Origin of the sequence: Mesorhizobium sp. B2-4-12, from assembly GCF_006441575.1 — a bacterium.
In the GTDB taxonomy this organism is placed as follows: domain Bacteria; phylum Pseudomonadota; class Alphaproteobacteria; order Rhizobiales; family Rhizobiaceae; genus Mesorhizobium.
The window spans coordinates 1-55443 of sequence record NZ_VFVC01000025.1; the positions used below are offsets into that span (position 1 = coordinate 1).

The following is a 55443-nucleotide window of genomic DNA, read 5'->3' on the forward strand; positions in this document are numbered from 1 at the left end:
CTTGCGCCGGATTGTCGAAATCAGGGCGGCCCCTCATCCGCCTGCCGGCATCCTCTCCCCGTATAGGGACGGGGAGAGGGGCGCTGTCGTCACCGATTTCGCCAATCGGCAGGGTTACAGGAGGGGCGCCGGCGTTGCGGCCAGCCCCCTTCTCCCCGTCCCTATACGAGGAGAAGGTGCCGGCAGGCAGGTGAGGGGCGGCGCGGACCCGCGAGGAAGGCATGTTCACTCCCCTGCCGCCGGCTGCGACAGCGGCGCGTTGAGAACACCCGGCAGCGCCGAGGTGTCGCCATCCTTGGCCGCCTTCAGCGCCAGATGCACCAGCACGCCGAGATAGGCGATCAGCAACAGCACGTAGAGAATGAGATAGATGGCGAGCGTCAGCGCGACATGGCTGCCCGCCACCGGGCCGACGGCGTCGGCGGTCTTCAGCACACCCGTCACCAGCCAGGGCTGGCGGCCGATCTCGGTCGTGTACCAGCCGGCCAGCGTCGCCAGCCAGCCCGACAGCGCCATCGGCACCATCAGCAGGGCGAGCGGCTTCGGCAAGCGGTGCCGGCGCTTGAGGAAGAAGGCCGCCGACCAGGAAACGGCAAGCATCAGAAGACCGGTTCCGACCATGATGCGGAAACTCCAGAAGATGGGGAAGACCGGCGGATGGTTGCCCGGAAAATCGTTCAGCCCCGGCACGACGCCACTGGCGCTGTGCCGCAGGATCAAGCTTGCCCCGTCGGGAATGGTCACCTCGAACCTGTTCTCCTTCGCCGCCTCGTCGGGCAAGGCGAAGAGCACCAGCGGCACGTTGGGGCCGGTGGCCCAGTTGGCCTCCATCGCGGCGATCTTCTGCGGCTGGTGCTCCAACGTGTTCAGCCCGTGCTGGTCGCCGGCCAAGATCTGGATCGGGATCAGGATCGCGGCGGTGAAGACGCCGGTGCGCAGCGCCTTCCACATCGATTCCGAGCGATCGCCATTGAGATAGCGCAGCGCCGACAGCCCCGCGATCAGGAACGAAACCGTCAGGCCTGAGGCGAGCAGCATGTGGACCAGGCGATAGGGCATCGAGGGGTTGAAGACGACAGCCCACCAGTCGACCGCATGCGCCTTGCCGTCGACCATCACGAAGCCGGCCGGCGTCTGCATCCAGGAATTCAGCGCGATGATCCAGAAGGCCGAGACCGTGGTGCCGCCGGCCACCAGCACGGTGGCCAGAGTGTGGATGCGGTTCGACACGCGGCGGAAGCCGAACAGCATGATGCCGAGGAAGGCCGCCTCGAGGAAGAAGGCGGTCAGGATCTCGTAGGCGAGCAGCGGCCCGGCGATGTTGCCGACGTGCTCCATGTAGCCCGGCCAGTTGGTGCCGAACTGGAAGCTCATGGTGACACCCGAGACCACGCCCATGGCGAAGGACAGAGCGAACACCTTCACCCAGGTGAAATAGGCACGCATCCAGGCGGAATCGTTGGTCGCGTTGTAGCGCAGCTTGAAGAACAGCAGCACCCAGCCCAGCGCAATGGTGATCGTCGGAAACAATATATGGAACGAAATATTCGCGCCGAACTGCATGCGCGAAAGTATGAGCGGGTCCATGACGGGCTCCGGCTGCTGTAATACTCGCGAAGGATAGGCCCGAAGCGGCTTCAGGTCAAAGCGGCGTCCTGCCGCGAGGCCGAACGCCACAGGACAATTTTGCCGGTTGCAAGCGACGCACTTTCGGCCGGTCCCCAAGCCTCGATGTCGAGAACTGTCAGCAGCGCCATTGACTTCCGGTTGCATGAAACGACAACAGGCCTATATCAGGGGACCTCTTTCAGGCAGCCGTTTCAGACATGCCCTCCATCCTGTCCATTTCTGGGGTCTCCAAGACCTACGCCACTGGCTTTACGGCGCTCAAGGAAGTCAATCTCGACATCCGGCGCGGCGAGATCTTCGCGCTGCTCGGTCCCAACGGCGCCGGCAAGACGACGCTGATCTCGATCGTCTGCGGCATCGTCAACCGCTCCTCGGGCACCGTCACCGTCGACGGCCATGACATCGGCCGCGATTACCGCGCCGCGCGCAGCCTGATCGGGCTGGTGCCGCAGGAACTGACCATCGACGCCTTCGAGACGGTCTGGGCAACGGTCAACTACAGCCGCGGCCTGTTCGGCAAGCCGGCCAACCCGGCCTTTGTCGAGAAGGTGCTGCGCGACCTGTCGCTGTGGGACAAGAAGGACGCCAAGGCGATCACCCTGTCGGGCGGCATGAAGCGGCGGCTGATGATCGCCAAGGCGCTGTCGCACGAGCCGCGCATCCTGTTCCTCGACGAGCCGACGGCAGGCGTCGACGTCGAGCTGCGCCAGGACATGTGGGCGATGGTGCGGCGGCTGCGCGAGGACGGCGTCACCATCATCCTCACCACCCACTATATCGAGGAAGCCGAGGCGATGGCCGACCGCGTCGGCGTCATCAACAAGGGCGAGATCATCCTGGTCGAGGGCAAGGCCGAGCTGATGCGCAAGCTCGGCCGCAAGCAGATGACGCTGGAGCTGCGCGCGCCGCTGGACAGTGTGCCCGACGGGCTCTCGCACTACGCGCTGGAGCTGGCTCCGGACGGCAGCCAGCTCACCTATACCTATGACAACCAGAGCGACCGGCCGGGCGTCGCCTCGCTGATCCGCGATCTCGAAGCGGCCGGGGTCCAGTTCCGCGATCTGGACACCAAGAACAGCTCGCTGGAAGAGATCTTCGTCAATCTTCTGAGGCAAGAGCCATGAACCTGCGCGCTGCCATGAACCTTCGTGCGGCCCCCAATCTTCGTGCTGTATGGGCGATCTACCGGGTGGAGATGGCGCGTGCCTTCCGCACCGTGCTGCAGAGCATCATCTCGCCGGTCATTTCGACATCGCTCTATTTCGTCGTCTTCGGCTCGGCCATCGGCTCGCGCATCACCGAAATCGACGGCATCAGCTACGGCGCCTTCATCGTGCCGGGCCTGATGATGCTGTCGCTCCTGACGCAATCGATCTCGAATGCGTCGTTTGCCATCTACTTCCCGAAATTCGTCGGCTCGATCTATGAATTGCTGTCGGCGCCGGTCTCCTATCTGGAAATCATCATCGCCTATGTCGGGGGTGCTGCGACCAAGTCGATCCTGCTCGGCCTGATCATCCTGGCGACCGCGGCGCTGTTCGTGCCGCTCAGGATCGAGCATCCGTTCTGGATGGTCGCTTTCCTGGTGCTGACCGCGGTGACCTTCAGCCTGTTCGGCTTCATCATCGGCATCTGGGCCAAGACCTTCGAACAGCTGCAGCTGGTGCCGCTTCTGATCGTCACGCCGCTGACCTTCCTGGGCGGCAGCTTCTATTCGATCCACATGCTGCCCGGCATCTGGAAGACGATCACGCTGTTCAACCCGGTGGTCTACCTGATCAGCGGCTTCCGCTGGAGTTTCTACGGCAAGGCCGACGTCTCCGTCGGCGTCAGCCTCGGCATGACGCTGGTCTTCCTGGCCGGCTGCATCGCGATCGTCGCCTGGATCTTCCGGACCGGTTACCGGCTAAGGAACTGACGCTGCTTCGCAGAAGCCGGTTCCCGCAGACGTCAAATAGCCTTGACCAGCCGCAGCAAGCCCAGCATCTCGATATAGGCGCCCTCGCGGAAGGCGATGTAGACCGGCTCTTCCACGCCATGGAAGCGTCGCTTGAACGCCGCCTGGCCCTGCAGGTTGAATCTGCGGCGGTTGACCCAGGGCGAGTCGTAGGCGCGCTGGAAGGTGTTGCGCCAGAACGCGCTTTCGGCAAATCCGCTTGGTCCTATATCGACCAGCGGCGACAGGCCAAGCGTGACCACCGAATGGCCTTCCTCGCGAAACCGGTCGACGGCGAATTTGGTCAGGCCGATCTCGGCATGCGGCGAGGCATCGATATGCTTGCGCTTGAACGCGGTGGTGTAGCCGATCAACTTGCCGTCGGCGAACAGCGGGTCGAAGTCGAGCAGCGCGATCAGTTCGCCATCGGGACCGTGCAGCACGAACCGGCGCATGTCGGTGCCGAGCTGATCGTAAAACGGTCGGTTGAGAAAACCCATCTCCCAGCGCTTGACGATGCGGTCGCCGCGCCAATTTTGGGAGAGCCGGGCGATCTCGTCGAGAAAGATGGTGCGTCTGTCCTCGTCGAAGGAAAACCCCTTCTTCAACAGCCAACGCTCGGAATAGCGCACCGTTTCGTTGCGCTTGCCGGAAAAGTCGTGCCCGGGTAGCGGCAGGCGGGTGTCGATGCCCAGCCGATTGATCTTGTAGCCGAGCCCGGCCAGCACGCGTGCGGTCTCCTCGCCGATCTGCACGAACCACGGGTCGCCGGCGGTCTCGACAAAGCGCCTGATGTAGTCGGGCCGCCGCGCCGGCGCCGCCACGGGGTCGCCGAGCGCGAAATGATGCCTCATCTTGGTGCCGAAGGCGATGTAGCCATCGGCGTCGCCAAAGTAGGAAAGCTTGCCCTGCACGGCAGTGGAATAGGCGAGCGAGAAGTCGCCATGGCGACGGACCATCGCCAGCCGTTCGACATGCGTCAGCGTCTGGCGCTCGACCTTCGGCGAGGCACCCTCGAGGATATTGTCGAAATAGATACGCAAGGAGGGCATGGTCGATTCCGCGTGCCGTGTGTGGCGCTGCGTGTCCCAAGGACCAGCAAGCCACGCCGTGGCGTCTGATTTTTCGCGGGAAGCCGAAAACGATCGTGGTTTCGAATTCCTGCGTCGGTAACGAGATCCTCCACCTCGAATCAATCACATTGCCGCGACCTGATTATCGCCGATGCCGCCCATATGCCATATAGGACTGTATCTAATCGGACAGAAGCGGGTAATCTGCCCATGTCATTGTTTTGACCGCATTTCCGCGATCCGCTGTTTCCGGCTGGGGCGGAATGCTTCGGCGCAGGGCTTGCGCGACCGGCACCGATCCGCTGTGTGGGTCCGCGCGCGATCAAACGGTTACAGCGTCCTGCCAGTTTGCGGGATGCCGCGGCGGTTGAATGGGTTTTGAGAGTGAATGGCTGATACGGCGACCGGAACAATGGCGGAGCAGTTGGTGGCGGTCGAGCCGGCGATCGTCATTGGCGCCGGCGCCGCCGGATTGGCCGTCGCGCAGGCGTTGATCAAGGCTGGTGTGCCGACGGCGATCCTCGAAAAGGAGAGCCGGCTGGCCGAGCCCTGGCACCGGCGCCACCAGCAACTGCATCTCAACACCCATCGCGATCTGTCGGCGCTGCCCGGCCTTGCCTTTCCCAAGGGTACCCCAGCCTTCCCTCCCAGGAAGGTCGTTATCCGCCATATGAACGATTTCCGTGAGGCGAACAGGCTGCCGGTGGAGTTTGGCGTCGCCGTCGAGACCATCATGTTCATGGGCGACCACTGGGCGGTGCGCACCAGCGCCGGCTCGCGCCTCGCACGTCATATCGTTGTCGCCACCGGCCGCGACAGGGAGCCTTTCACGCCGCATTGGACGGGCATGCAGGCGTTCACGGGCCGGATCATCCATTCGGCGGATTTTGGCGACGCCAACACCTATGCCGGCAAGAAGGTGCTGGTCGTCGGCGCCGGCAATTCGGGCTTCGATGCCCTCAATCATCTGGCGGGCGTCGATACGGCGGCTCTATGGCTGTCGGCCCGCAACGGCCCCGCCCTTCTGCCCAAGCGGATCGGCAAGATCGCCGTGCACCGGCTCTCGCCGCTCATGGCGCGCTTGCCGCTGCGTGTTGCCGATGCGGTGATGGCGGTGACGCAGCGCCTGGTTTTCGGCGACCTCACCAAATTCGGCATGCCGCCCGCGCCGGCAGGCGGCGCCAGCCGCCTGACCTCGGACTACACCGCGATCGCCGCGGACGACGGCGCCGTCAGCGCCATCAAAGCGGGCAAGATCGTCGTGGTCCCGACAATAAGGGAGTTCACCGCGGACGGCGTGATCCTGGCCGATGGCAGACTGATCGATCCCGACATCGTCATTGCCGCGACGGGCTACCGCACCGGGCTGGAGCGCATGGTCGGCAGTCTTGACGTGCTCGACGGCAAGGGCGTTCCGCTTTTCAACGGCGCTGAAAACGATCCGAAACTGCCCGGCCTCTGGTTCACCGGCATGCGGCCGAGCATTCGCGGCTGTTTCGCCAACGCCGCCATACTGGGCAAGGCGATCGCCGGCCGGATCGCCGGCTCCCGCCATACATCCGGCGCGTCGCGCTGATCCCGGCCCGGGGAGCCGGCAATCGGGAGCGCGATCTCGCGCGGCTCGGGGGATTCTGGATGCACGTCGCGCCGGCGGCATTCCTCGTCGAACACGCGTTGCAAGGTGGCCATTTCGGCGGGTTTGAGCAGGCCACGGTCATGGACAGACTTCGGCATGGCGACGGTCTCCCTCGACAGGACCTGGGGCGCCACGTGTAAATTGCCGATCTTTCCCGAGGCTTGAGCAAACTCCATGCGAAAAAGGAGGGGCTTCGGATCCCGAACCCCCTCCTTCAGAGTTCTCACCTGAACTCAGACGGCGATCTTGCCGCCGCCCTGTTTGGTGATGGCGACGACCGCCGGCCGCATCGGCATTTCGGGCTTGAAATCGGGCCAGCGTGTCGACGGATCCTCATAGTAGGAGGGGCGGCCAAAGGCTTCCCAGTCTTCGCCGCCGTCGCCCGGATGCTGGACGGCAACGAAGGCGGTCTGGTCGTCGGGCGCAAACAGCGGGCCGCACATTTCGGCGCCGATCGGCACGCGGAAGAACAGTTTCGAGGTCGCGCGCGCCGCGCCTTCGGTGTCGACCGCCCACAGGCCGTCGGTGCGGCCGGTGGCCTTCGGGCCCTGGCCGTCGGTAGCGACCCACAGGCGTCCGGCCGAATCGACCGCGCAATTGTCGGGCATGCCGAACCAGCCATTGGCCGTCGTCGCGGTCGAGAAGGTGGCGCCGACATCGGCGACGGAATGATCGCCGCATTTCAGTAGCACTTCCCACTTGCCCTTGGTGGCGGCGAAATCGCCGTCGCTCTCTGATATCTCGATAATGTGGCCAAAGGCGTTCGCGGCGCGCGGATTGGCGGCATCGACCTGGTCGGCCTTGCGCTTGGAGTTGTTGGTCAGCATGACGTAGACCTTGCCGTTGACGGCATTGGGCTGGATGTCTTCCGGCCGGTCCATCTTGGTTGCGCCGAGCAGGTCGGCCGCGCGGCGCGTTTCGATCAGCACATCGGCCTGGCCGGCAAAGCCGTTTTCGGCCGTCAGCGGGCCTTGGCCGAAGACGATCGGCAGCCATTCCACCGTGCCGTCCTCGGCGAATTTGGCGACATGCAGCGTGCCGTCGTCAAGCAGGTCCTTGTTGGCCGCGCGGTCGCTGGCGTTGAAGGTACCCTTGGTGACGAATTTGTAGACATAGTCGAAGCGCTCGTCGTCGCCGAGATAAAAGACCACGCGGCCGTCCTTGGCGACGATCGATTCGGCGCCCTCATGCTTGAAGCGGCCCATGGCGGTGCGCTTCTTCGGCGTCGAATTCGGATCGTCGACGTCGACCTCGACGACCCAGCCGAAACGGTTCGGCTCGTTCGGCTCCTTGGCGAGGTTGAAGCGGTCGTAATGCGCGCCCCACTCATAGGCGCCTTCCGGGATGCCGAGACGCTTGTAGTTCGCCGCTTCCTTGTGGCCCTCCGGCAGTTCGCCGGAGAAGTAGCCGTGGATGTTCTCCTCGGCCATGACATAGGTGCCCCAGGGCGTGACGCCGCCGGCGCAGTTGTTGACGGTGCCGAGAACCTTCGTGCCGGATGGATCGGCATTGGTCTTGACGCGGTCATGGCCGGCGACCGGTCCGGACAGCGCCATTTCGGTGTTGGAGGTGATGCGGCGGTTCAGCCTGCCGTCGCGCACCACTTGCCATTTGCCCGACACCTTGCGGATCTCGACGATCGTGCCGCCATGTGCCGCCATCTCGACATCGACCTGCTCTTTGCTCAGCGGTGCGACCTCGGCTGCCTTCTTGCCGTCCTTCTCGACGATCTTGACGATGCCGGGGAACATCAGATGCGGGTTGGTGTATTCATGGTTGACCACCAGCAGACCATGCTCGGCGGAGCCCTCGATCGGGATGTAGCCGACATAGTCGTTGTTGTAGCCGAACTGTTTTGCCTGGGCCTCGGCCGACTGTTTGGTCGGATCGAATTCCGGCGAATCGGCTAACAGCGGGTCGCCCCAGCGCAGCAGCACGTCGGCGTCATAGCCCGGCGCGACATGGTGCTTGTCGTCGATGCCGGCCTCGAGTTCGTCGAATTTGAAGGCGGAGCCTTCGGCGGCGCGGGCGTCGTCCGCTGCGATCATGGCCAGCGGACTGACGGTGGCGGCGATCGCCGAGACCGCGAGCGACCCCTTCAGGAAACCCCGGCGCGAGAACCGCGCGGCAATAATCTCGCCCATGGTGCGGTTGTCGGTGGGGTTGATGGCCGGTCCTTCGTTTTCCTCGAGCAGGCTGGTGCGGAATCGGGCGTCGGAGAAGCGCTGTTCGGTCATGCGGGCTTGCCTCTGGCTGTTGGAGTCGCTGGAGCTTGGGTGTCTGTTCGACGCCTTACAGCCGGCTGATCACATTTTCGTGACATCATGCCTGTTCTGGTGCCTGCCTGGTGCAGGTTGTTCATTCGGAATCCCGGACTTTGGTCCAAGCTTGCGCTTGCAAAGGTCCTGGAGGACAAACGCAACGGTCGGAGGCCGCTTCCGGCTACTACGTCTTTCGGCGATGTTGGCTGCAACGTTGAGGGTGGGCGCGCCGGCTCAATCGACGGAGACCAGGATGCGAAGATCGATCACGACCCGCTGTTTCCGGTTGGCGCTCGGATCGGCATCCGCGCTGGCGCTGACCATCGCTCCCTATCACATTGCCTTTCATGGCTTCGCTCCCGGCCTCTACGCTGCCAGCGCACAGGCCGGCAAGGGCGGCGGGAACGGCAACGGTGGTAACGGCGGCAATGGCAACGGCGGGAACGGCGGCAACAGTGGCGGCGGCAACAGCGGGAATGGCAACGGCAACAGCGGGAATAGCGGCAACAATTCAGGTAGTGGTGACGACGGTAGCGGCAATCCAGGATCCGGCACCGGCCAGAACGACCAGGGCGCCAGCAGTCACGTCAATACGGCGACCGGCGACAAGATCGACGTGGATGGCAAGAAGATCACGGTCCAGCATCCGGACGGCATAACGGAAAAGATCGAGAACGGCCGTTTCAGGATGGAAGATGCCCTCGGTCGCACGATCATCGACCGCCGGGTTACGCCGGCCGATATCAGCCGTCTCAAGGCCTTGTGAGGCTGGCCAACAGGCAACGGTCAGTTTCGCATGTCACCTCCGCCGCCCCCGGCGGAGGTGACCTCTTTTTGACCGGCGTCGCGCGGTTTCCCGCAGTTATGAGCGGTTCCTGTCACGGTCGCGAAACTCGCGCATCATGAGGGCCGCTTCCGTGCGGTTTCGCACGTTGAGTTTCGACAGCACCCCGGTCATGTGGTGTTTGACTGTCTTTTCCTGCAGATCCAGCCGCAAGGCAACTTCCTTGTTGCTGAGCCCCTCGGCCACCAGCCGCAGGATTTCCGTCTGCCTCCCGGTGAGTTGCCGCAGGCGGTCTGTCGTGCCGTCGGCCGGCTGCAGGGACTGGAGATCGGAAAGCAGCCGGGCCGACAGCGTCGGCGAAAGATAGCTCTCGCCGGCCGCCACATTGCGCAGGATGTCGGCGAGCGCGCGCGATCCGATACCTTTGAGGACATAGCCGCGCACCCCTGCGTTCAGGGCCTTGGTTACATCGGCATTGGCCTCTGAAACGGTCAGCATGACGATCTTCTGGGCAGGATGGTCGGCCAGGATGTTTGCAACCGCCGCCAGCCCGCCGCCCGGCATGGAGATGTCGAGCAGCAATATGTCGGGCCGCACCGTCGAAGCGAGGCGTTCCGCATCCTGCGCGGTCGCGCCCTCGCCGACCATTTCGAAGCCTCCGATCTCCGACAGGCTGCGCGTCACACCTTCGCGAAAAAGCGGATGATCATCGACAATGGCAATGCGAATAGCGCCAATCATGCTTGCTCCTCGACCGACAAACTGATCACCAACCGCGTGCCTTGCGGCCCGCTCAAGGTCTCGAACTGGCCGCCAATGCTCTCGACCCGTTCCCGCAGGCCGGCGAGCCCCAGCCCCTCCGCCCGCGCCGGATCGAAGCCTGGTCCGCCATCCGAAACTTCCACGAAAAGCCTGCCATTTTTCATCTCGGCACGCACCACCTGATCTTTGCCCTGTCCGTGGCGATAGGCGTTGTTCAGCCCTTCCTGCACGAAACGATAGATACTGATCTTCTCAGAGGCGCCGGGCTCGGGCAAATGGCTAGGCAATGTGAGCGTCACCGAGGTTCCCGTCCGGCGCTCGTGTTCGTTGACGGCCAGCCGCAATATATCCATGGTAGCGGCCGTTTCTATCTGCGGCAGCACGAGACCGGTGCAGATGCCGCGTATTTCGCGCATCGCATCCTCCAGCGTCTTGCGGATCATCGCGACCTCGGTCGAGCGGCTTTCGCCCCAGTGGCCGTCGCCGGAAAACACCGGACTGTCCATGCGCAGCGCCGCCAGGGCCACGAGCTGGGCCGGACCGTCATGGAGGTCGGCGCCGATCCGGCGCAGATATCTTTCGTTGAGCGCGGTCGCGCGGCGCGACGCCCGCTGCACGCGGTGGCGCAAGGCGCTGTTCTGCGCCACCAGGCCTTGCAGCTCCGACACCTGGCGGCGCAGCGCCCCGCGCTGATCGTCGATGGTGCGGCTGCCGCGCAGGACGATGCCCGACAGCAGCAGGAACGCCGTCAAGGTGGTGCCGGCCACGATCAGCCAGCTCGACAGCAGGGCGGAAGCCAGAGTGGCTTTGAAATCGCCCGCGACCTCGAAGAATTCGGTGACGGCCACCACGTCGCCGGACCAGGGTTCGCGCACCGGATTGTAGATCTCCAGCAGCGGTACGCCGACAGCCTGCTCCTTGCTTTCATTGCCGTCGAACGTGTCGAGTTGGGCGGTGACGCTGCCTTGGAATGCGGAACGCAGATTGTCGCTCAGATCGAAGCGGCGGCCGATCAAGGCCGCGTTCTTCGCATAGAGCACGGTGCCGTCGCGCCGCCAGAGCCTGAACGACACAAGGCGTTTGCCGAGCGCGCCCTGGCCAAGGGTCTCGTCGAGCGCCTGCTTGACGGACTCGCTCAGCTCCTCGCTCTTGCGCAGGTCCGGCAGCAGTGGCGCGATCACGCTGTCGACATAAAGTGCGGTCGTGGCGGCCGAATTGCGGATGACGCCGTCCCTGATTTGCATCGTCACCCAGAAGCCAACCACCAGCATGATGGCCAGAAGGCCAAAGCCGCCGGCAACGAGGAATTGCACGGCAAGGGAAAGCTCGCTCCAGCGCCGCGCCAAGTTCTGAACAATACGAAACATCGGCTCCTGGCCACCCCCTCTATCAACAGGCCGGGCGGTGGCTGCACATTGAGCTTCAGTCTTGCCCTTGCCAAGACCTTCGTTCGAACGACGTCGCTTGACGTCCTGGCGCGCTTCGGAAACAAGAGCCGCGACACACATGGCGGGCACCGCTTCGAGGGGATGGGACGTGAGCTTATCGGGATTGCTCCAGCTTGGCTTTTCAACGGTGATCTTCCTTTTGGCGGCAACCGCCGCCAAGCAATGGGGATTGGCGCCGAGCCTGGGCAAGATCCTGCTGACCCTGGCGCTCTATTCGCTGGGCAACCTGATCATGCTGCGGCTGATCCGCGAATTCGGCATGTCGGTGTCGTTCAGTCTGTCGGCCGTCATCCAGCTGGTCTCGGTCAACGTCGTGGCGCTGCTGTTCTTTGGCGAGCGCGTCAACGCGCTGCAGGCGACCGGCATCGTGCTGGCGGTCGCCGCCGTGGCGCTGATCACGCTCGGGCCCTATCTGCAGGGGCGATGATCAAGATGAAGACGGCGACACAGGCCCGATGAAAGACACCGTGGGCACCCTGCTCAACCGGATCGAATTTCCGGTCCTCCTGGCTGGCCTCGTCATCGCCGGCGGGCTGTGGGGCTTCGTGGAGCTGACGGAGGTGGCGCGGGCGACCGCGCCGCACGGCTTTGACACGGAAATCCTGCTTGCTTTCCGCCAGGCGGGCCAGCCCGGCGTTCCGGTTGGTCCGCCGTGGCTGGAAGGGGCGATGCGCGACATCACCAGCCTTGGCAGCTCCAGCGTGCTGGTGCTGATCACAGCGGCGACGATCATCTATCTGCTGCTGATCCGCAGGCCGGGGACCGCACTTCTCATCTTCGTCGCCGTGGCGGGTGGCCAGGTTCTGTCGAGTCTTTTGAAAGTCGGCATCGACAGGCCTCGGCCCGAGCTCGTCTCGCATCTGGTCAGCGAAACGTCGCTTTCCTTCCCCAGTGGCCACGCCATGCTGTCGGCGGTGACCTATCTCACGCTCGGTTCGCTCGCGGCGCGTTTCCTGCATGGCCGGGCGACGAAGGTCTATGTCCTGGCACTCGCCGTGCTGACGACGGTGCTGGTCGGCGTCAGCCGCATCTATCTCGGCGTCCACTGGCCGTCGGATGTTCTGGCAGGCTGGTGCGCGGGCTTCGCCTGGGCGACGCTATGCTGGTTGGCCGCGCGGCTCCTGCAGCGGCGCAGTGTGGTCGGCGAAAGTGAGTAATCTTCACATGGTTGAACTATGCCTTCTGATGCTTGAAACATCACAATGACGGTATTATACGTTATGTCTGCAGACTCAGACATGGGTTCAGGCCGATGATCACTGCCGCGCAGATGCGCGCCGCAAGGGCGTTGGCGGGCATCGACCAGAAGACACTCGCCGAGCGCGCCGGCGTCTCGCTTCCGACCATCCAGCGCATGGAAGCGAGCGACGGCGTGGTCAGGGGCGTGGTCGATACGCTGATGAAGGTCATCCAGGCTCTCGACGAGGCCGGGGTGGAATTGATCGGCGAGAACCAGGCCAGCGAACGCGGCGGCAGGGGCGTGCGCCTCAAGCCCGCCGCGCCGCCGGATCCCAGGGCTGAGCCGGCATAAGTCGCGACGGCGACCGCCGACAGTCCTGCCGACGATCCCGCCGCCTTTCAGGTGCGGAAGGCAGTCCATGGATCAGATACGGCGGACAGGGCATCAATCGGCCCATAAGGCGGCCCATGGGCCGGCAAAGCCGACATTTTCCGAATTGTTCACGCCGAAACTCGTGACGGTCTGGCGGGAGGGTTACCACCTGCCGCAATTCAAGGCCGACCTCATGTCCGGCCTGACGGTCGCCATCGTTGCGCTGCCTCTGTCGATGGCAATCGCGATCGCATCGGGCGTGACGCCGGAGCGTGGCCTCTACACCTCCATTGTCGGCGGCTTCATCATCTCGGCATTGGGCGGCAGCCGTTTCCAGATCGGGGGGCCGGCCGGCGCCTTCATCGTGCTGGTGGCGGCCACGGTTGCCCGCGTCGGCGTTGACGGCCTGCTGCTGGCGACGATGATGGCCGGTGTGTTCCTGCTCGCCATCGGTTACCTCCGGCTCGGCACCTACATCAAGTTCATCCCCTATCCGGTCACCGTCGGCTTCACCGCCGGCATTGCCGTCATCATCTTCTCCGGCCAGATCGTCGAACTGTTCGGATTGACCTTGCCGGGCAAGGAGCCCGGACCGTTCGTGCCAAAACTGATTGCGCTTGGCGAGGCGGCCGGCACGATCAACCCCGCCGCGACCTTCGTGGCGCTGCTGACCATCGCGACCATCGCCTTGCTGAAGCGCTTGCGGCCGAAATGGCCGGCCATGCTGATCGCCATCGGGCTCGCCTCGCTCGCCGTGGCGCTGCTTGCGCTGCCTGCCGAGACGATCGGCACGCGCTATGGCGGCATCCCGCGCAGCCTGCAATGGCCTGGCCTGCCGCCGGTCGGCCTCGACAGGATGATCGACGTCCTGCCGGACGCTATCGCTTTCGCGATGCTCGGCGCCATCGAGTCGCTGCTGTCGGCCGTCGTCGCCGACGGCATGACGGGCCGGCGGCACCGGTCGAATTGCGAGCTGGTGGCGCAGGGCTTCGCCAACATCGCCTCTGCCCTGTTCGGCGGCATCTGCGCCACCGGCACCATTGCCCGCACCGCCACCAATGTGCGCGCCGGCGCGCACGGGCCGGTCTCGGGCATCGTGCATTCGGCGATCCTGCTCGCGCTGATGCTGGTGGCGGCGCCGCTCGCCAGCTACATCCCGCTCTCGGCCCTTGCCGGTGTGCTGGCGGTGGTCTGCTGGAACATGTTCGAAAAACAGGCCTTCGCCGCGCTGCTGCGCGCGTCGCGCGGCGATGCGCTGGTGCTGATGGCAACCTTCCTCATCGTCGTCTTCCGCGACCTGACCGAAGGCATCGTCGTCGGCTTCGCGCTCGGCTCGATCCTGTTCATCGACCGCATGGCCAAGTCGGTCGCGGTCGAGGCGGATCTGGCGCAGGACGACGTCGCCGACCGCATCAACGGCGCCGGCGCCTATGATTCCAGCGAGGCGAGCGACGCCGACACCGTCGTCTACCGTATCTCGGGCGCATTCTTCTTCGGCGCCGCCTCCACCGTCGGCAGCGTGCTCGACCGCATCGCCGATCAGCGTCGCAACTTCATCCTCGACTGTTCCGCCGTGCCGCTCTTCGATTCGACGGCGGCCAATGTCATCGAAAGTGCGGCCCACAAGGCCAGGCGCGCCGGTGTGCGCTTCATCATATCAGGTGCGTCGCCGCAGATACGGCGCATGCTGATCAACCACGGCGTCAAGCGGCCGCTGGTGACCTACGCCGCCTCGATCCGCGACGCGCGGGCACGGCTGGCTGGGAAACAAGAGGCGCGGTAGCTTTGCGTTCAGAACTCTTCGTTGGAGGGCGGCGTTGGCCCTCTCTTACCGGTTGAGCGATCTCGGACCGCTGACGAAGGGACTGCCCCTGAGATAGAATCGCAGCAGCCGGTCGGCATCCTTCGAAATGCCGATCCTGGGGCTCTCCGCGATTTCGCCGGGCTCGTGATCATCGCTTGCGAGCCATAGCGGGCCTTCCTGGCACAGGTCGAGCCCGTCGAGTGAACGATCGATACGCAATGCCGCAGCCAGTCTCCCGGGCCCGCGCGCCAGATCGCGCAACCGCTCGACACGACGGTTCAGCCGCATGATCGCGATACCTTCCAGTGGCTCGAGGGCCCGGATCAGCACGCCGGTACCGATCCCCGGCATGTCGCTCGAGACATTCAGCATGTAGGAGACGCCATAGGCAAGATAGACATAGGCGTGCCCCCGCTCGAGGAACAGCGAGCGGTTGCGCGGGGTCATCCCCCGATAGCCGTGCCCGGCGGCATCGCCGGCGACATAGGCCTCGGTCTCGACGATGCGGCCGCTGACCCTGCCTTCCGGCAAGTCGCGCACCACCACCTTGCCGATAAGAGTGCGGGCGAGGGACACGGTATCGTTCGGCAAGTCCGCGCGGCCGATCGGCCGGTGATTGTCCCTGTGCTTCACGGTCGTCACAACCCGACGGTTTGTTTGATCCGCGGATCGAAGTCCTTCCGCGGTCAAGCCCCCGCAGCAGCCAAATCCTCCGGAGACGGAGCGCTGGCAAGATCGTCGCGCGCCTTGCGGGCCAGTTTTTTCGTCGAGTGCTTGGGGCTGTCGCCGAAGAGTTCGGAGGCCTCGGCGAGACAGGTTTTCCTCAAGCTCTTTTCCGAACGCTTCAGCAGCTTGCCGAGGAGCTTTGTATCCTCCGGCGGCCCAAGCGGCTCGCCGTCGGTCTCGAGCAGCGCGCGCATGACGAACACGTCATGCAGTTCGCCGAGCCGGTCGCCCAGCGCATCGACGGCCTTGCGCCGCGCCTTGATCGGCGTCGGCCAAAGCCTGCCCAGCAGCGAGAGGTGCATGCCATGTGCCTTGGCCGCCTTGCGCAGGTCGTGGAAATCGTCGGCTTCGCCGCGCGAGCCGGCTTTGTCGAGCGCCTTCCTGGCCCGGCGCAACGCGGTACGGGCGCCTTCGGCAAGCACGTCGGCGGCCTGTTCCGGCTGGTCGGGCAAGGCAAGACTTTCGATCCGCTTCATGCCGTCCTCGCAGGCAGCGGTCGCCGCGCCGATTGCGGCCCGAAGCCCAGCGCCCTCAAGCAGATCATGCTGGCGGGCGACCAGCCTGTCGCGCACGGCATCGAGCCCGCCATTGGCGCTTTCCTTGTGAAAATCTGCCGCCAGCCGGTCGATGGTCTCGATCAGCGCCGTCGCCTCACGGGGGCCGGCAAGCAGCGCCGCCACGTTCCGGTAACAATGGTTCTCGGTCGTGCAGAATGTTTCGTTCCCGGAACGAACAAGCCGCAGCAAGGCGCGCGCGCTCTTGATCCGCTTGCGGCATTTGTGCACTCCCTGTTCCGGCCGGCTGCGCGCCGTGTCCAGATGCAGGAGTGCTTTGCCGATTTCTTCGGCAAGGATGCGCCTGACCTCAGCGGTCAACGGCAGGCGCGGATCGATGCGAAAGCTCATGCGGCGATCTCCGGAATCCCCCCGAGGGCGAGCGACGCGTTGTAAAATTTCTGCTCGCCGGTGACTTCTCGGCCGAGCCAGTCTGGCAGCATTTCGTCCGGCACGTCTTCCGGCGTCTCGAGTTCGGCCACCACAAGTCCCGCGAGCGCGCCACCAAAGACGTCGACTTCATAGAGATAGCCGCGATGCCTAACATGGTGACGTGTCTTCTCGATGACACGTCCGATGGCGAAGTCCAGCATCTCCAGCGCGTCGGCCAACGGGATCGGGTATTCGAATTCGTCCCGCTCACGCGCCGCGTGCCCGAATTTGAGCGTCAGCTTGGCGGAGGCGCCATCGCTGATGCGGATGCGGACGGTTCGTCCAGGTGCGGTGGCGAGGTAGAACTGGAGAATGCGGATATCCGCCTCGACCAGATCCCGCCACGCGGTGCTGGAGACCAGGAACTTGCGCTCGACTTCCTTGCCCATGACCGCACACTAAAGCGTCTGCTGCGGGCGATGGCAAGACGGCTACGTACGCAAGTTGACTTTAATCAATCGATTGAATAAAATTCGGCATGACCAAGTCGCCGATCACCGGAACTTCGCGCCGCCAACCAGCCCCGGCGGAGTTGACGCGCGCCGCGCTTGTCCGCGCTGCGCTGAAACTGTTCGGCCGGCAGGGTTTCGACGGCACCTCGACCCGCGAGATCGCGGCGGAAGCGCAAGCCAATATTGGCTCGATCGCTTATCATTTCGGCGGCAAGGAAGGCCTTCGCACTGCTGCCGCCGACTATATCGTCGAAACCATCCAGGCGATCGCCGGCCAGGCACTGGGCAATGGCCAGCCGGAAGCGGCAAGCGATCCGGAGGCGGCGCGCGCGCAGCTTTTCGCCGCGCTGGAGCGGATGGTCGGTTTTATCGTGGCGCAGCCGCAGGCCGGCGAGATCGTGCAATTCGTGCTGCGTGAACTGTCGCATCCGACGGCTGCGCTCGACCGCATCTATGACGGCGTCTTCGAGCCGACGCATCGCCGGCTGTGCGTGATCTGGGAGCAGGCGACCGGCGAGCCGGCCGAAAGCGAACGGACCCGGCTGACCGTGTTCACGCTGATCGGCCAGGTCATCTATTTCCGCATTGGCCGCGAAGCGGTGATGCGCCGCATGGGCTGGCATGACATCGGCGCCGCCGAGGCCGCCAAGGTCGTGGCGGTCACGACGGACAACCTCAGCGCCATGCTGGCCGCCAGAAAAGGGACCGGGCTAAAGGGGCAAAGACCATGAGCTTGCTGTGTTCGCTGCCGCTCGCCGCGCAGCTTTTCGGGGCCTGTGCGCCCACCGCCCCGCTGGCCGTCGGCTATGTCGAAGGCGACTATGTGCTGCTGGCGCCGATCGAGGTGGCGCAGGTCGAGACCGTTGCCGTGAAGCGCGGCGATCGCGTCACGCCCGGCACGACGGTGGTGACGCTGGAAAGCGCCGACGCAAAGATCGCGGTGGCGCAGGCCGAGGCAAGCCTCGCCCAGGCGCAGGCACAGCTTGCCGACCTGCAGGTCGGCAAGCGGCCGGAGGAAATCGCCGCGCTCAAGGCTCAGGTCGACATGGCCAAGGCGCAGGCCGATGACGCAAAGCGAAAATACGACCGTGCCGCCGATCTGTTCAAGCGCGGCACCGGCACGCAGGCCGATTACGACACGGCTTCGGCGACGCTGGAGACCGCCAACGCCCAGGTCGGGCAGGCTGAGGCCAATCTCGCCGTCGGCGGCCTGCCGGCGCGCGCCGAGACGATCAAGGCCGCCGATAATCAGGTCAAGCAGGCGCGGGCCGCACTGCAACAGGCCGAGTGGCGGCTGTCGAAACGGGTGCTGGCAGCGCCGTCGCCCGGCCGCGTCAACGATGTCATCCGCAATCCAGGCGACACAGCCGGGCCGACGGCGCCTGTCATCTCCATGCTGCCCGACGGCGCGGTCAAGCTCAGCGTCTATATACCGGAAACCGCCTTCGCTTCCGTCAAGGTCGGCAGCCTGCTCAGCGTTCGTTGCGACGGTTGCGGCCCGGACGTAAAGGCGCGCGTCAGCTATGTCTCGCCCGACCCCGAATTCACGCCGCCGGTGATCTATTCGCTCGAGAACCGGCAGAAGCTGGTCTATCTCGTCGAGGCGCGGCCGGAGGGCGATGCGGGTCTGCTGCAGCCCGGCCAGATCGTCGACGTCGATCTCGCGGAAGCGGTGAAATGAACGTCATCGACGTTCATGGCCTGGTCAAGCGGTTCGGCGACAAGACCGTTGTCGACCATGTGACGATGGCTGTCGCCGAAGGCGAGATCGTCGGCTTCCTCGGCCCTAACGGTTCGGGCAAGACCACGACCATCCGCATCATGTGCGGCCTGCTGACGCCGGACGAGGGCGAAGGCACGGTGCTGGGGTTCAACATTCGCACCGACTCGCTCCGGATCAAGCGCGAAGTCGGCTACATGACGCAGAGGTTCTCGTTCTACGAGGATCTGACGATCGGCGAGAACCTCGAATTCGTGGCGCGGCTCTACCAGTTGAAGCCGGTCGAAGAGTATGTCGCCAAGACACTCGATGAGCTTGGGCTGGCCAGCCGCCGCAACCAGTTGGCCGGCACCTTGTCCGGCGGCTGGAAGCAGCGGCTGGCGCTGGCCGCCTGCATCATGCACAAGCCGAAGCTGCTTTTGCTCGACGAGCCGACGGCCGGCGTCGACCCGAAAGCGCGGCGCGAATTCTGGGACGAGATCCATCACCTTGCCAGCGGCGGTCTCACGGTGCTGGTCTCCACCCACTACATGGACGAGGCCGAGCGTTGCCACCGCATCAGCTACATCTCCTACGGCAAGATGCTGGCCACCGGCACCGTCGCGGACGTGGTGAAGAATGCCGGGCTGACCACGTTCGTGGTCCAGGGCCCCCGTCTCGACAAGGTGGCCGAAGCGCTGCAGGGCCGCCCCGGCGTCGACCAGGTGGCGCCGTTCGGCGCGACGCTGCATGTCGTCGGCTCCGACAAGAAGAAGCTCGAAACGGCGCTCGCCGATGTCGAGAAGCAATACAAGGGCGTGACGGTGGCGCCGGGCGAAACCAGCCTCGAGGACGTCTTCATCCAGTTCATGTCCGGCTCGAAGGACAACATGGCATGAACGACGTCTTTTCCTTCGCCAGGCTCGGCGCGCTGCTGATCAAGGAGTTCATCCAGATGCGGCGCGACCGCATCACCTTCGCCATGATGCTGGGCGTGCCGCTGATCCAGCTGGTGCTGTTCGGCTACGCCATCAACAACGATCCGAAGAGCCTGCCGGCGGCGCTGGTGGCGACCAGCAGCGATCCCTATACGCGCGCCATAGTCTCGGCGCTGCAGACCACCGGCTATTACCGCTTTGACCATGTCGCGCAAAGTGCCGAGGAGGCCGAGTTCCTGATGGCGCGGGGCGACGTCGCCTTCGTCGTCACCATTCCGGCCGATTTCGGCCGGCGGGTGGAGCGCGGCGACAAGCCGCAAATCCTGATTGAGGCCGACGCCACCGATCCGGCGGTGGCCACCGGCGCCATCTCGACGCTCGGCACCGTCGCCGGCCAGGCGCTGCTCAGAGCCCAGGGCATGCAGGAGGCCGCCGCCGAGGCCGCCAAGGGCCAGCTCGATGTCGTGGTGCACCGGCGCTACAACCCGGAAGGCATCTCGCAATACAACATCGTGCCCGGCCTGCTGGGCGTCATCCTGCAGATGACGATGGTGATGATGACCTCGATCGCGCTGACGCGCGAGACCGAGCGCGGCACGATGGAGAACCTGCTTGCGATGCCGTCCAGCCCGCTGGAAATCATGATGGGCAAGGTGCTGCCCTATCTAGCGGTCGGTGCGGTGCAGGTGCTGGTGGTGCTGGCGGCGTCGAAGCTGCTGTTTGCCATTCCCTTTGCCGGCTCGATATCGCTGCTGCTCAGCGCCGTGCTGATCTTCGTGCTGGCGCTGGTGCTGCTCGGCTACACGATCTCGACCATCGCCCGCACGCAGATGCAGGCGCTGCAGCTGACCTTCTTCTTCTTCCTGCCGTCCATCATGCTGTCAGGCTTCATGTTCCCCTATCGCGGCATGCCCGGCTGGGCGCAGATTTTCGGCGAAATCTTCCCGCTGACGCATTTCCTGCGCATCACCCGCGCGGTGATGCTGAAGGGCGCACAGCTGCCGGCGGTGGCGACCGAGATCGGCTGGCTGGTGGTGTTCGTGGCGCTGTTTGCCGGGGTGGCCCTGGTGCGCTTCAGGCGGACGCTGGACTAGGGGCGGGGGACAAGCCGCTGGGCGGGCGTGAGTGGGTCGAAACGGTACGTCGCGGTAGCCAGAACCGGATATTGATGAAGGGCACGTTCTAAGCCGGAGCAGGAATGACTGCTTTGCGCCCATTGCGGTCATTTGGTTGGCTCCAATGGTTCCCCAAAAGCAGCCATGCTTGTCAACCATCAAAATCTTCACAACATCAGAGCTTCGTATGAAAACTGACGACGCCTAAGGACGGCAATTAATTGACTGTGGAGAGATTGCCGCCTCACAATTCCTAGAATGTTCGGCCCTCAAACGAGACCTAGTACATGGCCTGCTCGTGCGGGCAGACGGGCTCGTCGCGCCAATTGCCCAGGCGCACGCGGAAACGTTCGCCGATGCGAAGACGCAGCCATTCGGCGTGCTGCCGCTCGGCCGGACCGTCGTAATAGATGTGGGCGTGATAGCTGGCGATTTCCGAAAGCGGCCTCGGACCGGCTTTTTCGTTCACTTCGATGTTCCCCTTCGATGATCCCCGGGGAACTCTACATCAAGCACCGACACTCGGAAGAGGCCGCGTAGCCCCGAAAACTGCAGCGGCGGGGGGTGCCTGCACGAGCTACCCCCCTGTTGCCGCGGCGCCGTTACTGGCCGCAATGGTGGCCATTCACCGATGGTGGCGCCTTCGGTGGCCTGCCGCTGGCATTGGGCGTTTCCGGGTTTGCCCCCTGCGGGCCTGCGGGGCAATTTTGATCGGCATTCGAATTCATATAATCCGAGCTCGTCCCAACGATGCCAATGCTGGAGGTGGTGCTTGGATCGACGAGCACCCGTCTTGCATGGTGCCTTGGCTGGTGGGTCCCGGAAGTTGCCCCGGTGTTTGCGTTATAAGCGCCGGCATCCTGGGCCAGCGCCGCCGTCGCAAGGCCGATGGTGAGGGCCGAGGCTGCGAGGATTTTTGTAAGCATGGGAGATACTCCATCTTCGTTTTTCGGCTTTTGCCGGATCGTGTCCGACATGGGCAGAACCCATCGGTCCGATCGACGTTCCGTTGAGAGTCGACACCTTTTTGTGAAATCTTGTCGTCAATCGTTCACAAACGCTCCGGCGCCGCCGCAAGGTGCCGGGGCATGTCATTAGCCGACTCAGCAGCCTGTGAAGCCGATAGGACGAGCCGCGCCGCGCCGCCGCATGATCGAGTTCCCCAGCCTGCCTCCGATTACGGACAGTCGGCTTGCGGCCCCAAAGTGGTCCCAGCCGCGCGACAACTTGAGCATCCTGACTTCTGAAAGTCGTCGCTCCTCGGCACCAAGCCTCCTATCCATTGCCCCATTCTCGCCGGCACGTTCGCCAACTGCGGACCAAGTTCTTCCGCGATCGTCAGGTGCGTGATGACGGCGTGGCTGGCCACGATTCTGAGGCCATTTGCGCCATCCCCAAATCCTCACGGACGAACGCGGATGATCGTCTTTCCCTTGCGGCGCTCGGTCGGGTTGAAGGCGGCGACGGCATCGTCGAGGCTCGAGACGTTGCCGATGTTCGTCCGCAGCCGTCCGTCCCGCACCCGCTGGACGATTTCGCTGAGCTGGGCACGATCGGACTCGACAACGAAGTCGACCGCCAGGCCGTCGGCGGGCCGCGCCTCGGCCGGCCCGACGACGGACACCAGCGTTCCTCCGGCCCGAACCATGCCTGCGGATCGCTTGCCGACGTCGCCGCCGATGACGTCGAACACCAGATCGACTTTGCCGGCGTCTTCCAGGATGTCGTTGTCGAGGTCGATGAACTCCTTCGCGCCGAAGTCGAGCACCGCCTGACGGTCGGCGGCGCGTCCGGTGCCGATGACGTAGGCGCCGGCCTCCCGTGCGAGTTGCGTCACCATCGACCCGACGGCGCCGGCCGCGCCGTGGGCGAGGACGCTCTGCCCGGCCCGGAGGCGGCCGTGCTCGAACAGCCCCTGCCAGGCGGTCAGGCCCGAGATCGGCAGGCTCGCGCCCACCGTGAAGTCGACGTCGCCCGGCAGCGGCGCGAGGTTGCGTGCCTCGATGGCGATATACTGCGCCAGGGTGCCGTCGCGATACCAGTCGGCGAGGCCGAACACCCGCTGTCCCACCGACAATCCCGTCGTGCCATAGCCGAGGGCGGTGACCACGCCGGCCAGTTCGTGCCCGGGAATCGACGGTGTTCGGTCACGATCGCGGCGATCGGTCCAGGTCGAGGGCCACGTCAGCTCGGTCGGGACGAACCCCGAAGCATGAACCTGAACCACGACATCGTTTATCGCTGCCTGCGGCTCGGGCCGCTCCACCAGCGTCATCCCGGCCGTTCCCGCCGCCTGGTCCGTCACCACGATAGCCTTCATGATAGTTTCCTCCTCGGTCATTTGTCTCTTTGGTGGAGAGGCTTCCGACCACTCCCCGGATTTGGGCGGCACGTTCGCCAGCAGGGGTCCCGAGGCCTTCGGCAATCGTCAGATGCGCGACGGCGCGTGCAATCCAGAACTGGTCGCCGCTTTATGCAGCAGCCATGATTTCGGCATAGGTGCCGAAATCGACATTGCCGCCGGACAGCACCACGGCGACGCATTTGCCCGCGAGTTCGATCCCGCCCGAAGACAGCGCAGCCAGTCCGACACAGCCGCCCGGTTCGACCACCAGCTTGAGGTGGGCCATGGCGTCGCGCATCGCCTGCGCGGTCGCCGTGTCGGAAACGGCAATGGCGCCGGCGAGGTTCCTGCGGTTGATCTCGAAAGTGATGGCGCCCGGCTCGGCGGTCAGGATCGCGTCGCAGATCGAGCTGTAGCCCGGTTCGTTCGAAACCCGGGCGCCGGCGGCAAGCGAGCGGCGCGTGTCGTCGAAATGCTCCGGCTCCACCGCCCAGACCGCGGTGCCGGGCGAGGCGTCCTTGACCGCGACGGAGATGCCGCTGGTCAGACCGCCGCCGCCGCAGGGGACAATGACCGCGTCGAGGCTGACGCCGAGCGTCCTGGCCTGCCTCATGAGTTCAAGGCCAATCGTGCCCTGCCCGGCGATGATGGCCGGATCGTCGAAGGGCGGCACCAGCACCATGCCCTTGTCCAGATAGGGGCGAACCACGGTCATGCGGTCGTCGCGGAAGCGGTCGAACGGCACCACCTCGGCGCCCATCCTGCGGACATTGCCGATCTTCATCGCCGGTGCGTCCGCCGGCATGGCGATGACCGCCTTCACCCCGAACATGGCGGCGGAAGCGGCGACCCCTTGCGCATGATTGCCCGAGGAAAAGGCGACGACGCCACGGCTGCGTTCTTCTTCACTCAGCGAAGACAGCTTGTTGTAGGCGCCGCGGAACTTGAACGAGCCGGTGCGCTGCAGCGTCTCGGGCTTGAACAGGATACGGCCGCCAAAGCGCTTGTTCAGCTCCTGCGATTCGATCAGGGGGGTTTCGACAATCAGGCCCGAAAGCCGGGCAGCGGCGGCGCGGATGTCGGCGATGCCGGGAAGGATGGGGGCGGTCATGCGAGTCCAGCAAAGAGGAATGGTGTCTCTATGATGCCCGCAAAGGCACGTGGCGCGCCATTGAAAAAATGTGACCCTTACAAAGTTGGCGAGTCATGAACGGCGCCGAGACCGGCAATTGAGTGTTCCTAACCCAGCAGCGTCCTTTGCCTCTTGGTGCCGCCCAGCTTGCGCCAATTGTTGAAGCGATGGGTGGCGGCGGCAAACGAGATCTTCATCTGCTGTGAGACCGAATAGCGCGACTTGCCCTCGTCGAACATGCGGTAGCAGCATTCGACGCCTTCCTCGGTCAGCTTGCCATCCGGAGCCTTGTTGTGCGGATTGGCGGGGTCGAACTTCTCGACCTCCTGCTCGACCAGGCCCTTCAGCCTCTGCAGGTCCGCCTCGATGCTGGCGATAAGATCGAGGACGGGCTTCGGATCGAAATGCTGTGCGGGATGTTTTGTCGTCATCTGCTGGATCCTCATTCTTGTCTTAGGTTCAGCTATATAGGTGAATCTTTGCCGATAATAAAGGGCCACCCACGCTCGAGCGCTTCAACAATTCTTGACCTCGCGGCCAAGCATGCGATTGACCCGGGCCACTTCCAACCCTAGTTTAGAACAATTCTAAACTAGGGTGATTTCCTCATGCTTTCCCGTGTTTTCGGCTTCGGCCGCCGACCCTTCGAGTCGCTCTCCGAACAGGAGATCCTGGCGCTGGCCATTTCGTCCGAGGAGGACGATGGCCGCATCTACCGGGCCTATGCCGACGGGCTGGCGGAGCGGTTTCCGCAATCGGCGAAAGTGTTCGAGGAGATGGCCAAGGAAGAGGACGGCCATCGCGACTCGCTGATCGAGCTTCATCGCAAGCGCTTTGGCGAGCGCATCCCGTTGATCCGGCGCGAGCATGTGAAGGGGTACTATGAGCGCAAGCCCGACTGGCTGGTAAGGCCGCTCGGCATCGAGCATGTGCGCAGCCAGGCCGAGGCGATGGAACGGCAGGCCTATCTGTTCTATGTCGAGGCGGCGAAGCGCACCACCGATGCCTCGACGCGGAAATTGCTCGACCACCTGGCCTTGGCGGAGCAAGGCCATGAAACGCTGGCGCAGCGCCTCGAACAGAAGCATGTCCCCGGCGAGATGAAGGACGAGGAGGCTGCCGCCGAGCAGCGCCAGTTCATCCTTACCTATGTGCAGCCGGGCCTGGCCGGATTGATGGATGGCTCGGTCTCGACACTGGCCCCGATCTTCGCCGCCGCCTTCGCCACGCATGACACCTGGCAGACCTTTCTGGTCGGTCTTGCCGCCTCGATCGGCGCCGGCATTTCGATGGGCTTCACCGAAGTGGCGTCCGATGACGGCAAGCTATCGGGCCGGGGCTCTCCGATAAAGCGCGGCATCACCACCGGCGTCATGACGGCGGCGGGCGGCCTTGGCCATGCGCTGCCCTATCTCATCCCGCATTTCTGGACGGCAACCGCCGTTGCCGCCGTGGTGGTGTTCTTTGAGTTGTGGGCGATCGCCTTCGTCCAGAACCGCTACATGCAGACCCCCTTCCTGCGCGCCGCCTTCCAGGTGGTGCTGGGCGGCGCGCTGGTGTTCGCGGCCGGCGTGCTGATCGGGAATGCATAGATAAGCGGAGGTCGGCGCTGCCCCTCATCCGCCTCCAGGCAGGTGGGGGGCGGCGCCAATATCAACCAAATAGCCTCACCCATTCACCGCCCGGCTGTCCGCCGGTGCCTCGTCCCGCTCCGTCAGCCCATAATCGCGAATGACATGCGCGATGCGCAGACGATAGCCGGCAAAGATGCCGCCACGGCCGGCCTGCTGCGCCTGCCGGTGCTCCTCGGTGTTGCGCCAGGCCTTCACCGCCTCCTCGTCGCGCCAGAATGATAGCGACAGGATGCGGCTCGGGTCGGCCAGGCTCTGGAAGCGTTCGATCGACATGAAACCGTCAATGCCGTCGAGCAGAGGGCGCAAATTGGCGGCGATGGCGAGATAGGCATCGCGTTTGCCCGCCGCCGGTTCGACCTCGAAGATGACGGCGATCATGCTTTCACCAATGGCGCGTGGGGCCCGGAGACGTGTTTCAGGAACATGCGGTCCTCCTTGAGGATGAAGCGTTCACGGCGGGCGAACTCATAGTTTGCCTTGCCGGCGGGATCGGCGGCAAGCCGGGCGCGATAGGCTTCGTAGGCCGCCTGGCTGTCGATATTGTAGACGCCATAGGCCGTCGTGGCCGAACCCTCATGCGGGGCATAGTAGCCGATCAGGTCGGCGCCGCAGCGCGGAATGGCCTGGCCCCAGTTGCGGGCATATTCCTCGAAGGCAGCCTTGCCGAAAGGGTCGATCTCGTAGCGGATGAAGCAGGTGATGGTCATGGTCGGCTCCCTGGGTTTTTGCATCAATGGGTTCTTGCATCAATGGTTCGAGCGCGGTCGAAACGTCGTGCGCATCGATGTGCTAGGCATTTCCTGTCAGGAGCCGTCGTTGCGGCTCCTTGAGCTGAAGCCAGAATAGTGGTTACCTCACTGGGATGCTTCGACAAGGATCAAACTATGCGTGAAGGACCCGACATTGCCCGTATCGCCAGCCTGGTCGGCGATCCGGCCCGCGCCAACATGCTCTCCGCACTGATGGGCGGTACGGCATTGACGGCGACCGAGCTGGCGCTGGAAGCCGGCGTGTCGCTGCCGACCGCCAGCTCGCATCTGTCGAAATTGATGGAAGGCGGATTGCTGACCTTGGCCAGCCAGGGCCGGCATCGCTACTACGGCCTTGCCGGGCCGCAGGTGGCGGGCATGATCGAAGCCATCACCGGCGTCGCCGAAGCCGTTGGCCCCAGGCGCGTGCGGCCGGGCCCGCGTGACGCGGCGATGCGCGTCGCGCGCGTCTGTTACGACCACCTCGCCGGCGAGCAGGCGGTCGCGATGCTGGATCGGTTTGTCGACAAAAGAATTCTGATGCGAGACGATAACGAGATCAGGCTGTCGCCCTCCGCCGCATCACATTTCGCAGCCATCGGCATTGATGTCGGCGCCAAGCCGCGCCGTCCGGTCTGCCGCGCCTGCCTCGACTGGAGCGTGCGGCGCTCACACCTCGCCGGCATGCTGGGCGCCGCCATCCTCGACAAGATCCTTGCCGAGAAATGGGTACGGCGGGAGAAGGACAGCCGTGCGGTCATTTTCTCGCCGCCGGGCAAGGCGGCATTCGAGAGGGTGTTTTTGAGCTGAGCCGGCTATCCCCGCTTCAACGCCTTTCCCTTCTTGAAAAAATCCACCCAGGGATCAGTTTCCGCCAGCTGCTTCAGCGTTGTCTTGTCGCCGATCGGGAAGGCGTTGGGCGCCAGCCCGGCCTCGATCTCGGCCCAGGTCACCGGCATCGACACGGTGGCGCCCTTCTTGGCGCGCGAGGAATAGGGGGCGACGGTGGTCGCGCCGCTGCCATTGCGCAGATAGTCGACGAAGATCTTGCCGGTGCGCGCTTTCTTCGACAACGTCGCGGTGTAGCGGTCCGGCGCTCCCTGTTCCAGCGCGCGGGCGAAATCATGGGCGAAGCTCTTGACCTCGGCCCAATCCGCCGACGGTTTCAGCGGCACGACGACATGAAAGCCCTTGCCGCCCGACGTCTTGACGAAATTGGGCAGCGACAGCTCGTCGAGCTTGCCCCTTATGTCGAGGGCGGCCGCGCGCACCGCCTCGACGCCAACGCCCTCGTCCGGGTCAAGATCGAAGACGATCTGGTCCGGCCTTGCAAGATCATCGATGGTGCAGCCCCAGATGTGGATTTCGACCACGCCGAGCTGGACCAGTGCCGCAATGCCGTCGAAGTCGCGGATGAACAGGATTTCCTCGCCGTCGGTCGGATCGTTCGTCTTCGCGATCTTCTCGTGCATGCCGGGTGACGCATGCTTCTGAAAGAAGCGCTGGCCGTGCACGCCATCCGGCGCCCTGACAAGGCTGAGCGGGCGGTCGACCACGAACTGCTTCATGCGCGGCCATACCAGCGCATAGTGATCGAGCAGGGCCTGCTTCGATATCTTTTCGTCGGGCCATAAAAGCTTGTCGGGATGGGAGAGCTTCACGGTGGTTCTAGCGGCTCCGGCAGCCTTGGCGGCGCTTGATGCCGGCTTGGCCTTGGCCGCGCTCTTGGCTGTCGGTGCTGCCTTCGGCTTTTCCTGCACGACTTCCTCCGCCGGCTTGTCCTCGCGCAATCCCTGGAACGAGGCATGGCGTATTATACGGTCGGAGGTCCAGCTGCGGAACTCCACTTCGCCGACAAGCTCCGGCTTGACCCAGACCAGGCCCTTGCCCTTCGGCACGGCCGCATTGAACGGTGAAGCCGTGGCTTTTAGCGCGTCGAGTTTCTTCTTCAGCTCATTGGCGCCCTTGGTGGAGAAGCCGGTGCCGACGCGACCGGCATAGTGCAGTTTGCCACCCTCGTAATAGCCGACCAGCAGCGAGCGCAGCCCGCGCCCGGTCTTGTCCGACGGCAAATAACCGCCGATGACGAATTCCTGCCGTGCCGTGCATTTCGACTTCACCCAGGTCGGGCCGCGCCCGCTGCGGTAGGACGCATCGGCCCGTTTGGAAACGACGCCTTCCAGCCCCATGCGGCAGGCATGCTCCAGCATCACCTTGCCAGGCTCGGCGAAATGGTCGCTGAAGCGGACCGCCGAGTCTTGCGGCTGCCCGGCGAGCAATTCCTGCAGGGCCTGCTTGCGATCGACCAGCGGCTCGCGGCGCAGGTCCTGCCCATTCAGCCACATCAGGTCGAATATATAGTAGATGAAGCGATTTGTCCGTTTTGCCGACAGATCCTGCTGCAGCAGCGCGAAGGAAGAGACGCCGCTGTCGGCCAGCACGACGATCTCGCCGTCGATGATGGCGTCGCTGCATTTCAGGCCGGCGAGCTCGGCGACGATGGCGTTGCCGAATTTTTTCGTCCAGTCGAGGCCGGTGCGGGTCAGCAGCCGCACATCGGTGCCGGCGATCTGCGCCTGCATGCGATAGCCGTCGAACTTCACCTCGTGCAGCCAGTCCTCGCCGGACGGCGCATCCCGCTCCAGCGTCGCCAATTGCGGCTCGATGAAGTCCAGGTGCTTCGCGTGTCCGACCTTCGCCGTGCCGGCGGCCGGCTTGTTCGAATGCCAGACCTTCGGTTTCTCACCCCTGGCGGCCTTGCCTTCGCCGACCTCCTCGATCGTCAGGCCGGACTTCACCGATCTGGGCTCGTCCTTCAGTATATCCTCGCCCGGCCGCGCTGCCGCATCACCCGACTTGATCAGCAGCCAATTGTCGCGCTTCTCGCCGGGGCGCGGTCTCAGCCGCACCAGATGCCAGCGGCCGTGAAGCTTATGGCCATTGAGTTCGAAATCGATATGCCCCTTCTTCATCGCCTTGGCCGGGTCGCCGTCGGGTGTCCACGTGCCTTCGTCCCAGACGATGACCGAGCCGCCGCCATATTCGCCCTTCGGAATGGTGCCTTCGAACGCCGCGTAGTCGATAGGATGATCCTCGACATGCACGGCCAGCCGTTTCTCATGCGGGTCGAGGCTTGGCCCGCGCGTCACCGCCCAGCTCCACAGCACGCCCGCATGTTCCAGGCGAAGGTCGTAGTGCAGCCTGGTCGCGGCATGCTTGTGGATGACGAAGATGCCGCCGGCCTCGCCCTTCTTGCGGACCACCTTGCCGGCCGGCTCCGCGGTCTTCTTGAAATCGCGTTTGGCATGATATTGTTCGAGGCTAGCCATCTGTTCGCATCCTCACGCCGACTTGCGCTTGGTCGCGGCTTCTTTCGGCTTGCCGCGCTTGGTCTTCGCCGCGGTCTTTGCGCGGCCGGTGCCGGAACCGCCTTCGGACGAAAGGCTCTTCTTCAGCGCATCGAACAGGTTGACCACATTGGAGGGCTTGGGCGGCGCCTTGGCCTTCGGCGCCTTGCGGCCAGCCTTCTTGGCGCGAATGAGTTCGAGCAGCGCGTCCTCGTATTTATCCTCGAACTTCGAAGGATCGAACTTCGCCTTCTTCTTGTCGATGATGAGCTCGGCCAGATCGGTCATTTCCTGATCCGTCTTCACCGCCTCGATGTCGCCGAAGACGGTGTCAGGCTGGCGCACGGTGTTGTCGTAGCGCAACGTCGTCAGCAACATACCCTTGCCGAGCGGCTCGATGACCACGGGACGTTCACGCCGATAGAGCACGATGCGGGCCAGCCCCGCCATCTTCTTGCCGGCCATGGCGTCGCGGATGACGGCGAAGGCTTCCTGTGAGACTTTGTCGGCCGGTGTGACGTAGTAGGGGGTATCCAGGTAGATCTGCTCGATGGAGGATTTGTCGACGAAACCGTCGAGCCCCATCGTATGCGACGACTCGATCTGTACGGCCTCGATCTCGTCTTCCTCGATATGGATGAACTCGCCATTGTCGTCTTCGTAACCCTTGATCTCGTCATCGTCCCCAAGCGGCTTGCCGGTTTCGGCGTCGACATAGATCCGCTTCACCGTGTTGCCGGTCTGGCGGTTGAGAATGCGAAACGAGACTTTCTCGGCATGAGTGACGACATTGGTCAGTTCGATGGCGCAGGTGACCAGCGAAAGCTTCAGGTAGCCTCTCCAGGCCGGACGCGGCGCCATGACGATTCCTGTTAAGAAAGACGATTTCCGATAAAAGATGAGGTGCAACGGACAACGTCGCAACCGGTTCCAATCCGGTCGGGCCAAGGCCGGCGCGACTGCCTCCGGTCTTGGCCCTCAGCCCCTTATTCGGCGGCCTGCAGGTTGATCTTGCTTTCCGCCATTTCGGTCAGCTTGCGATCCGTCGCCTGCTCTTCCTTGAGGTTCCTGGCCAGCAGATCGGCGCAGTCACTGCGGCCAAGCTGCTTGGCCCAGGCGATCAGCGTGCCGTAGCGGGTCATCTCGTAGTGCTCCACCGCCTGCGCCGAAGCGATCAGGGCAGCGTCCAGCACCTCCTTGTCGTCGATATCGCCGCTTACCTCGTCGGCCTCCTCGAGGATGCCGTCAATGGCCGGGCAGTTGACCGTCTTTGCCTTGACGCCACGCAGTTCGAACACCTCCTCGACGCGTTCGACGTGGCCCCTTGTCTGCTCGAGATGTTTTTCGAAGCCGGCCTTCAGCTGCGCGTCGGTGGCTTTGTCGATCATCTTCGGCAACGCCTTCTCGATCTGTTTTTCGGCATAATAGATGTCGCGCAGAGTATGCACGAACAGGTCGTCCAGCGTTTTGATGTCCTTCGAAAAGAAGCCCATGGTTTCAGCCTTTCCATTGCTCTTGCTGTTTCGGGATTGTTGGCCTGCCTTTGGCAGCGAGCCGGCATGCCGGCCCAAGGCTCAACGTCCGGTGCATGGGCCGGTTCCGGTCCCCATTGGCAGGAGGCAAATGAAATTTCCGGCGGCCGTCTGGAAGTTGAAACAGAACCGCGCGCAGGCGACATTCAAACGAAACATATGTGATGCAAAAGTCACACCGACGAAAATGGCGACAAAAGGCGCCGAAACACCCCGAATCGGCCGCATTCCGGCCACGAAGCAACGGGTTTTCGACCAGAAATTAACATCACGTTCACCGACTATTCACGCCTCGATGCTATCATTCCCGCAAATCGGAAAGGACATCCGAAAACGGGACAGGGACAGGTAAAATGAACTTCCTCACGCACCTCATCGGCTATGCCGCCGCCATCCGCGAATTCGTTGCGCCGACCTATCGGCCCGAGCGCTATTACATGCGCGGCCCCGGGCCGGCTTGCGCCCGCCGCGGCACGTCGCTGGGCGCGCACTGACCATGACGTTCGAGAGCCGCCACAACAGCCGCATCTGCAGGCCGGGTGCCGACTCCCGCGCCACGACCTACCGCGCCGAGCGCCCGATTTTCGCCGACAGGCGGCGTGCGGCATCGCCACGTCTTTGATGCCGCCTCCGGCTGGCTTGGTGTCGCAGGACACGAGCAGCCGAGGCCTGCGTGAGCGACCTTCCCTGGTCAAGCCGTAACAAGTCAAGCCGTCCCAAGCCAGGCCATCCACCTGAATCCTTCGATGCAAGCCGGCTAACGGCATGGCTCGCTGGGTTTCGAGATAGAAGGTCGGCCCGGATTTCACACCCGCTCGCCGGGACGATCACGGGCTACCGCGGCTGGCTTGTGCTGGCGGGTTCGCAAGCCTCCAGCACGATCGCCCCGCCCGCCGCCTTACCAAGTTCCCTGCAGCCCTGAGGGGTGCACAGCGTCCACCCATCGCCAGTCGCCCCGGAGGCGGCTAGAACGACGCGGCGCTGCGTACCGATCCTGGGCGCGTAGACCCACCAGCCGCCGCGAAGCACCGCGCCCTCGGGTGGCTCCATGCCGGCGCCCGAGCCCTCGATGCGCGCCTCGACGACTTGCAGGCCGGAAGGCGTCACCCTCCAGTCTTCCTCCCAGCGCGTCCGTTCGACCGAATGCGTCCACGACAGGGTGAAGGCGGTGGCAGCCAGCGCCACTGTCTTGCCGGCGGCCAGGATGCAGAGGCTCACGGGATCGTCGGCCCGGGAGCGCCGGACACGGTGCGGGTGCGGTACCAGTGCGCGCCGACCACCAGCAGCGACAGGACGAAGCCGGCCTCGTCGGTCAACGGCACCGCCGCCACCAGCAGGAAGGCGGCGGCGGCGGCCGCGAACCGTTCCCATACGGTCAGCCGCGTGCGCAGGAAGCCGATCACGGCCGCCCCCCACAGGCCGATCGCCAGCACGGCCTTGACGACGATATAGGCGACCGCGGGCCAATACCCGACCGCCGCCGACAGTGGGCCGCCGTCCTGCAGCATGAGAGCCGGCGTGTAGACGGCCATGAACGGCACGACAAAACCGGCGGCGGCGACCTTTATTGCCTCGAAGGCGATTTTCAATCCGCTTTCCCGGGCGATCGGCGCGGCGGCGAAACAGGCAAGCGCCACCGGCGGCGTCAGATCCGCCAGGATGCCGAAATAGAACACGAACATGTGGCCGACCAGCAGCGGCACGCCAAGCTGGAGCAGCGCCGGCCCTGCAATCGAGGCCGTGATGATGTAGTTTGGAATGGTCGGAATGCCCATACCCAGCACGACGCAGGTCACCATCGTCAGGACAAGCGACAGGAACAGACTGGACTGGCCGATGGAGACGATGAAGGCACCGAAGGTCGTCGCGACGCCGGTCAGCGTCATGGTGCCGACAATGACGCCGACCACGGCGCAGGCAATGCCGACCGGCAGCGCCGTGCGGGCGCCTTCGGCCAGCGAATCCCGGCAGGCGATCAGCGTGTCGCGCCCGCCCGAGACGAAGAGGTTTGCCACGATCAGCACGGCGGCGGCGACGAGAATGGCGTTGATGCCCACCTTGAAGAAGCTGGCGGCGACGAGGCCCAGACCGATCCAGAAGACGGCGCGCAGGATGGGCGAGGGCAGTCCGAGCGCCACCGAGCCGCCGAGGATCAGCAGCACCGTCATGGCGAGTCCGATCGTGCCGGCATAGAGCGGCGTGTAGCCCGAGAACAGCAGGTAGATAAGGACTGCAAGTGGCAGGATCAGGTACCAGCCCCGGCGGAAGGCCGCCAGCGGCGAAGGCAATTCGGCCCGGGACAGGCCAAGCAGATTGTGTTTCCCGGCTTCGAGATGCACCATCCAGAAGGCCGAGGCGAAATAGAGCAAGGCGGGAATGATCGCCGCCCTGACGATTTCGGAATATTCGACGCCGAGCGTCTCGGCCATGATGAAGGCGACGGCGCCCATCACCGGTGGCATGATCTGTCCGCCCATCGAGGCCGTGGCCTCGACGCCGCCCGCAAAGGCGGCACGGTAGCCGAAGCGCTTCATCAGCGGAATGGTGAACTGGCCCGTGGTGACCACATTGGCGACGCCGGATCCCGAGATCGTGCCCATGAGCCCTGATGCGATCACCGCCACCTTGGCCGCGCCGCCGCGTGCATGGCCGACGAAACCCAGCGAGACGTCCGTGAACAGCTTGATCATGCCGGCGCGTTCCAGGAACGAGCCGAACAGGATGAACAGGAAAATGTAGGTGGCCGAAACGTAGATCGGGATGCCATAGATGCCTTCCGTGCCATAGGCCATCTGGTCGACGACTTGCGAAAAGTCGTAGCCGCGATGGTTCAGCGGCGACGGCAGATGCTGGCCGAACAGCGCATAGAGAAGAAAACACCCGGAAATGACCGGCAGGGCCGGCCCCATCATCGCGTAGGCAGCCGCGAAGACGGTGACCAGTGCGACGACGCCGAAGATCAGGTCGGCCGTGTTCAGGTCGCCGGCGCGCAGGATCAGCGGCTGGTATTCGAGATACTGGTAGGCGGCGACAGCGACACCGGCCAGGGCCAGCGCCCAGGCGAGCGTCCGTCCGGCGGCGTCCAGCTTGCGCGCGGACGCGACGAGCGGGAAAGCCAGCAGCATCAGGAAGCCGACATGGGAGGCGCGCAGCACCTGGCTCGGGATGCTGAGGATGTGGGCGGCCGTGGCAATCTGGAACAGTGAGAAGATGACCGCGATCCAGAACAGCAGCCGGCCTTCTCGCGATGGCGCGAAACCGCCTCCGGTCGGGTCGTGGAAATCTTCCGCCGTGGCCTGTGTTCTTGTCTCGGTGCCGGCCGCTGTCTGAGCCATGGGACTTGCGCCTTCAATCGGCCGGGAGCCGGCCGCCCGGTCCCCGGCCATAGCCCTTGTCACATCATGCCCTTTTCCTTGTAGTAGCGCGCGGCGCCCGGATGCAGCGGGATGGGCAGCCCCTTGATCGCGTCCTCGAGCTTGATCGACTTGGCGGCATTGTGCGCGGCAACCATCTGGTCGAGGTGTTCGAACATCTGCTTGGTCATCTGATAGGCTTCGTCATCCGACACGTCGGACCGGGTCACCAGGATGTTCGTGATGGCCAGCGTCGGAATGGCCTCCTTCTGGCCCTGGTAGGTGCCGGCGGGAATGGTCGCCGCCTGGAACGGCGCGCCCAGCTTCTGGGCGACCTCGGCCGGAACCGCCACCACGGTGATCGGCAGCGATGAAGCAAGGTCCTTGATCGACGCGACGCCGAGCCCCGCCGACTGCAGCGTGGCGTCGAGCTGGCGGTTCTTGATCAGTTCGACCGATTCGCCGAACGGCAGGTATTCGGTCCTCGACAGATCGCTGTAGCTCATGCCCAGCGCCCCGAAGATGGCGCGCGCGTTGAGTTCGGTCCCGGATTTCGGTGCGCCGACCGACAGGCTCTTGCCCTTCAAGTCGGCGAAGGACTTGATGCCGGACTCCTGGCTGGCGACGATCTGGACGTAGTTCGGGTATATGGCCGCGATCGCGCGCAGCTTTTCGAGCTTCTGTGGGAAGCCGGCATCGGCGTCGCCTTCGGCGGCGGCTTTCACCGAATCGCCGAGCGCGAAGGCGATCTCGCCCTTGCCCTGCTCCAGAAGGTTCAGGTTCTCCACCGAAGCCTTTGTCGCCTGGACCTGGGTACGCACGCCCGGAATGGTCTTGCCGTAGATTTCCGAAAGCGCGACGCCGAGCGGATAGTAGACCCCTGAAGTGCCGCCGGTCAGCACGTTGATGAACTCGTCGGCCCTGGCACCGCAGATACCCACGCCCAGCGAAAGGGCCACCATGCCAGCCGCGATGAACTTCGTTCTGAAAAAGAGCACGTGTTTTCCTCCCTGGGATAACGACAACCGCATCACCTCCTCGACGCGGACCGGCCCGAGTTTAGACGGCGGGCCGCAAATGCCAACCCGCAAATGTGCCATTAGACGAACGGCTGAGTGGATCCGGAACGCCTGCCGGCTTGCGCAAGGCGCGACTGCAGCCGAAAGTTTTCCGCAACCTGTCGAAATCGGCCGCCGCAGCGCGACATACGTTCGGCCCGCAACGGAGCGGCCTTCGAAACCACGGGAGAAGACCCATGCGATACATGCTTTTGATCTACAATGACGAAGCCGCTATGGCGAATGCGCCGAAAGAACAGACCCAGCAGACCCTCGCGGCCTACGGTGCCTATACCGAAGCTTTGAAGAAATCCGGCGCGTGGTTGGCTGGCGAACGGCTGCGCCCGACCCAGGCGGCCACTGCGGTGCGGATGGCCGGCGCCAAGACCAACGTGCTCGACGGCCCCTATGCCGACACCAAGGAGCAGCTTGCCGGGTTCTATATGATCGAGGCGGCCGACATCGACACGGCCATCGAATGGGCGGCGCGCTGTCCCGCCGCCAGCACCGGCACGGTCGAGGTACGGCCCATCTGGGAAATGACCGAGTACGTCACCGAGCAATGAGAATGTGATGGACGGTCGTTCTGAGCAGGCTTGGGCGGCGGCCGAAGCAGCCGCCCGGCAGAGCTACGGCAAGCTGGTCGCCTGGCTCGCGGCGCGCTCGCGCGACGTCGCCGGCGCCGAGGACGTGCTGGCCGACGCCTTCGCGGCCGCGCTCGAACGCTGGCCGCGAACCGGTGTGCCCGCGCAGCCGGAAGCCTGGCTGCTTGCCGTGGCGCGGCGGCGCCGCGTCGATGCGGTGCGTCGGCGGCTCACCCGGGAGGCTGGCCGCGAGCATCTCAAGTTGATTGCCGAAGAGATGGAGGCGCGCATGACCGACGAAGACCTGCCCGACGAGCGGTTGCGCCTGATGTTTGCTTGCGCGCATCCGGCGATCGAATCGGGCGTGCGCGCACCGCTGATCCTGCAGACCATCCTCGGTTTCGATGCCGCGACGATCGCTTCGGCGTTTCTCGTCTCACCGGCAACGATGAGCCAACGCCTGGTACGGGCCAAGGCTCGTATCCGCGAAACCGGCATTCCGTTCCGTGTGCCGGAGCGGGCCGAGCTTGGCGAACGGCTGGACGCCGTGCTGGAAGCGATCTACGCGGCATTCGCCGAAGGCTGGTCCGATCCGGCCGGCACCGAGACGCGGCGCCGCAATTTGGCGAGCGAAGGCATCTGGCTTGGTCGCCTGGTGGCCTCGCTTCTGCCTGACGAGCCGGAGGCGCTTGGCCTGCTTGCATTGATGTTGTTCGCCGAGGCGCGCCGGCCCGCGCGACGCGATGCCGCCGGCGATTATGTGCCGCTGACCGAGCAGGATTGCGCGCTGTGGGACGATATCTTGATCGACGAGGCCGAGGCCCTGCTTGGCCATGCCGCGACCAGGGGCGTCATCGGCCGCTATCAGCTCGAGGCAGCGGTGCAGTCGGCCCATACGACGCGACGGCTGAGTGGCCGCATCGACTGGGCCGCGATCAGGCAGCTCTACGATGCGCTGTCGATGATATCAGGTTCGCCCGTCGTGGCGATCAACCGCGCGGTGGCCATCGCCGAGACAGACGGGGCGACGGCAGGGCTGGCCGCGCTTTACGTGCTGGGTGATGACAAGCGCCTCGCCGACTATCAACCCTACTGGGCCGCCCGCGCCGGCCTGCTGGCCAGGCTCGGCAATGTGGTGCATGCAGTCGAAGCCTATGACCGGGCCATCGGCCTCGAACGTGATCCGGCGCTGCGCCGCTTCCTGCAGGCAAAACGGGCTGCGCTTGTTAAAAACTGAGCGCTGAAAGGCGCTGCCGCTCCCGGCGATCTTTCAGCCCGGCCACATCTGGTGCGATGCGTTAAGCTTTTGTACCAGCGGATGCGCACGCAGTTCGCTCCACAGGCGTTCAATGTTCGGCCAGGCTGCGCGCGCCTTGCCTGTGTCGGGATGCCAGGCCACCAGCATCACCAGATAGATGTCGGCCAGCGACATCGCCTCGCCGGCCAGCCAGCCACGGCCGCGCAAGGCGGCGTCGATGACGGCGAAGCCGCGATCCATCTCGGCGACGGCAGCCTGCTTGACGGCTTTGGCGCCGTCGGCATCGGCCGTGTAGCGCGGCGCGTAATAGAAGCGCAACATTGCCGGGTAGAGCACCGACGACATGAAGGCCATCCAGCGCAGGAACTCGGCGCGCGCGGCCGCGTCGATCGCCGGTGCCAGGCCAGCCTCGGGGTGGCGCTCTGCAAGCAGGATGCAGATCGCCGCCGATTCGGTGATCGAGCGGCCGTCCGGCAAGGTCAGCACCGGCACCTGGTTCAGCGGGCTGATCTCCAGGAAAGCCGGATCGGGCCGGTCGGTCTTCGGCACGTCGATCTGCTCGAAGGGTGCGTTCGCCAGCGCCAGCGCCGCCTCGATGACAAAGCCGCCGCTGCCGGGACGCGTGTAGAGCTTGTACATGAGATACTCCCCCGGCCCGAACAGACGGGCCGTTGGCGATATGAACCGGAAGCAGGGCTCTGCTCAAGCTGGTGGCAGGCGCCACGAGAGGATTTTTTAGCGGGCCAGTTTCATGATGCGGAAGGTTGGCGGGACAGCGCCCACCTCTGTCCTGCCGGACATCTCCCCCACTAGGGGGAGATCAGATATCACGACGGCTTTCGCCAATCACCAGCGTCGAAAAAAAGCGCCTTCAGTGAAACTGCTGATCTCCCCCCTCGAGGGGGGAGATGCCCGGTAGGGCAGAGGGGGCGCGAAGGAACTCGACTGACGGGGTTCTGATCCCGGCGTACGGAACCCTAAGCCCCCAGCCCCTCAAACAGGATCGTCGACAAATAGCGCTCGGCGAAGTCGGGGATGACCACGACAAGGGTCTTGCCCTTGTTCTCCGGCCGCGAGCCGATGACGATTGCCGCCTGCAGGGCCGCGCCCGACGAAATGCCGACCGGCACGCCCTCGAGGCGGGCGACGAGGCGCGCATTGGCGACGGAATCCTCGTTGGAAACCTTGACGATCTCGTCATAGATCGTGGTGTCGAGGATCTTTGGCGCGAAGCCGGCGCCGATGCCCTGGATCTTGTGCGGGCCTGGCTGGCCGCCAGACAGCACCGGCGAGGCTTCCGGCTCGACGGCGACGACATGCAGTGAGGGCTTGCGCTTCTTCAGGACCTGGCCGACGCCGGTGATGGTGCCGCCAGTGCCGATGCCGGCAACGAAGATGTCGATCTCGCCCTGCGTGTCGTTCCAGATTTCCTCCGCTGTCGTCTTGCGGTGGATTTCCGGATTGGCGGGGTTTTCGAACTGCTGCGGGATGACGGCATTGGGGATGGTCGCGGCCAGCTCGTCGGCCTTGGCGATGGCGCCCTTCATGCCTTTCGGTCCTTCGGTCAGCACCAGCTCCGCGCCAAGCAAAGCCAGCATCTTGCGGCGCTCGACCGACATCGTCTCGGGCATGGTCAGGATCAGCTTGTACCCCTTGGCGGCGGCGGCGAAGGCGAGCGCGATGCCGGTGTTGCCCGAGGTCGGTTCGATCAGCGTCGTCTTGCCGGGCGAGATCTTGCCGGCCGCTTCCAGCGCCTCGATCATCGCCACGCCGATGCGGTCCTTGACCGAGGCGATCGGATTGAAGAATTCGAGCTTGGCGACGAGATTGGCAACGATGCCCTTCTCCTTGGCGAACTTGTCGAGCCGTACCAGGGGCGTGTCGCCGATCGTGTCGGTGATGGAGCCGTAGATGCGGCCGCGGCCGGGGACGCGGGCGGAGGTGACGGGCTTGTTCATTGGTTTCGCTCCCAGGATTTCAGGCGATTGGCATCAGCCGGCAAGATAGAGCCTTCGATCGCGCAAGATAGACCGTCGGCCGAAAATATCCGAGTAGGGCTTGTGTCTAAAACGCTTCCGCCTTGGAAAAGCGTTTCGGGGCGACGCCCGTTTCTGGAACGGATTCGCTGAAAGCGCCCTATTGGCGGGCGGCGATCGCTGCCGCTGCGCCAATCACGAAACCGGCCGCCGTGCGGTTCAGGGCCTTCAGCGCGCGCGGCGATTTCAGGAACCAGCGCGCCTTGGCGGCGAGCGCCAGGTAAGGCACCAGCACGACGAACAGGACGACGAACGTCAGCGCCGCGAGGATACCATAGTCGGCAGGCGTGATCGTCTTCAGGTCGACGATGGTCGGCGTGATGGCGAGATAGAAGATCGTCGTCTTCGGATTGCCGAGCGTCACGGTAAGGCCGGCGGCGAAGCTCGACAGCGATCCGGCCTTGCCCTTTTTCGCTTCGACGGTTTCGGGTGTGATGCCGGCGGTCCAGAAGCGCCAGCCGAGAAAAGCCAAATTGGCGATGCCGGCCCATTTGATCGCAAAAAACACCATGCCGAAGGTCTGCGCGACGAGGGCAAGGCCCAGCACCACGGCGGTCAGATAAGTGAGATCGCCAACCATCAGGCCGAAGGACATGGCCAGCGACGAGCGGAAGCCGGAGCCCAGCGCACGCGCGACAAGCGCCGTGATCCCGGGGCCTGGAATGGCGGCGGCGACGCCGAGAGCGGCGCTATAGGCGAGGAAGCCGGTGAGGGCCATAATGCGGCCTTGCGTCCGGAAACGCTGTTGGGACGGCGCCTTGTCGCACGAAGCAGGGCTCGCGTGAATTCCCTGAAGCCGGATTCCATTGCACCACGCCGAGGCGCGGTCAGGAACGACCGCCCCCGTAGGTCACGCGCCAGATCGTGCCGTTGCCGTCCTCGGTCACGATCAGCGCGCCGTCGCTCGCCACCGCCACGCCCACCGGCCGGCCCCAGACCTCGCCGTTGGAGATGACGAAACCGGTCATGAAATCCTCGTACTCGCCGGTCGGCTTGCCGTCCTTGAACTTGAGCCGGACGACCTTGTAGCCGGTCCTGTTGCCGCGGTTCCACGAACCATGCAGGGCCACGAAGGCATCGCCCCTGTATTCCTTGGGAAATCCGGTGTCGGCGGGCAGATCCTTGCCGTCGTAGAAGGCGATGTTGAGCGGCGCCGAATGCGCCTGCATCAGCACGTCGGGAATATCGGCCTTGCCGGCAAGATCGGGGCGCGCGCCTTTGTGGCGCGGATCCTCGTTGTTGCCGATATAGTACCAAGGCCAGCCATAGAAGGCGCCCTGCCTGACAGCGGTTGCATATTCGAACGGCACATTGTCGCCGAGCGCGTCGCGCTCATTGACAACGCACCACAGCGCGCCGGTCGCCGGCTGCACCGTCATGCCGGAACAGTTGCGCAGGCCCGTGGCGACGATACGGCCGTTCTTGCCGTCCGGATCGAAGGCCCGCACGTCGGCGCGGCCTTCCTCGGCACCCCAGGTGGCGCCGAGCGGCTTCGACTTCACCCACGCATCGAGGCCGCCATCCGGCTTCCTGCTCATATCCTCGGCGACGTTCGACCCGGAGCCGACCGAGAGATAAAGCGTCTTGCCGTCAGGAGAAAAGGCGATGTCGCGGGTCCAGTGGTGGTTCGAGGGGATGTTGTCGACAATGGTCTGCGGCTTGCCGGAGGCCTTCAGCGCGCCATTGCGGTAGGCGAAGCGCACGATGCTGTCGCTGTTGGCGACATAGACCCATTGCGGGTCGTTGCCCGGCGGATAGAAGGCAATCCCATAGGGCTGGTTAAGTTTGCCGGCAAAGATGCTTTTCTCGGCGGGTTTCGCGCTGCCTGGAGCCAGGCGGTAGACACGAAGCTGGTTGGCTTCGCTGTCGGCGACAAACAGGTCGCCATTCGGCGCGATGCGCACGACGCGCGGATTGTCGATGCCCGAGGCGATCAGTTCGGCCGAGAATCCCGGCGGCAGCCGTGGCTTTGTATCGGCCGGCATGTCGGCAAGGCTGGCGCTGTTGGAGGCCGATTTGGTGGCATAGGGTTTCGGCAGGTCTTCCGGCTTGATCAGCCGTCGCACCCCGGGTTCGTCGGCGCGCCAGTCGCCGAAGGCGGCCGCGCCTCTTAGGACCGGTTGGTCGGCGGCCAGGACCGAACTGGCAATCACAAGGCCAACCGAGATGGCGGCCATTGAAGCAAATCGGATCATGGGATTCTCCGCAACGTGTCGGCAATCGGTTGCCACGGCCAGCGGCAACGGCTGACCATCGCGATTGTTCCACGCCACACGTCGAGTTGAAGCGGCGCCGGAGCGGCGGTCAGGCCTCTGTGGCGTCGAGGTCGCTGTCGAGGCGCCTTTCCAGTTCGACGAGATCGGCCGGTAGCGGCAGGCCCATGGCGCGCATCTCGCGCAGTTTTTCGCGCAGCTGCTCCTGCACTTCATGCGCGTCTTCCGGCTGGTTGACCATCTCCTCCAGCAGCAGGCTGATCTGGGCCTTGAACGATTCGAGCGCCATTGTTTTTCTCCTTGCGGCCTGTTCGTTCGGTGCCGCACTCGAAAGCGCGTCGATATCCCGTAGGCCGTGCCGAAATACCTTACCGCAGCATGCGGGAAATCAACTGCGCGGTATAGTCGACCATCGGCACGATGCGGGCATAGTTGAGCCGGGTCGGGCCGATGACGCCGAGCGCGCCGACGACGCGGGCGTCCTTGTCCCGGTAGGGCGCGACCACCAGCGATGAGCCCGACAGCGAAAACAGCTTGTTCTCCGAGCCGATGAAGATGCGTACGCCCGATCCCTGCTCGGCAAGGTCGAGCAGTTGGATCAATCCGTCCTGTGTCTCCATGTCCTCGAACAGATGCCGCAGCAGTTCGATATCGGCCTGCGCGGTGACATTTTCCAGCAGATTGGCGCGCCCGCGCACGATGAGCCGCGCCGGCAGGCCGCTTTCGGCGCCAGCCCACACCGCCAGCCCCTTCTCGACGAGGTCCTGCGACAGCGTGTCGAGTGCGGCTCTCGTCTCTTCCTTGATGCGGGCGATCTCGGTGCGTGCCTCGGCCAGCGTGCGGCCGCGGATATGGGCGTTGAGGAAATTCGAAGCCTCGTGCAGTTGCGAGACGGTGATGCCGGCGGGCAGATCGAGGACGCGGTTCTCGACGTCGCCATTCTGCGACACCAGCACGGCAAGCGCCTTGGTCGGCTCCAGCTGGATGAACTCGATATGCTTCAGCGCCACCTCGTTTTTCGCCGCCAGCACCAGGCCGGCGCCGCGCGACATGCCCGACAGCATCTGGCTGGCCTCGGTCAACATATGCTCCAGCGTCGCGCCCGAGCCCGATGCCCGCACCTGCGCCTCGATGGTGCGGCGCTCCTCGTCGGAGAGGTCGCCAAGCTCCATGAAGGCGTCGACGAAGAAGCGCAGGCCTGCCTGGGTCGGCAGCCGGCCGGCCGAGATGTGCGGCGCGTAGATCAGCCCGAGATGTTCGAGGTCGCTCATCACATTACGGATGGTCGCCGGCGACAGCGAGGAGGGCAGGATGCGCGACAGGCTGCGCGAGCCCACCGGCTCGCCGTCCCTGAGATAGGAATCGACGATGCGCCGGAAGATGTCGCGTGAGCGCATGTCGAGCGATTGAAGCGCAAGCGGCTGCGAACCGGGATCGATTGCCTTGGTCATTCGGCCGAAAACCTCCTTGCTGAGGATATAGACTTCGGCGCGGCGCGCGCAACCGGTGTCTGCGTCGGATCACCCGGACCGTTTTCCTTTGCGCGCTGCCCCCCATGCGTCTAAAAGCCGGCCACGATTTCAAAAAACGGACAGAAAGCAGGCCGAATGCGCCCCTCCAAACGCCAATTCGACGAAATGCGCGCCATCTCCTTCGAGCGCGGCGTCTCCAAGCACGCCGAGGGCTCGTGCCTGGTGAAGTTCGGCGACACCCATGTCCTGTGCACGGCAAGCCTCGAGGAGAAGGTTCCGGGCTGGATGCGCAATTCCGGCAAGGGCTGGGTGACGGCCGAATACGGCATGCTGCCGCGCTCCACCGGCGAGCGCATGCGCCGCGAGGCCTCCGCCGGCAAGCAGGGTGGCCGCACGCTGGAAATCCAGCGGCTGATCGGCCGTTCGCTGCGTGCCGTGGTCGATTTGCAGGCGCTGGGCGAACAGCAGATCACCGTCGACTGCGACGTCATCCAGGCCGATGGCGGCACCCGCACTGCCTCGATCACCGGCGGCTGGGTGGCGCTGTACGACTGCCTGCGCTGGATGGAAGCGCGGCAGATGGCCAGTGTCTCGAAGGTGCTGAAGGATCATGTCGCGGCGATTTCCTGCGGCATCCATGACGGCCAGCCGGTCATCGACCTCGATTATCTCGAGGATTCCTCGGCCGGCACCGACGCCAATTTCGTCATGACCGGCAAGGGCGGCATCGTCGAGATCCAAGGCACCGCCGAGGGCGAGCCCTTCTCCGAAGACCAGTTCGCCGCCCTGATGGGCCTGGCCAAGAAAGGTATTTCGCGGCTGGTGAGCTTACAGCAGATGGCGGTAGCATAGTTTTCAAATGCCGAGCTTCACCCCTCTCTGCCCTGCCGGGCATCTCCCCCTCAAGGGGGGAGATCGGATGTCTGGTTTGCCTTCGCCAACTATCAATGGCGCAAGGGGTGCGGTGACGCTGAAACTGCTGATCTCCCCCCTTGCGGGGGGTGAGGAGTGGTCCGCGCAGCGGACGGGAAGCCAATTGCTTGGCTTTCCGAACAACAAACGCCCGGAGCGGCAGCGTAGGGCCGGGTCCGGCAGGCCAAAGGGGGGTGCCTCGTGACACCCTCCGCAATCCTGGAATCCGCCCTCTACGTCACCGACCTAGCCGCCGCCGAAACCTTCTATACCGATATCCTCGGCCTTGACCTGCTCGGCAAGGTCGACGGCCGCCATCTCTTCTTCCGTTGCGGACCGGGCGTGCTGCTGATCTTCAACGCCGAGGCGACCAGAATCCCGCCCGCACCGGATGCCAAGCTGAAAGTGCCGCCGCACGGCACGGTCGGCGAAGGTCATCTCTGCTTCGCGGCAACCGCCGACGAGATCACCCGCTGGAGGGCGCATCTCGAGGCGAAAAACATCGCCATAGAAAGCGAATTCGAATGGCCGCAAGGTGGCCGTTCGATCTATATACGCGACCCCTCGGGCAATTCGATCGAGTTCGCCGAGCCAAGAATCTGGGGCCTTTGATGCATTCGCCGACCGTTCATACGCTTGATGGGAAGAAGATCGTCGTCGCCAGCCACAATGCCGGCAAGCTGCGCGAATTCGCCGACCTGATGGGGCCGTTCGGCTTCGAAGCGAAATCGGCCAAGGATTATGGCTTGCCGGAACCTGACGAAACCGGCACCACCTTCGAGGAGAACGCCTACATCAAGGCGCTGGCCGCCGCAAAGGCGACCGGCCTGCCAGCGCTGTCGGACGATTCCGGCCTGTGCGTCGACGCGCTCGACGGCGCGCCCGGCGTCTACACCGCCAACTGGGCCGAAACCCCTGAGGGAACGCGCGATTTCGCCATGGCCATGCAGCGCACGGAAGTGGCATTGCAGGAAGTCGGCGCGGCCGAGCCGTCGCGGCGAACGGGCCGCTTCGTCGCCGTCATTTGTCTGGCCTTTCCTGATGGCGAGGCGGAATATTATCGCGGCGAGGTGGAAGGCACGCTGGTCTGGCCGCCGCGCGGCGAGCTCGGCTTCGGCTATGATCCGGTGTTCCTGCCCGATGGCTTCGAAAAGACCTTTGGCGAGATGAGCGCCGAGGAAAAACACGGCTGGAAGCCCGGCCAGGCGACCGCTTTGTCACACCGCGCCCGCGCTTTCCAGAAATTCGCCCGCGCCAGGCTGGGCGCGCAATGATTGGGACCGGCATGAGCATGGCGCTCGACCGGACGCCCGGTTTCGGCGTTTATGTCCACTGGCCGTTCTGCGCGGCCAAATGCCCGTATTGCGACTTCAACAGCCATGTCCGCCACCAGCCGGTGGACCAGGAGCGCTTTGCCGACGCCTTCGAGGCGGAACTGGCAACGATGCGCCAGCGCACCGGCTCGCGCGAGGTGACCAGCATCTTCCTCGGCGGTGGCACGCCGTCGCTGATGAAACCCGAAACGGTGGCCAGGGTTCTGGACGCGGTGGCGAAGAACTGGACGGTGCCGGATGGCATCGAGGTGACGCTGGAAGCCAATCCGTCCTCGGTCGAGGCCGAGCGGTTCCGCGGCTATCGCGCGGCCGGCGTCAATCGCGTCTCGCTCGGCGTGCAGGCGCTGAACGACAAGGATTTGCGTTTCCTCGGCCGCCTGCACAATGTCGAGGAAGCGCTGCATGCGATCGGCCTGGCGCGCGAGATCTTTCCGCGCCTGTCCTTCGACCTGATCTATGCCCGGCCCGGCCAGACACCTGAGGCTTGGGCATCCGAGCTCGAACAGGCGATCGGCCATGCCGCCGACCATCTGTCGCTCTATCAATTGACCATCGAGGAAGGCACGCCGTTCCATGCGCTGCATGCGGCGAAGAAATTCATCATTCCCGACAACGACCATGCCGCCGATCTCTACGCATTGACGCAGGAGATCACCACGGCGCATGGTTTGCCGGCCTACGAGATTTCCAACCACGCCCGGCCGGGCGCCGAAAGCCGGCACAATCTGACCTACTGGCGCTACGGCGAATATGTCGGCGTCGGCCCCGGCGCGCATGGCCGCTTCGTCGAGAATGGCCATCGGGTGGTGACCATCGCCGAAAAGATGCCGGAGACCTGGGCCAATCTGGTCGAGGCCAAGGGCCATGGCGTCACCGGCGGCGAGATCCTGACGCGCTCGGAAGAGGCCGACGAATTCCTGCTGATGGGGCTGAGGCTGGCCGAGGGCATCGACCTGTCGCGCTACGAGGCTTTTTCCGGACGCGGCCTGTCGAGCGCGCGGCTGTCGGTGCTGCAGGGCGAAGGGCTGGTGGCGCCGATCGGCAATGCCCGCCTGCGCGCCACGCCGGCCGGCATGATCGTGCTGGATGCCGTGGTGGCGGATCTGGCGCGGTAGAGCATGATCCCCGAAAGTGGGAACCGGTTTTCGGACAAGATCATGCTTCAGAGAATGTCCCGGTGAAGAACGTCCTCTTCGTCTGCAGCCAAAATCGCCTGCGCAGCCCAACCGCCGAGCAGGTGTTTTCCAAGCGCAGGGATATCGAGGTTGAGTCGGCAGGCACCAATCATGATGCCCATACGCCGCTGACGCATGAACTCGTCGCCTGGGCCGATATCATCTTCGTCATGGAAAAGGCGCACCGCGCCAAGTTGCAGAAGAAATTCAAGTCCAGCCTGAAGAAGGCCAGGGTCATCTGCCTCGACATCCCGGACAATTATGAATTCATGGATCCGGAGCTGGTGCGGATTCTGGAGGGCAAGGTGCCGCGGTATCTCGGCTGAAGAAATGGGGCGGCCGATCATAGGTGCCTTCGTCATCCTCGGGCTTGACCCGAGGATCCATGCCGCGACCCTTGTCGAGGGATGCGACGGGCCAGATTTCTGCACCGTTGCAACGCATTGATGTCATGGCATGGATCCTGGGGTCTGTGCCGCGTCGCTGCGCTCCTTGCTTCGCCCTTGGATGACGAAGTTAGGCGGTCTTCGCGCTCCCCCGCGAAGATTATTCAAGCGTCGTGCTTGTGGCGGTGCTTGGCGCGATCTTTCTCGGCGTGCGACCCACCAGGGCGAACCGGCTTGGCGTCCGCCTTGTCGCGGCGGGCGCGGTGCTGGTCGCCGATCGGATGTGGGGGCACGCCTTCTCTGGCGCTTTTCGTTTCAAGACGGGTGATGAAAATATCGAAGCGATTGGGCATCGTTCGGTCAGTGCTCCGTCGTGCTGTCTGGTTTGTCGTTGGAAAGCCCGGCATTTGTCGGCAAGGCCCTGGCGGCCCGCTTGCTCAGGCTGGCTTCGTCTTCGGCAGGCAGGCGCTTGTCCCTGGTCGGGGAGGCGCTGTTGCGGCCGGCATAGTAGGGCGCGAAAACGTCCTGTATCATCAGCCAATCCATCCTGTCCTCCCTTGGGAATCAGGGGCTAAATCCGCCAAATCCGGTTTCGTTCCCTACTGTGGCGAAGGAATGGCGGCTACCTTACATCGACGTGAGTTTTGCAAGCCCGCGCCAGCCATGCCAAATATGATTTTGGCAGGCCAAACAGGGCTGAACGGAGACGGCATCATTGACTGGCGAGACGGGCAAGCGCAGCTATGTGGTCGGGCAGACCGAGATCGCGGCCCGTCCGCTCGAGCCGGCGCTCTATCTGGTGGCGACGCCGATAGGCAACCTCGCCGATATCACGTTGCGCGCGCTGGAGACGCTGGCTGCCGCCGACATCGTCGCCTGCGAGGACACGCGGGTGTCGCGCGTGCTGCTCGACCGTTACGGCATTCGCCGGCGCACCACCGCCTATCACGAGCACAATGCCGGCGAGGCCGGGCCGAAGCTGATCGCAGCCCTTGAGAACGGCCAGAGCGTGGCGCTGATTTCGGACGCCGGCACGCCGCTCGTCTCCGATCCCGGCTATCGGCTGGTTGGCGAGGCGCTCGACCATGGCATTCGTGTCGTGCCGATCCCCGGCCCGTCGGCGCCGCTTGCAGCACTCACGGCGTCGGGCTTGCCATCGGATGCCTTCCTGTTCGCCGGATTCCTGCCGGTGAAATCGGGGCAGCGGCTGGCGCGGCTGGAAGCGCTGCGAGCCGTGCCGGCGACGTTGATCTTCTTTGAATCGCCGCGCCGGCTGGCCGAGTCGCTCGGCGCCATGGCCGAAGCCCTCGGCGGCGAGCGTAAAGCCGCGATCGGCCGTGAATTGACCAAGACTTTCGAGGAAATGCGCATCGGCACGCTCAGGGTGTTGGCCGATCACTACGCGGCGGCCGACACGCCGAAAGGCGAGATCGTCGTCTGCGTCGGCGCCGCCGAGGCCAAGGCCGACGAGCCCGAGGACATCGACCGCCTGCTGCTCTCGCTCGCCGCCGAAATGCCAGCCTCAAAGGCCGCGGCGGAAGCCGCGAAGATGACCGGCGGCCAGAAACAGGTGCTCTACCGGCGGCTGCTGGAGCTTAGGGATGTCCACGCTGATGGCTGAGCGCCCGAGCGCCAGCCGCCAGAAAGCCTATCGGCGCGGCCATCGCGGCGAATGGCTGGCCGCGATTGCGTTGATCATGAAGGGCTACAGGATCCTGGCGCGCCGCCACCGTACCCGCTTCGGCGAGATCGACCTGATCGCGCGGCGTGGCGACCTGGTGCTGTTCGTCGAGGTCAAGGCGCGCCGCACGCTGATGGAAGCCATGGAGGCGATCGGCCCCGAATCCGAGCGCCGCATCGAGGCGGCGGCCGACATCTGGCTGTCGCGCCAGTCCGACTACGGCGGGCTGTCGATGCGCTTCGACATGGTCGCGGTGCTGCCTTGGCGCTGGCCGGTGCATGTCGAGAACGCGTTTTATGGGCGGAACTGAGGGGCCATTCCAGGTTCGTCATCCACGGGCGGAGCAGGAGCGGAGCGACGTCGCGGAGACCCGTGGATGACGAAGGCGGAGGGTGCGGATCGCTCCTCACCCCCAGATCATCAACGCCACCAGCCCGACAATGCCCACCAGCAGCCGCCACCAGCCGAACAGCGAATAGCCGTTGCGCGAGACGTAATCGAGCAGGAAGCGAACCACGAACAGCGCCGTGACGAAGGCGGCGACGAAGCCGATGGCGATGATCGGCAGATCGGCTGACGACAGCAAGTTGCGGTTCTTGAACAGGTCGAAGGCGAAGGCGCCGACCATGGTCGGGATGGCGAGAAAGAAAGAAAACTCCGCCGCCGCGCGCTTGTCGACGCCCAGGAGCAGCGCGCCGACGATGGTCGAACCCGAGCGCGACGTGCCGGGGATCAGCGACAGGCACTGGAACAGGCCGATCTGCAGGTAAAGCCGGGTAGGGAAGCGTTCGACATCGCGATAGACCGGTTTGAGGTTCATGCGATCGACGGCCAAAAGGATGACGCCGCCGATGATCAGCATGATGCAGATCAGTCTTGGCGATTCGAACAGCACCGTCTTGATGAAGTCATGCGCCAGCGCGCCGATGATCGCCGCCGGCAGAAAGGCGATGAGGATGCCGATGACGAAATGCCGCGTCAGCCGGTCATGCGGCAGGTCGAGCAGCATTTGCCACAGCCGCCGGAAATAGACGCTGAGGATAGCCAGGATGGCGCCGAGCTGGATCAGGATCTCGAAAGCCTTGCCGGTCGACTGGAAGCCGAGGAAATGCCCGGCGAGCAGGATATGGCCGGTCGAGGACACCGGAATGAATTCGGTCAGCCCCTCCAGCAGGCCGAGCAGCAGGGCTTCGACGACGGTCTGGCTTTCCATTTCCACCTCGGCATTAGGAAGACGGCGAGAGAACAGGGCTTGCTTGTCATGGCGCCGAAGTCCCCCTATAGGTCGCAGCACCGTGACGGCCCGAATTGTGGGCCGCCAAGACTTATCGGCGCAGTCGGCGATTCGCCAGTGCGCCCTATCATCGCGGAACCATGCTGACGCTTTTCCACCATCCCATGTTCGCAACCTGCCGCTTCGTCCGCCTCGCCTTCGGCGAGTATGGCGAGGAGCTGGCGCTGATCGAGGAAAAGCCGTGGACGCGGCGCAAGGAGTTTTTGGCGCTTAACCCGGCCGGCACGCTGCCGATCCTGCTGGCCGAAGGCGACGTGCCGATCGTCGGCGCGACGGTGATCTCGGAATATCTCGATGAGACGCGCGGCGTGCTCAAGCGCGACAAGCGGCTGTTCGCCGAGGACCCGATGCAGCGCGCCGAAATCCGCCGGCTGATCGACTGGTACTTGAACAAGGCCGAAAGCGAGATCACACGGCATCTGGTGCGCGAACGCGTGCTGAAGCCGATCATGCCGGAAACGGCGGGCGGCGGGTCGCCGGATTCGGGCGCGATCCGTGCGGCGCGCGCCAACATCCGCCAGCACATGAAATACACCAACTGGCTGGCCGGCACCCGCCATTGGCTGGCCGGTGGCCGGGTCACCTATGCCGATCTCGCGGCGGCCGCGACGCTTTCGGTGCTCGACTATCTCGGCGAGATCGACTGGCGCGAACACGCCGCGGCGCGCGAATGGTATACGCGGGTGAAGTCGCGGCCCTCCTTCCGGCCGCTGTTGACCGACCGTGTGCGCGGCCTGTCGCCGGTGTCGCATTATGCGGACCTCGATTTCTAGGAAAGAACCCCTGCGCGCGCTGATCGACCGCGAGGCGCATCGCGCCGGCTTCGATGCCGTCGCGGTCACCACCCCAAATGCCATCCCGCTGGCACCGGTGCGGCTGGCCGAATTCGTCGCGGACGGTTTTCACGGCTCGATGGGCTGGATCTCCGACACGCTCCAGCGCCGCAGCGAGCCTTCGACGCTTTGGCCCGAAGTGCGCTCGATCGTCGTGCTGGCGATGAACTACGGGCCGGACCATGATCCGCGCGATGTGCTGGCCAAGCGCGACCGCGGCGCCATCTCCGTCTATGCCAGGAACCGCGACTATCACGAGGTGATGAAGGGACGGCTGAAGGAAATCGCCGGCAAGATCGTGGCGCGCGCCGGCGGCGACGTGAAGGTTTTCGTCGACACCGCACCGGTCATGGAAAAGCCGCTGGCGGAGGCCGCCGGGCTCGGCTGGCAAGGCAAGCATACCAACCTGGTCAGCCGCGAACACGGCTCCTGGCTGTTCCTCGGCACCATCTTCACCACGGCCGAACTCGCACCGGACCAGGCCGAGATCGACCACTGCGGCTCCTGCCGCGCCTGCCTGGATGCCTGCCCGACCAACGCCTTCCCCGCGCCCTACCGGCTCGATGCGCGGCGCTGCATCTCCTACCTCACGATCGAGAACAAGGGGCCGATCCCGCATGAATTCCGCGAGGCGATCGGCAACCGCATCTATGGCTGCGACGACTGCCTCGCCGCATGCCCCTGGAACAAGTTCGCCCGCGCGGCTTCGGAGGCCAAGCTCGCCGCACGCGATGATCTGCGCGAGCCGCCGCTCTCCGAACTGCTCGAACTGGACGACGCGGCCTTCCGCGTCGTCTTCTCGGGCTCGCCGATAAAGCGCATCGGCCGCGACCGTTTTGTCCGCAACGTGCTGATCGCCGCCGGCAATTCCGGCGAGGCCGCACTTGCCGACCCCGTGCGCGCACTGCTCGGCGATCTTTCGCCCCTGGTGCGGGGCGCGGCAATATGGGCGCTGGCGCGGCTTGTGTCCAAGGCCGAGTATTCGCAGCGGGCCGCGATCGGCCTGAAGACCGAGAGCGATGGCGCCGTGCGCGACGAATGGCGTCTGGCGCGGCCGGACAGGACGCGGGCATGAGTGAAAGACGGGTTTTTATCTTTGGCGCTGGCTATTCGGGCAAGGCTTTTGCCCGCGCCGGCCCGCAAGGGTTGCTCGCTGCGAATACCCCTACCCTTAAACCGTCCCCACACGGGGGAGGGGGATTTCTGTCGGTGCCGACCTCAGACTCGCCTGACCTTATGGAAAATGTCGCGCGGCAGCATTCCCTCCCCCTTGTGGGCAGGGTTAGGGTGGGGGTCCCACTTCGTAAGAATCTTGTTTCCGATGACCCAAGCGCCGACACCGGGACAGCCACGATTTTCGGCACGACGCGCTCGGCCGACAAATTCGAAGCGCTGCGCCAGGCCGGCATCGCCCCGCTGCTGTTCGATGGCGCGCTGACGCATGAAATCGGCGAAGCGCTGGAGAAAACCACGCATCTGGTGATCTCGATCGCGCCGGAAGCTGACGGCGATCCCGTATTGAAAGCCGCCCGCGCGGCAATCGCTCAAATGCCTGCGCTGGAATGGATCGGCTACCTCTCCACGGTCGGCGTTTATGGCGATCATGGCGGCGCCTGGGTCGACGAAACGGCCGCGTGCCGCCCGGTGTCGAAACGCTCGGTCATGCGGGTGGCCGCCGAGCAGGACTGGTTGAAACTCGGCGGGGATATCGGCCGGCCGGTGGCAATCCTGCGCCTGTCCGGCATTTACGGCCCGGGCCGCAATGCGTTGGTCAATCTGGAAAACGGCACCGCCAGGCGGCTGGTCAAGCCGGACCAGGTGTTCAACCGCATCCATTGCGACGATATTGCCGGCGCGCTGTGGCAGCTGATCGAAGCCGGCAAAGGGGGCATCTTCAACGTCACCGACGACCTGCCGGCGCCGCCGCAGGATGTCGTCGCCTATGCCGCTTCGCTGATGGGCGTCGAGGCGCCGCCCGAAATTCCCTTCGAGACCGCCCAGCTTTCGCCGATGGCGCGGTCCTTCTATGGCGAGAACAAGCGCGTCGCCAATGCGGCGATCAAGGCCGCCGGCTACAGCTTTCGTTTTCCCGACTACCGCGCCGCCTTCGACCATATGTGGGCAAGCGGCGACTGGCGCGACGGCGAGCCGCGCAGCCCGATGAAGGGCTAGAGCAATTCCAGGAAAAGTGTGAAACGGCTTTCCGTCCGGAATTGCGCCAAGAGGTAGAGCGATCGAAACGCCGGGCGCGGCGTGCTATGATTCGGGCTTGGATTGTGGTGGGATCCGGTTCATGAAGACAGCGACGCGGTCGTCCCTAGGCAAAAAATCACTGCTGGCGGCTGCGCTTGGCCTGCTTCTGCTCACAGGCCTTACAACCAAACCGGGCTCCGCCGAGGAGCGCGCGAAAGACCTGTTCGGCGCTGCGAAACTGCCCACAGTGACCGCCCCGCAATCCTTCGGCTTCTATTCCAAGGGCTGCTTTGCCGGCGGCGTCGCGCTGCCCATGGACGGCATGAACTGGGAGGTGATGCGGCCCTCGCGCAACCGCCGCTGGGGGCACCCGGCGATGATCGCGCTGATCCAGAAATTGTCGCGCGACGCGGCGTCCGACGGCTGGCCGGGCCTGTTGATCGGCGACATTTCGCAGCCGCGCGGCGGCCCGATGCTGAGCGGCCATGCCTCGCACCAGATCGGCCTTGATGCCGACATCTGGCTGACGCCGATGCCGGACCGCAAGCTGACCCCCAGCGAACGCGAAAACATCAGCGCCACCTTGATGGTCGATGAAAAGACCCATCTGGTGAACGACGCGCTGTGGAAGCCGATGCATACGCGGCTTTTGAAGCGCGCCGCGAGCTACCCCGAAGTCGAGCGCATTCTGGTCAATCCGGGCATCAAGAAGAAGCTCTGCGACACCGTCACCGGCGACCGCTCCTGGCTGCGCAAGATCAGGCCGTTCTGGGGCCATGACTACCACTTCCATGTCCGCATCGGCTGCCAACCGGGCTCGCCCGCTTGCAAGGGGCAGGAAGCGATCCCGGCCGATGACGGCTGCGGCAAGCCATTGGCCTGGTGGTTCACGCAGGAGCCATGGCGGCCCAACAAGAATCCGGATGCGCCCAAAGCCCGCGACCTGATGACGATGGCGAACCTGCCCAAGCAATGCCAGTTCGTGCTCGACGCGCCTGGGCCGGAATCGGCCGAGGCGGCGACCTACCGTGGCGACGCCGTCGCGGTCGCTGCGCCCGAACCGGAAGCGCCTTCACCGCCCGCCACCACGGCCAGCGGCACGGCCGGCTTGCCAGGCGCGGTGAACGCTTTCACGACGCCCGAGGTCGGCGTGCCGGTGCCGCGCCCACGACCGCCCGCGAACTGATCGTCGCGTCGCTCAATCGGTTTAGGGTGCCATTTTCCGCGAAAGAGTGGCTGTTTGGCCGCAGAAACTGTCTCAGCGCATTGCCGGGTTCGAAAACCGTTTCCCTTTTCAAACTCATGCGCTAGTCAACGGAAGAACGGCGATACGCCGTCAGGGGCGCCGGAGACGGACGAGAGCATGCCAAGCGTAAGCGATACCGACACGTCTTTGCGGTTTCCGATCCTGATCGGCGACATTGGCGGCACCAATGCGCGCTTCTCGATCGTGCTCGACGCCAATTCCGAGGCCGGCGAGCCGACGATCGTGCAGACCGCCAATTATAACACCATCGACGAGGCGATCCAGGCGGCGGTGCTGGACCGCTCATCCATTCGTCCGAATTCGGCGGTTCTGGCGGTGGCCGGCCCGGTCGACGGCGACGAGATCGAGCTCACCAACTGCCCGTGGATCGTCAAGCCGAGGCAGATGTTTTCGAGCCTCGGCCTGAGCGACATCGTCGTGCTCAACGATTTCGAGGCGCAGGCGCTGGCCGTCGTGGCGCTGGGCGAAGAGCATATGGAAAAGATCGGCGGCGGCACGCCGGAGCCCAATGCCGGCCGCGTCGTGCTTGGCCCGGGAACCGGGCTCGGCGTTGCCGGCCTGGTCTACGCGCTGCACCATTGGATCCCGGTGCCCGGCGAGGGCGGCCACATGGACATCGGCCCGCGCTCACCCCGCGATTTCGAGGTCTTTCCGCATATCGAGAAGCTCGAGGGCCGCATTTCGGGCGAGCAGATCCTGAGTGGGCGTGGCCTCGTCAATGCCTACCGGGCGGTGGCAAGGGCGGACGGCAAACCGGCTCCCTTCACCACGCCGGCGGAGATCACGGCGGCGGCGCTGGCCAAGACCGATCCGGTCGCCGAGGAAGCGCTGTCGATGTTCGTCACCTGCCTCGGC

General features: G+C 64.6%; 57 protein-coding genes and 2 pseudogenes (1 of these 59 only partly in view). 30 read left to right on the forward strand and 29 right to left on the reverse strand.

Annotated elements, in window-relative coordinates; all coding sequences use genetic code 11:
* Positions 1–225 precede the first annotated feature (225 nt).
* Complete coding sequence (locus FJ934_RS16100; RefSeq protein WP_140610580.1) at positions 226–1587, reverse strand: cytochrome ubiquinol oxidase subunit I; 1362 nt, start codon at positions 1585–1587, stop codon at positions 226–228.
* A gap of 239 nt (positions 1588–1826) precedes the next feature.
* Here FJ934_RS16100 and FJ934_RS16105 point away from each other — a divergent pair, with 239 nt between their 5' ends.
* Together FJ934_RS16105 and FJ934_RS16110 are read left to right on the forward strand one after the other, a co-directional pair.
* Entirely contained in the window at positions 1827–2753 is a 927-nt protein-coding gene (locus FJ934_RS16105) for an ABC transporter ATP-binding protein (protein WP_140610581.1), read from the forward strand.
* Positions 2754–2767: 14 nt separating this feature from the next.
* Positions 2768–3547 (forward strand): ABC transporter permease, encoded by a 780-nt coding sequence (locus tag FJ934_RS16110; protein WP_140610647.1) that lies wholly within the window; start codon positions 2768–2770, stop codon positions 3545–3547.
* A gap of 32 nt (positions 3548–3579) precedes the next feature.
* Here the strand turns inward: FJ934_RS16110 and FJ934_RS16115 are convergent, their stop codons facing one another.
* Positions 3580–4617, reverse strand: a complete 1038-nt coding sequence (locus FJ934_RS16115; RefSeq protein ID WP_140610582.1) for a phosphatidylglycerol lysyltransferase domain-containing protein — start codon at positions 4615–4617, stop codon at positions 3580–3582.
* 409 nt (positions 4618–5026) lie between these two features.
* Between FJ934_RS16115 and FJ934_RS16120 the strand changes: the two genes are divergently transcribed.
* Positions 5027–6214, forward strand: a complete 1188-nt coding sequence (locus tag FJ934_RS16120) for an NAD(P)/FAD-dependent oxidoreductase (protein ID WP_140610583.1) — start codon at positions 5027–5029, stop codon at positions 6212–6214.
* Positions 6215–6507: 293 nt separating this feature from the next.
* Here FJ934_RS16120 and FJ934_RS16125 read toward each other — a convergent pair whose 3' ends face one another.
* Positions 6508–8511: a PhoX family phosphatase gene (locus tag FJ934_RS16125; protein ID WP_140610584.1), complete on the reverse strand. Its 2004-nt coding sequence runs from the start codon at positions 8509–8511 to the stop codon at positions 6508–6510.
* Between the two features lie 277 nt (positions 8512–8788).
* Between FJ934_RS16125 and FJ934_RS16130 the strand changes: the two genes are divergently transcribed.
* On the forward strand, positions 8789–9301 hold the full coding sequence (locus FJ934_RS16130; protein WP_140610585.1) for a hypothetical protein: 513 nt from the start codon (positions 8789–8791) through the stop codon (positions 9299–9301).
* A gap of 96 nt (positions 9302–9397) precedes the next feature.
* Here the strand turns inward: FJ934_RS16130 and FJ934_RS16135 are convergent, their stop codons facing one another.
* Together FJ934_RS16135 and FJ934_RS16140 are read right to left on the reverse strand one after the other, a co-directional pair.
* Complete coding sequence (locus FJ934_RS16135) at positions 9398–10060, reverse strand: response regulator transcription factor (protein ID WP_140610586.1); 663 nt, start codon at positions 10058–10060, stop codon at positions 9398–9400.
* A complete protein-coding gene (locus FJ934_RS16140; protein ID WP_140610587.1) occupies positions 10057–11448 on the reverse strand; it encodes a sensor histidine kinase in 1392 nt (463 codons plus the stop codon). Before FJ934_RS16140 ends, FJ934_RS16135 begins: the two co-directional genes overlap by 4 nt.
* Positions 11449–11617: 169 nt before the next feature.
* Here FJ934_RS16140 and FJ934_RS16145 point away from each other — a divergent pair, with 169 nt between their 5' ends.
* The 4 genes from FJ934_RS16145 to FJ934_RS16160 all read left to right on the forward strand — a co-directional run bounded on the left by FJ934_RS16145 (position 11618) and on the right by FJ934_RS16160 (position 14864).
* Positions 11618–11956, forward strand: coding sequence for a hypothetical protein (locus FJ934_RS16145; protein ID WP_140610588.1), 339 nt, complete (start codon positions 11618–11620; stop codon positions 11954–11956).
* 28 nt (positions 11957–11984) lie between these two features.
* On the forward strand, positions 11985–12686 hold the full coding sequence (locus FJ934_RS16150; protein WP_140610589.1) for a phosphatase PAP2 family protein: 702 nt from the start codon (positions 11985–11987) through the stop codon (positions 12684–12686).
* Between the two features lie 95 nt (positions 12687–12781).
* The gene (locus tag FJ934_RS16155) at positions 12782–13060 is read left to right on the forward strand and encodes a helix-turn-helix transcriptional regulator (RefSeq protein ID WP_140610590.1); all 279 of its coding nucleotides are present in this window, start codon (positions 12782–12784) and stop codon (positions 13058–13060) included.
* A 67-nt stretch (positions 13061–13127) separates the two neighbouring features.
* Positions 13128–14864 carry a SulP family inorganic anion transporter gene (locus FJ934_RS16160; RefSeq protein ID WP_140610591.1) on the forward strand — a complete coding sequence of 579 codons (1737 nt, stop codon included), beginning with the start codon at positions 13128–13130 and terminating at the stop codon, positions 14862–14864.
* Between the two features lie 45 nt (positions 14865–14909).
* Here FJ934_RS16160 and FJ934_RS16165 read toward each other — a convergent pair whose 3' ends face one another.
* From FJ934_RS16165 to FJ934_RS16175, 3 genes are read right to left on the reverse strand one after another with little or no spacing between them, the layout of a single operon-like run.
* Positions 14910–15527, reverse strand: a complete 618-nt coding sequence (locus FJ934_RS16165) for a DNA-3-methyladenine glycosylase (RefSeq protein WP_181165641.1) — start codon at positions 15525–15527, stop codon at positions 14910–14912.
* Between the two features lie 44 nt (positions 15528–15571).
* Complete coding sequence (locus FJ934_RS16170) at positions 15572–16516, reverse strand: CHAD domain-containing protein (protein ID WP_140610593.1); 945 nt, start codon at positions 16514–16516, stop codon at positions 15572–15574.
* Positions 16513–16986 carry a CYTH domain-containing protein gene (locus FJ934_RS16175; RefSeq protein ID WP_140610594.1) on the reverse strand — a complete coding sequence of 158 codons (474 nt, stop codon included), beginning with the start codon at positions 16984–16986 and terminating at the stop codon, positions 16513–16515. Before FJ934_RS16175 ends, FJ934_RS16170 begins: the two co-directional genes overlap by 4 nt.
* An 89-nt stretch (positions 16987–17075) precedes the next feature.
* Between FJ934_RS16175 and FJ934_RS16180 the strand changes: the two genes are divergently transcribed.
* From FJ934_RS16180 to FJ934_RS16195, 4 genes are read left to right on the forward strand one after another with little or no spacing between them, the layout of a single operon-like run.
* On the forward strand, positions 17076–17780 hold the full coding sequence (locus tag FJ934_RS16180) for a CerR family C-terminal domain-containing protein (protein WP_140610595.1): 705 nt from the start codon (positions 17076–17078) through the stop codon (positions 17778–17780).
* Entirely contained in the window at positions 17777–18730 is a 954-nt protein-coding gene (locus tag FJ934_RS16185; RefSeq protein ID WP_140610596.1) for an HlyD family efflux transporter periplasmic adaptor subunit, read from the forward strand. Before FJ934_RS16180 ends, FJ934_RS16185 begins: the two co-directional genes overlap by 4 nt.
* Positions 18727–19647 (forward strand): ABC transporter ATP-binding protein, encoded by a 921-nt coding sequence (locus FJ934_RS16190; protein WP_140610597.1) that lies wholly within the window; start codon positions 18727–18729, stop codon positions 19645–19647. Before FJ934_RS16185 ends, FJ934_RS16190 begins: the two co-directional genes overlap by 4 nt.
* Positions 19644–20780 carry an ABC transporter permease gene (locus FJ934_RS16195; protein ID WP_140610598.1) on the forward strand — a complete coding sequence of 379 codons (1137 nt, stop codon included), beginning with the start codon at positions 19644–19646 and terminating at the stop codon, positions 20778–20780. Before FJ934_RS16190 ends, FJ934_RS16195 begins: the two co-directional genes overlap by 4 nt.
* Positions 20781–21084: 304 nt before the next feature.
* On the opposite strand, the pseudogene FJ934_RS16200 reads toward FJ934_RS16195, so the two are convergent.
* From FJ934_RS16200 to FJ934_RS16220, 5 genes and pseudogenes are all read right to left on the reverse strand, one after another.
* A pseudogene (locus tag FJ934_RS16200) lies at positions 21085–21270 on the reverse strand (DOPA 4,5-dioxygenase family protein); the annotation flags it as partial.
* A gap of 133 nt (positions 21271–21403) precedes the next feature.
* Positions 21404–21778, reverse strand: a complete 375-nt coding sequence (locus FJ934_RS16205) for a hypothetical protein (protein ID WP_246671526.1) — start codon at positions 21776–21778, stop codon at positions 21404–21406.
* 425 nt (positions 21779–22203) lie between these two features.
* Positions 22204–23121: an NADP-dependent oxidoreductase gene (locus FJ934_RS16210; protein ID WP_140610599.1), complete on the reverse strand. Its 918-nt coding sequence runs from the start codon at positions 23119–23121 to the stop codon at positions 22204–22206.
* Between the two features lie 151 nt (positions 23122–23272).
* Positions 23273–24256, reverse strand: a complete 984-nt coding sequence (locus FJ934_RS16215) for a threonine/serine dehydratase (RefSeq protein ID WP_140610600.1) — start codon at positions 24254–24256, stop codon at positions 23273–23275.
* A gap of 128 nt (positions 24257–24384) precedes the next feature.
* Entirely contained in the window at positions 24385–24708 is a 324-nt protein-coding gene (locus FJ934_RS16220) for a hypothetical protein (protein ID WP_140610601.1), read from the reverse strand.
* A gap of 177 nt (positions 24709–24885) precedes the next feature.
* Between FJ934_RS16220 and mbfA the strand changes: the two genes are divergently transcribed.
* A complete protein-coding gene (gene mbfA / locus FJ934_RS16225) occupies positions 24886–25869 on the forward strand; it encodes an iron exporter MbfA (protein WP_140610602.1) in 984 nt (327 codons plus the stop codon).
* Between the two features lie 75 nt (positions 25870–25944).
* Here mbfA and FJ934_RS16230 read toward each other — a convergent pair whose 3' ends face one another.
* Both FJ934_RS16230 and FJ934_RS16235 read right to left on the reverse strand, forming a co-directional pair.
* A complete protein-coding gene (locus tag FJ934_RS16230; RefSeq protein WP_140610603.1) occupies positions 25945–26289 on the reverse strand; it encodes an antibiotic biosynthesis monooxygenase in 345 nt (114 codons plus the stop codon).
* Entirely contained in the window at positions 26286–26618 is a 333-nt protein-coding gene (locus FJ934_RS16235) for an NIPSNAP family protein (protein ID WP_140610604.1), read from the reverse strand. Before FJ934_RS16235 ends, FJ934_RS16230 begins: the two co-directional genes overlap by 4 nt.
* Positions 26619–26795: 177 nt before the next feature.
* Between FJ934_RS16235 and FJ934_RS16240 the strand changes: the two genes are divergently transcribed.
* Positions 26796–27470, forward strand: coding sequence for a winged helix-turn-helix domain-containing protein (locus tag FJ934_RS16240; RefSeq protein ID WP_140610605.1), 675 nt, complete (start codon positions 26796–26798; stop codon positions 27468–27470).
* Between the two features lie 5 nt (positions 27471–27475).
* Here the strand turns inward: FJ934_RS16240 and ligD are convergent, their stop codons facing one another.
* The 3 genes from ligD to FJ934_RS16255 form a co-directional block, all read right to left on the reverse strand.
* Positions 27476–29989 (reverse strand): DNA ligase D, encoded by a 2514-nt coding sequence (gene ligD / locus FJ934_RS16245; protein WP_140610606.1) that lies wholly within the window; start codon positions 29987–29989, stop codon positions 27476–27478.
* 12 nt (positions 29990–30001) lie between these two features.
* A complete protein-coding gene (locus FJ934_RS16250) occupies positions 30002–30868 on the reverse strand; it encodes a Ku protein (protein WP_140610607.1) in 867 nt (288 codons plus the stop codon).
* A gap of 125 nt (positions 30869–30993) precedes the next feature.
* Positions 30994–31500, reverse strand: coding sequence for a ferritin-like domain-containing protein (locus FJ934_RS16255; protein ID WP_140610608.1), 507 nt, complete (start codon positions 31498–31500; stop codon positions 30994–30996).
* Positions 31501–31892: 392 nt separating this feature from the next.
* Here FJ934_RS16255 and FJ934_RS16260 point away from each other — a divergent pair, with 392 nt between their 5' ends.
* Complete coding sequence (locus FJ934_RS16260) at positions 31893–32033, forward strand: hypothetical protein (protein ID WP_013892047.1); 141 nt, start codon at positions 31893–31895, stop codon at positions 32031–32033.
* Between the two features lie 340 nt (positions 32034–32373).
* On the opposite strand, the gene FJ934_RS16265 is transcribed toward FJ934_RS16260, so the two are convergent.
* From FJ934_RS16265 to FJ934_RS16275, 3 genes are read right to left on the reverse strand one after another with little or no spacing between them, the layout of a single operon-like run.
* Positions 32374–32757, reverse strand: coding sequence for a DUF1850 domain-containing protein (locus FJ934_RS16265; RefSeq protein ID WP_140610609.1), 384 nt, complete (start codon positions 32755–32757; stop codon positions 32374–32376).
* Positions 32754–34874, reverse strand: a complete 2121-nt coding sequence (locus FJ934_RS16270) for a TRAP transporter permease (protein WP_140610610.1) — start codon at positions 34872–34874, stop codon at positions 32754–32756. Before FJ934_RS16270 ends, FJ934_RS16265 begins: the two co-directional genes overlap by 4 nt.
* 59 nt (positions 34875–34933) lie before the next feature.
* A complete protein-coding gene (locus FJ934_RS16275; RefSeq protein WP_246671527.1) occupies positions 34934–35890 on the reverse strand; it encodes a TAXI family TRAP transporter solute-binding subunit in 957 nt (318 codons plus the stop codon).
* Positions 35891–36147: 257 nt separating this feature from the next.
* Between FJ934_RS16275 and FJ934_RS16280 the strand changes: the two genes are divergently transcribed.
* Together FJ934_RS16280 and FJ934_RS16285 are read left to right on the forward strand one after the other, a co-directional pair.
* Positions 36148–36516: a YciI family protein gene (locus tag FJ934_RS16280; protein ID WP_140610612.1), complete on the forward strand. Its 369-nt coding sequence runs from the start codon at positions 36148–36150 to the stop codon at positions 36514–36516.
* Positions 36517–36523: 7 nt separating this feature from the next.
* Positions 36524–37771 (forward strand): RNA polymerase sigma factor, encoded by a 1248-nt coding sequence (locus tag FJ934_RS16285; protein ID WP_140610613.1) that lies wholly within the window; start codon positions 36524–36526, stop codon positions 37769–37771.
* Positions 37772–37804: 33 nt separating this feature from the next.
* Here FJ934_RS16285 and FJ934_RS16290 read toward each other — a convergent pair whose 3' ends face one another.
* The 6 genes from FJ934_RS16290 to hrcA all read right to left on the reverse strand — a co-directional run bounded on the left by FJ934_RS16290 (position 37805) and on the right by hrcA (position 43492).
* A complete protein-coding gene (locus FJ934_RS16290) occupies positions 37805–38431 on the reverse strand; it encodes a glutathione S-transferase family protein (RefSeq protein WP_140610614.1) in 627 nt (208 codons plus the stop codon).
* Positions 38432–38769: 338 nt separating this feature from the next.
* On the reverse strand, positions 38770–39750 hold the full coding sequence (gene cysK, locus FJ934_RS16300; protein ID WP_140610615.1) for a cysteine synthase A: 981 nt from the start codon (positions 39748–39750) through the stop codon (positions 38770–38772).
* A 178-nt stretch (positions 39751–39928) separates the two neighbouring features.
* A complete protein-coding gene (locus FJ934_RS16305) occupies positions 39929–40546 on the reverse strand; it encodes a LysE family translocator (protein WP_140610616.1) in 618 nt (205 codons plus the stop codon).
* Positions 40547–40655: 109 nt separating this feature from the next.
* On the reverse strand, positions 40656–42005 hold the full coding sequence (locus FJ934_RS16310; protein WP_246671531.1) for a sorbosone dehydrogenase family protein: 1350 nt from the start codon (positions 42003–42005) through the stop codon (positions 40656–40658).
* Between the two features lie 127 nt (positions 42006–42132).
* On the reverse strand, positions 42133–42330 hold the full coding sequence (locus FJ934_RS16315; RefSeq protein WP_140610618.1) for a hypothetical protein: 198 nt from the start codon (positions 42328–42330) through the stop codon (positions 42133–42135).
* Positions 42331–42409: 79 nt separating this feature from the next.
* Entirely contained in the window at positions 42410–43492 is a 1083-nt protein-coding gene (gene hrcA / locus FJ934_RS16320; RefSeq protein ID WP_140610619.1) for a heat-inducible transcriptional repressor HrcA, read from the reverse strand.
* Positions 43493–43648: 156 nt separating this feature from the next.
* On the opposite strand from hrcA, the gene rph reads away from it, so the two are divergent.
* The 6 genes and pseudogenes from rph to FJ934_RS28425 form a co-directional block, all read left to right on the forward strand.
* Entirely contained in the window at positions 43649–44365 is a 717-nt protein-coding gene (gene rph / locus FJ934_RS16325) for a ribonuclease PH (RefSeq protein ID WP_140610620.1), read from the forward strand.
* A 261-nt stretch (positions 44366–44626) separates the two neighbouring features.
* Positions 44627–45037: a VOC family protein gene (locus FJ934_RS16335; protein ID WP_140610621.1), complete on the forward strand. Its 411-nt coding sequence runs from the start codon at positions 44627–44629 to the stop codon at positions 45035–45037.
* Complete coding sequence (rdgB, locus tag FJ934_RS16340; protein ID WP_140610622.1) at positions 45037–45699, forward strand: RdgB/HAM1 family non-canonical purine NTP pyrophosphatase; 663 nt, start codon at positions 45037–45039, stop codon at positions 45697–45699. The genes FJ934_RS16335 and rdgB overlap by 1 nt, the downstream gene beginning before the upstream one ends.
* 11 nt (positions 45700–45710) lie before the next feature.
* Positions 45711–46874 carry a radical SAM family heme chaperone HemW gene (gene hemW, locus FJ934_RS16345; RefSeq protein WP_140610623.1) on the forward strand — a complete coding sequence of 388 codons (1164 nt, stop codon included), beginning with the start codon at positions 45711–45713 and terminating at the stop codon, positions 46872–46874.
* Between the two features lie 62 nt (positions 46875–46936).
* Entirely contained in the window at positions 46937–47260 is a 324-nt protein-coding gene (locus tag FJ934_RS16350) for a low molecular weight protein tyrosine phosphatase family protein (protein WP_140610624.1), read from the forward strand.
* A 227-nt stretch (positions 47261–47487) separates the two neighbouring features.
* Positions 47488–47601: pseudogene (locus FJ934_RS28425) on the forward strand (transporter); the annotation flags it as partial.
* A 79-nt stretch (positions 47602–47680) separates the two neighbouring features.
* Here FJ934_RS28425 and FJ934_RS16360 read toward each other — a convergent pair.
* Positions 47681–47854: a hypothetical protein gene (locus FJ934_RS16360; RefSeq protein WP_246671528.1), complete on the reverse strand. Its 174-nt coding sequence runs from the start codon at positions 47852–47854 to the stop codon at positions 47681–47683.
* A 181-nt stretch (positions 47855–48035) separates the two neighbouring features.
* On the opposite strand from FJ934_RS16360, the gene rsmI reads away from it, so the two are divergent.
* Positions 48036–48941 (forward strand): 16S rRNA (cytidine(1402)-2'-O)-methyltransferase, encoded by a 906-nt coding sequence (gene rsmI / locus FJ934_RS16365; RefSeq protein WP_140610626.1) that lies wholly within the window; start codon positions 48036–48038, stop codon positions 48939–48941.
* A complete protein-coding gene (locus FJ934_RS16370; RefSeq protein WP_140610650.1) occupies positions 48934–49311 on the forward strand; it encodes a YraN family protein in 378 nt (125 codons plus the stop codon). Before rsmI ends, FJ934_RS16370 begins: the two co-directional genes overlap by 8 nt.
* 96 nt (positions 49312–49407) lie before the next feature.
* Here FJ934_RS16370 and FJ934_RS16375 read toward each other — a convergent pair whose 3' ends face one another.
* Positions 49408–50214, reverse strand: coding sequence for an undecaprenyl-diphosphate phosphatase (locus FJ934_RS16375; protein WP_140610627.1), 807 nt, complete (start codon positions 50212–50214; stop codon positions 49408–49410).
* A 161-nt stretch (positions 50215–50375) separates the two neighbouring features.
* On the opposite strand from FJ934_RS16375, the gene FJ934_RS16380 reads away from it, so the two are divergent.
* From FJ934_RS16380 to FJ934_RS16400, 5 genes are all read left to right on the forward strand, one after another.
* Positions 50376–51068: a glutathione S-transferase family protein gene (locus FJ934_RS16380; protein ID WP_140610628.1), complete on the forward strand. Its 693-nt coding sequence runs from the start codon at positions 50376–50378 to the stop codon at positions 51066–51068.
* Entirely contained in the window at positions 51049–52203 is a 1155-nt protein-coding gene (gene queG / locus FJ934_RS16385; protein ID WP_140610629.1) for a tRNA epoxyqueuosine(34) reductase QueG, read from the forward strand. Before FJ934_RS16380 ends, queG begins: the two co-directional genes overlap by 20 nt.
* A 212-nt stretch (positions 52204–52415) precedes the next feature.
* Positions 52416–53300, forward strand: coding sequence for an SDR family oxidoreductase (locus FJ934_RS16390; protein ID WP_226890457.1), 885 nt, complete (start codon positions 52416–52418; stop codon positions 53298–53300).
* Between the two features lie 121 nt (positions 53301–53421).
* On the forward strand, positions 53422–54507 hold the full coding sequence (gene mepA / locus FJ934_RS16395; protein ID WP_140610630.1) for a penicillin-insensitive murein endopeptidase: 1086 nt from the start codon (positions 53422–53424) through the stop codon (positions 54505–54507).
* A 177-nt stretch (positions 54508–54684) separates the two neighbouring features.
* A protein-coding gene (locus FJ934_RS16400) for a glucokinase (protein ID WP_140610631.1) crosses the window boundary here: on the forward strand, positions 54685–55443 show its 5' portion. It continues 267 nt past the right edge of the window; the window shows 759 of its 1026 coding nt (coding positions 1–759); its start codon is at positions 54685–54687; its stop codon lies off the right edge, out of view.

Coding starts and splice junctions, on each gene's coding strand:
- rph (WP_140610620.1), top strand. CDS start 43,649: ATGCGCCCCTCCAAACGCCAATTCGACGAAATGCGCGCCATCTCCTTC.
- FJ934_RS16240 (WP_140610605.1), top strand. CDS start 26,796: ATGCGTGAAGGACCCGACATTGCCCGTATCGCCAGCCTGGTCGGCGAT.
- FJ934_RS16100 (WP_140610580.1), bottom strand. CDS start 1,587: ATGGACCCGCTCATACTTTCGCGCATGCAGTTCGGCGCGAATATTTCG.
- FJ934_RS16115 (WP_140610582.1), bottom strand. CDS start 4,617: ATGCCCTCCTTGCGTATCTATTTCGACAATATCCTCGAGGGTGCCTCG.
- FJ934_RS16130 (WP_140610585.1), top strand. CDS start 8,789: ATGCGAAGATCGATCACGACCCGCTGTTTCCGGTTGGCGCTCGGATCG.
- FJ934_RS16120 (WP_140610583.1), top strand. CDS start 5,027: ATGGCTGATACGGCGACCGGAACAATGGCGGAGCAGTTGGTGGCGGTC.
- FJ934_RS16235 (WP_140610604.1), bottom strand. CDS start 26,618: ATGACCATCACCTGCTTCATCCGCTACGAGATCGACCCTTTCGGCAAG.
- FJ934_RS16270 (WP_140610610.1), bottom strand. CDS start 34,874: ATGGCTCAGACAGCGGCCGGCACCGAGACAAGAACACAGGCCACGGCG.
- FJ934_RS16105 (WP_140610581.1), top strand. CDS start 1,827: ATGCCCTCCATCCTGTCCATTTCTGGGGTCTCCAAGACCTACGCCACT.
- FJ934_RS16110 (WP_140610647.1), top strand. CDS start 2,768: ATGAACCTTCGTGCGGCCCCCAATCTTCGTGCTGTATGGGCGATCTAC.
- FJ934_RS16185 (WP_140610596.1), top strand. CDS start 17,777: ATGAGCTTGCTGTGTTCGCTGCCGCTCGCCGCGCAGCTTTTCGGGGCC.
- FJ934_RS16230 (WP_140610603.1), bottom strand. CDS start 26,289: ATGATCGCCGTCATCTTCGAGGTCGAACCGGCGGCGGGCAAACGCGAT.
- FJ934_RS16170 (WP_140610593.1), bottom strand. CDS start 16,516: ATGAGCTTTCGCATCGATCCGCGCCTGCCGTTGACCGCTGAGGTCAGG.
- FJ934_RS16290 (WP_140610614.1), bottom strand. CDS start 38,431: ATGTACAAGCTCTACACGCGTCCCGGCAGCGGCGGCTTTGTCATCGAG.
- FJ934_RS16360 (WP_246671528.1), bottom strand. CDS start 47,854: ATGATACAGGACGTTTTCGCGCCCTACTATGCCGGCCGCAACAGCGCC.
- FJ934_RS16205 (WP_246671526.1), bottom strand. CDS start 21,778: ATGTCGGACACGATCCGGCAAAAGCCGAAAAACGAAGATGGAGTATCT.
- FJ934_RS16285 (WP_140610613.1), top strand. CDS start 36,524: ATGGACGGTCGTTCTGAGCAGGCTTGGGCGGCGGCCGAAGCAGCCGCC.
- FJ934_RS16215 (WP_140610600.1), bottom strand. CDS start 24,256: ATGACCGCCCCCATCCTTCCCGGCATCGCCGACATCCGCGCCGCCGCT.
- FJ934_RS16125 (WP_140610584.1), bottom strand. CDS start 8,511: ATGACCGAACAGCGCTTCTCCGACGCCCGATTCCGCACCAGCCTGCTC.
- FJ934_RS16175 (WP_140610594.1), bottom strand. CDS start 16,986: ATGGGCAAGGAAGTCGAGCGCAAGTTCCTGGTCTCCAGCACCGCGTGG.
- FJ934_RS16135 (WP_140610586.1), bottom strand. CDS start 10,060: ATGATTGGCGCTATTCGCATTGCCATTGTCGATGATCATCCGCTTTTT.
- queG (WP_140610629.1), top strand. CDS start 51,049: ATGCGGACCTCGATTTCTAGGAAAGAACCCCTGCGCGCGCTGATCGAC.
- FJ934_RS16280 (WP_140610612.1), top strand. CDS start 36,148: ATGCGATACATGCTTTTGATCTACAATGACGAAGCCGCTATGGCGAAT.
- FJ934_RS16220 (WP_140610601.1), bottom strand. CDS start 24,708: ATGACGACAAAACATCCCGCACAGCATTTCGATCCGAAGCCCGTCCTC.
- FJ934_RS16160 (WP_140610591.1), top strand. CDS start 13,128: ATGGATCAGATACGGCGGACAGGGCATCAATCGGCCCATAAGGCGGCC.
- FJ934_RS16155 (WP_140610590.1), top strand. CDS start 12,782: ATGATCACTGCCGCGCAGATGCGCGCCGCAAGGGCGTTGGCGGGCATC.
- ligD (WP_140610606.1), bottom strand. CDS start 29,989: ATGGCTAGCCTCGAACAATATCATGCCAAACGCGATTTCAAGAAGACC.
- FJ934_RS16255 (WP_140610608.1), bottom strand. CDS start 31,500: ATGGGCTTCTTTTCGAAGGACATCAAAACGCTGGACGACCTGTTCGTG.
- FJ934_RS16370 (WP_140610650.1), top strand. CDS start 48,934: ATGGCTGAGCGCCCGAGCGCCAGCCGCCAGAAAGCCTATCGGCGCGGC.
- FJ934_RS16250 (WP_140610607.1), bottom strand. CDS start 30,868: ATGGCGCCGCGTCCGGCCTGGAGAGGCTACCTGAAGCTTTCGCTGGTC.
- FJ934_RS16310 (WP_246671531.1), bottom strand. CDS start 42,005: ATGGCCGCCATCTCGGTTGGCCTTGTGATTGCCAGTTCGGTCCTGGCC.
- hemW (WP_140610623.1), top strand. CDS start 45,711: ATGAGCATGGCGCTCGACCGGACGCCCGGTTTCGGCGTTTATGTCCAC.
- FJ934_RS16210 (WP_140610599.1), bottom strand. CDS start 23,121: ATGAAGGCTATCGTGGTGACGGACCAGGCGGCGGGAACGGCCGGGATG.
- FJ934_RS16195 (WP_140610598.1), top strand. CDS start 19,644: ATGAACGACGTCTTTTCCTTCGCCAGGCTCGGCGCGCTGCTGATCAAG.
- FJ934_RS16315 (WP_140610618.1), bottom strand. CDS start 42,330: ATGGCGCTCGAATCGTTCAAGGCCCAGATCAGCCTGCTGCTGGAGGAG.
- FJ934_RS16305 (WP_140610616.1), bottom strand. CDS start 40,546: ATGGCCCTCACCGGCTTCCTCGCCTATAGCGCCGCTCTCGGCGTCGCC.
- FJ934_RS16140 (WP_140610587.1), bottom strand. CDS start 11,448: ATGTTTCGTATTGTTCAGAACTTGGCGCGGCGCTGGAGCGAGCTTTCC.
- FJ934_RS16260 (WP_013892047.1), top strand. CDS start 31,893: ATGAACTTCCTCACGCACCTCATCGGCTATGCCGCCGCCATCCGCGAA.
- FJ934_RS16180 (WP_140610595.1), top strand. CDS start 17,076: ATGACCAAGTCGCCGATCACCGGAACTTCGCGCCGCCAACCAGCCCCG.
- hrcA (WP_140610619.1), bottom strand. CDS start 43,492: ATGACCAAGGCAATCGATCCCGGTTCGCAGCCGCTTGCGCTTCAATCG.
- FJ934_RS16150 (WP_140610589.1), top strand. CDS start 11,985: ATGAAAGACACCGTGGGCACCCTGCTCAACCGGATCGAATTTCCGGTC.
- rdgB (WP_140610622.1), top strand. CDS start 45,037: ATGCATTCGCCGACCGTTCATACGCTTGATGGGAAGAAGATCGTCGTC.
- FJ934_RS16375 (WP_140610627.1), bottom strand. CDS start 50,214: ATGGAAAGCCAGACCGTCGTCGAAGCCCTGCTGCTCGGCCTGCTGGAG.
- FJ934_RS16380 (WP_140610628.1), top strand. CDS start 50,376: ATGCTGACGCTTTTCCACCATCCCATGTTCGCAACCTGCCGCTTCGTC.
- FJ934_RS16190 (WP_140610597.1), top strand. CDS start 18,727: ATGAACGTCATCGACGTTCATGGCCTGGTCAAGCGGTTCGGCGACAAG.
- mepA (WP_140610630.1), top strand. CDS start 53,422: ATGAAGACAGCGACGCGGTCGTCCCTAGGCAAAAAATCACTGCTGGCG.
- cysK (WP_140610615.1), bottom strand. CDS start 39,750: ATGAACAAGCCCGTCACCTCCGCCCGCGTCCCCGGCCGCGGCCGCATC.
- mbfA (WP_140610602.1), top strand. CDS start 24,886: ATGCTTTCCCGTGTTTTCGGCTTCGGCCGCCGACCCTTCGAGTCGCTC.